The 55,931-nt window shown below is 68.1% G+C and carries 52 protein-coding genes and 1 riboswitch (2 of these 53 running past the window's edge); of the genes, 30 read left to right on the top strand and 22 right to left on the bottom strand.

What is annotated here, in order from left to right:
• Positions 1-270, bottom strand: partial view of a response regulator gene (locus OM960_RS08995; protein ID WP_263334137.1) — the start only. Its footprint begins 390 nt before the window's first position; the window shows 270 of its 660 coding nt (coding positions 1-270); its start codon is at positions 268-270; the stop codon falls past the left edge of the window.
• 44 nt (positions 271-314) lie between these two features.
• On the bottom strand, positions 315-806 hold the full coding sequence (locus tag OM960_RS08990) for a PepSY domain-containing protein (protein WP_263334135.1): 492 nt from the start codon (positions 804-806) through the stop codon (positions 315-317).
• Positions 807-975: 169 nt separating this feature from the next.
• Between OM960_RS08990 and OM960_RS08985 the strand changes: the two genes are divergently transcribed.
• Together OM960_RS08985 and OM960_RS08980 are read left to right on the top strand one after the other, a co-directional pair.
• Positions 976-1,920 carry a hypothetical protein gene (locus tag OM960_RS08985; protein ID WP_264771738.1) on the top strand — a complete coding sequence of 315 codons (945 nt, stop codon included), beginning with the start codon at positions 976-978 and terminating at the stop codon, positions 1,918-1,920.
• Between the two features lie 97 nt (positions 1,921-2,017).
• Positions 2,018-2,239 carry a hypothetical protein gene (locus tag OM960_RS08980; RefSeq protein WP_263334132.1) on the top strand — a complete coding sequence of 74 codons (222 nt, stop codon included), beginning with the start codon at positions 2,018-2,020 and terminating at the stop codon, positions 2,237-2,239.
• 149 nt (positions 2,240-2,388) lie between these two features.
• On the opposite strand, the gene thiD is transcribed toward OM960_RS08980, so the two are convergent.
• The 7 genes from thiD to OM960_RS08945 form a co-directional block, all read right to left on the bottom strand.
• Complete coding sequence (gene thiD, locus OM960_RS08975; protein WP_264771737.1) at positions 2,389-3,138, bottom strand: bifunctional hydroxymethylpyrimidine kinase/phosphomethylpyrimidine kinase; 750 nt, start codon at positions 3,136-3,138, stop codon at positions 2,389-2,391.
• Between the two features lie 16 nt (positions 3,139-3,154).
• Entirely contained in the window at positions 3,155-3,739 is a 585-nt protein-coding gene (locus OM960_RS08970) for a thiamine phosphate synthase (protein WP_264771736.1), read from the bottom strand.
• Positions 3,739-4,497, bottom strand: a complete 759-nt coding sequence (locus OM960_RS08965) for a thiazole synthase (protein WP_264771735.1) — start codon at positions 4,495-4,497, stop codon at positions 3,739-3,741. The genes OM960_RS08970 and OM960_RS08965 overlap by 1 nt, the downstream gene beginning before the upstream one ends.
• 1 nt (position 4,498) lies before the next feature.
• Entirely contained in the window at positions 4,499-4,696 is a 198-nt protein-coding gene (gene thiS, locus OM960_RS08960) for a sulfur carrier protein ThiS (protein WP_263334125.1), read from the bottom strand.
• Entirely contained in the window at positions 4,686-5,630 is a 945-nt protein-coding gene (locus OM960_RS08955; RefSeq protein WP_264771763.1) for an FAD-dependent oxidoreductase, read from the bottom strand. The genes thiS and OM960_RS08955 overlap by 11 nt, the downstream gene beginning before the upstream one ends.
• On the bottom strand, positions 5,630-7,420 hold the full coding sequence (thiC, locus tag OM960_RS08950; protein ID WP_264771734.1) for a phosphomethylpyrimidine synthase ThiC: 1,791 nt from the start codon (positions 7,418-7,420) through the stop codon (positions 5,630-5,632). The genes OM960_RS08955 and thiC overlap by 1 nt, the downstream gene beginning before the upstream one ends.
• A gap of 99 nt (positions 7,421-7,519) precedes the next feature.
• Positions 7,520-7,644, bottom strand: a riboswitch (TPP riboswitch).
• A gap of 27 nt (positions 7,645-7,671) precedes the next feature.
• Entirely contained in the window at positions 7,672-9,297 is a 1,626-nt protein-coding gene (locus tag OM960_RS08945; protein ID WP_264771733.1) for a hypothetical protein, read from the bottom strand.
• 310 nt (positions 9,298-9,607) lie between these two features.
• Between OM960_RS08945 and OM960_RS08940 the strand changes: the two genes are divergently transcribed.
• The 5 genes from OM960_RS08940 to OM960_RS08920 all read left to right on the top strand — a co-directional run bounded on the left by OM960_RS08940 (position 9,608) and on the right by OM960_RS08920 (position 16,303).
• A complete protein-coding gene (locus OM960_RS08940) occupies positions 9,608-10,573 on the top strand; it encodes an NAD-dependent epimerase/dehydratase family protein (RefSeq protein ID WP_264771732.1) in 966 nt (321 codons plus the stop codon).
• Between the two features lie 101 nt (positions 10,574-10,674).
• Positions 10,675-11,856 (top strand): glycosyltransferase family 2 protein, encoded by a 1,182-nt coding sequence (locus tag OM960_RS08935; RefSeq protein ID WP_264771731.1) that lies wholly within the window; start codon positions 10,675-10,677, stop codon positions 11,854-11,856.
• A complete protein-coding gene (locus OM960_RS08930; protein WP_264771730.1) occupies positions 11,849-14,356 on the top strand; it encodes a glycosyltransferase in 2,508 nt (835 codons plus the stop codon). Before OM960_RS08935 ends, OM960_RS08930 begins: the two co-directional genes overlap by 8 nt.
• On the top strand, positions 14,353-15,132 hold the full coding sequence (locus OM960_RS08925) for an ABC transporter permease (protein ID WP_264771729.1): 780 nt from the start codon (positions 14,353-14,355) through the stop codon (positions 15,130-15,132). The genes OM960_RS08930 and OM960_RS08925 overlap by 4 nt, the downstream gene beginning before the upstream one ends.
• 4 nt (positions 15,133-15,136) lie before the next feature.
• Complete coding sequence (locus OM960_RS08920; RefSeq protein ID WP_264771728.1) at positions 15,137-16,303, top strand: ABC transporter ATP-binding protein; 1,167 nt, start codon at positions 15,137-15,139, stop codon at positions 16,301-16,303.
• A gap of 15 nt (positions 16,304-16,318) precedes the next feature.
• On the opposite strand, the gene OM960_RS08915 is transcribed toward OM960_RS08920, so the two are convergent.
• The 5 genes from OM960_RS08915 to OM960_RS08895 form a co-directional block, all read right to left on the bottom strand.
• Positions 16,319-17,311 (bottom strand): glycosyltransferase family 2 protein, encoded by a 993-nt coding sequence (locus OM960_RS08915; RefSeq protein WP_264771727.1) that lies wholly within the window; start codon positions 17,309-17,311, stop codon positions 16,319-16,321.
• A 126-nt stretch (positions 17,312-17,437) separates the two neighbouring features.
• Positions 17,438-18,127: a cupin domain-containing protein gene (locus OM960_RS08910; RefSeq protein WP_263334109.1), complete on the bottom strand. Its 690-nt coding sequence runs from the start codon at positions 18,125-18,127 to the stop codon at positions 17,438-17,440.
• Positions 18,128-18,220: 93 nt separating this feature from the next.
• Complete coding sequence (locus OM960_RS08905; protein ID WP_263334108.1) at positions 18,221-18,676, bottom strand: universal stress protein; 456 nt, start codon at positions 18,674-18,676, stop codon at positions 18,221-18,223.
• A 21-nt stretch (positions 18,677-18,697) separates the two neighbouring features.
• Positions 18,698-20,551: a glycine betaine ABC transporter substrate-binding protein gene (locus tag OM960_RS08900; RefSeq protein ID WP_264771726.1), complete on the bottom strand. Its 1,854-nt coding sequence runs from the start codon at positions 20,549-20,551 to the stop codon at positions 18,698-18,700.
• A 23-nt stretch (positions 20,552-20,574) separates the two neighbouring features.
• The gene (locus OM960_RS08895) at positions 20,575-22,152 is read right to left on the bottom strand and encodes a BCCT family transporter (protein WP_263334104.1); all 1,578 of its coding nucleotides are present in this window, start codon (positions 22,150-22,152) and stop codon (positions 20,575-20,577) included.
• 365 nt (positions 22,153-22,517) lie between these two features.
• Here OM960_RS08895 and OM960_RS08890 point away from each other — a divergent pair, with 365 nt between their 5' ends.
• The 14 genes from OM960_RS08890 to OM960_RS08825 all read left to right on the top strand — a co-directional run bounded on the left by OM960_RS08890 (position 22,518) and on the right by OM960_RS08825 (position 40,965).
• Positions 22,518-23,411, top strand: coding sequence for a LysR family transcriptional regulator (locus tag OM960_RS08890; RefSeq protein ID WP_264771725.1), 894 nt, complete (start codon positions 22,518-22,520; stop codon positions 23,409-23,411).
• 386 nt (positions 23,412-23,797) lie between these two features.
• Complete coding sequence (locus tag OM960_RS08885; RefSeq protein WP_263334101.1) at positions 23,798-24,949, top strand: ABC transporter substrate-binding protein; 1,152 nt, start codon at positions 23,798-23,800, stop codon at positions 24,947-24,949.
• Positions 24,950-25,018: 69 nt separating this feature from the next.
• Positions 25,019-26,011, top strand: a complete 993-nt coding sequence (locus tag OM960_RS08880; protein ID WP_263334099.1) for an ABC transporter ATP-binding protein — start codon at positions 25,019-25,021, stop codon at positions 26,009-26,011.
• Positions 26,011-26,937 carry an ABC transporter permease gene (locus tag OM960_RS08875; protein ID WP_264771724.1) on the top strand — a complete coding sequence of 309 codons (927 nt, stop codon included), beginning with the start codon at positions 26,011-26,013 and terminating at the stop codon, positions 26,935-26,937. The genes OM960_RS08880 and OM960_RS08875 overlap by 1 nt, the downstream gene beginning before the upstream one ends.
• Positions 26,927-27,733 (top strand): ABC transporter permease, encoded by an 807-nt coding sequence (locus tag OM960_RS08870; protein ID WP_264771723.1) that lies wholly within the window; start codon positions 26,927-26,929, stop codon positions 27,731-27,733. The genes OM960_RS08875 and OM960_RS08870 overlap by 11 nt, the downstream gene beginning before the upstream one ends.
• 23 nt (positions 27,734-27,756) lie before the next feature.
• Positions 27,757-29,181 (top strand): gamma-aminobutyraldehyde dehydrogenase, encoded by a 1,425-nt coding sequence (locus tag OM960_RS08865; RefSeq protein ID WP_264771722.1) that lies wholly within the window; start codon positions 27,757-27,759, stop codon positions 29,179-29,181.
• Between the two features lie 172 nt (positions 29,182-29,353).
• Entirely contained in the window at positions 29,354-29,938 is a 585-nt protein-coding gene (locus OM960_RS08860) for an ANTAR domain-containing response regulator (protein ID WP_263334093.1), read from the top strand.
• Complete coding sequence (locus OM960_RS08855; protein WP_264771721.1) at positions 29,935-31,116, top strand: CmpA/NrtA family ABC transporter substrate-binding protein; 1,182 nt, start codon at positions 29,935-29,937, stop codon at positions 31,114-31,116. The genes OM960_RS08860 and OM960_RS08855 overlap by 4 nt, the downstream gene beginning before the upstream one ends.
• A 258-nt stretch (positions 31,117-31,374) precedes the next feature.
• The gene (locus OM960_RS08850; protein WP_264771720.1) at positions 31,375-32,742 is read left to right on the top strand and encodes a CmpA/NrtA family ABC transporter substrate-binding protein; all 1,368 of its coding nucleotides are present in this window, start codon (positions 31,375-31,377) and stop codon (positions 32,740-32,742) included.
• 59 nt (positions 32,743-32,801) lie between these two features.
• Positions 32,802-33,884 (top strand): ABC transporter permease, encoded by a 1,083-nt coding sequence (locus tag OM960_RS08845; protein WP_263334088.1) that lies wholly within the window; start codon positions 32,802-32,804, stop codon positions 33,882-33,884.
• Between the two features lie 5 nt (positions 33,885-33,889).
• Positions 33,890-35,575, top strand: coding sequence for an ABC transporter ATP-binding protein (locus OM960_RS08840; RefSeq protein ID WP_264771719.1), 1,686 nt, complete (start codon positions 33,890-33,892; stop codon positions 35,573-35,575).
• Between the two features lie 4 nt (positions 35,576-35,579).
• A complete protein-coding gene (gene nirB, locus OM960_RS08835) occupies positions 35,580-38,012 on the top strand; it encodes a nitrite reductase large subunit NirB (RefSeq protein WP_264771718.1) in 2,433 nt (810 codons plus the stop codon).
• Complete coding sequence (nirD, locus tag OM960_RS08830; RefSeq protein ID WP_264771717.1) at positions 38,009-38,344, top strand: nitrite reductase small subunit NirD; 336 nt, start codon at positions 38,009-38,011, stop codon at positions 38,342-38,344. Before nirB ends, nirD begins: the two co-directional genes overlap by 4 nt.
• Positions 38,341-40,965, top strand: coding sequence for a nitrate reductase (locus OM960_RS08825; protein WP_264771716.1), 2,625 nt, complete (start codon positions 38,341-38,343; stop codon positions 40,963-40,965). The genes nirD and OM960_RS08825 overlap by 4 nt, the downstream gene beginning before the upstream one ends.
• 60 nt (positions 40,966-41,025) lie before the next feature.
• Here OM960_RS08825 and OM960_RS08820 read toward each other — a convergent pair whose 3' ends face one another.
• The 3 genes from OM960_RS08820 to OM960_RS08810 all read right to left on the bottom strand — a co-directional run bounded on the left by OM960_RS08820 (position 41,026) and on the right by OM960_RS08810 (position 43,252).
• The gene (locus OM960_RS08820) at positions 41,026-41,211 is read right to left on the bottom strand and encodes a zinc-finger domain-containing protein (protein ID WP_263334079.1); all 186 of its coding nucleotides are present in this window, start codon (positions 41,209-41,211) and stop codon (positions 41,026-41,028) included.
• A gap of 72 nt (positions 41,212-41,283) precedes the next feature.
• On the bottom strand, positions 41,284-41,667 hold the full coding sequence (locus OM960_RS08815) for an HIT domain-containing protein (RefSeq protein ID WP_264771715.1): 384 nt from the start codon (positions 41,665-41,667) through the stop codon (positions 41,284-41,286).
• A 7-nt stretch (positions 41,668-41,674) separates the two neighbouring features.
• The gene (locus OM960_RS08810) at positions 41,675-43,252 is read right to left on the bottom strand and encodes a beta-1,6-N-acetylglucosaminyltransferase (protein ID WP_264771714.1); all 1,578 of its coding nucleotides are present in this window, start codon (positions 43,250-43,252) and stop codon (positions 41,675-41,677) included.
• A gap of 140 nt (positions 43,253-43,392) precedes the next feature.
• Between OM960_RS08810 and OM960_RS08805 the strand changes: the two genes are divergently transcribed.
• From OM960_RS08805 to polA, 3 genes are all read left to right on the top strand, one after another.
• On the top strand, positions 43,393-44,211 hold the full coding sequence (locus OM960_RS08805) for a sulfotransferase family protein (RefSeq protein ID WP_263334074.1): 819 nt from the start codon (positions 43,393-43,395) through the stop codon (positions 44,209-44,211).
• Position 44,212: 1 nt separating this feature from the next.
• Positions 44,213-44,623: a DUF3052 family protein gene (locus OM960_RS08800; RefSeq protein WP_264771713.1), complete on the top strand. Its 411-nt coding sequence runs from the start codon at positions 44,213-44,215 to the stop codon at positions 44,621-44,623.
• A 105-nt stretch (positions 44,624-44,728) separates the two neighbouring features.
• Positions 44,729-47,548, top strand: coding sequence for a DNA polymerase I (polA, locus tag OM960_RS08795; RefSeq protein ID WP_264771712.1), 2,820 nt, complete (start codon positions 44,729-44,731; stop codon positions 47,546-47,548).
• Between the two features lie 45 nt (positions 47,549-47,593).
• Here the strand turns inward: polA and OM960_RS08790 are convergent, their stop codons facing one another.
• The gene (locus OM960_RS08790; RefSeq protein ID WP_264771711.1) at positions 47,594-48,508 is read right to left on the bottom strand and encodes an aldo/keto reductase; all 915 of its coding nucleotides are present in this window, start codon (positions 48,506-48,508) and stop codon (positions 47,594-47,596) included.
• A gap of 159 nt (positions 48,509-48,667) precedes the next feature.
• Between OM960_RS08790 and OM960_RS08785 the strand changes: the two genes are divergently transcribed.
• Positions 48,668-49,585: an AraC family transcriptional regulator gene (locus OM960_RS08785; RefSeq protein WP_264771710.1), complete on the top strand. Its 918-nt coding sequence runs from the start codon at positions 48,668-48,670 to the stop codon at positions 49,583-49,585.
• A 99-nt stretch (positions 49,586-49,684) separates the two neighbouring features.
• Positions 49,685-50,200, top strand: coding sequence for a cupin domain-containing protein (locus OM960_RS08780; RefSeq protein ID WP_264771709.1), 516 nt, complete (start codon positions 49,685-49,687; stop codon positions 50,198-50,200).
• On the opposite strand, the gene OM960_RS08775 is transcribed toward OM960_RS08780, so the two are convergent.
• Positions 50,197-50,895: a helix-turn-helix transcriptional regulator gene (locus tag OM960_RS08775; RefSeq protein ID WP_263334064.1), complete on the bottom strand. Its 699-nt coding sequence runs from the start codon at positions 50,893-50,895 to the stop codon at positions 50,197-50,199. The two genes, OM960_RS08780 and OM960_RS08775, sit on opposite strands and share 4 nt — an antisense overlap.
• On the bottom strand, positions 50,895-51,266 hold the full coding sequence (locus OM960_RS08770; RefSeq protein WP_263334062.1) for a VOC family protein: 372 nt from the start codon (positions 51,264-51,266) through the stop codon (positions 50,895-50,897). Before OM960_RS08770 ends, OM960_RS08775 begins: the two co-directional genes overlap by 1 nt.
• Positions 51,267-51,442: 176 nt before the next feature.
• Between OM960_RS08770 and OM960_RS08765 the strand changes: the two genes are divergently transcribed.
• From OM960_RS08765 to OM960_RS08755, 3 genes are all read left to right on the top strand, one after another.
• Positions 51,443-52,243, top strand: coding sequence for a crotonase/enoyl-CoA hydratase family protein (locus tag OM960_RS08765; RefSeq protein ID WP_264771708.1), 801 nt, complete (start codon positions 51,443-51,445; stop codon positions 52,241-52,243).
• A 101-nt stretch (positions 52,244-52,344) separates the two neighbouring features.
• Positions 52,345-52,926, top strand: coding sequence for a methylenetetrahydrofolate reductase C-terminal domain-containing protein (locus OM960_RS08760; protein WP_263334059.1), 582 nt, complete (start codon positions 52,345-52,347; stop codon positions 52,924-52,926).
• Positions 52,923-53,918 carry a methylenetetrahydrofolate reductase gene (locus OM960_RS08755; protein ID WP_264771707.1) on the top strand — a complete coding sequence of 332 codons (996 nt, stop codon included), beginning with the start codon at positions 52,923-52,925 and terminating at the stop codon, positions 53,916-53,918. Before OM960_RS08760 ends, OM960_RS08755 begins: the two co-directional genes overlap by 4 nt.
• A 67-nt stretch (positions 53,919-53,985) precedes the next feature.
• Here OM960_RS08755 and OM960_RS08750 read toward each other — a convergent pair whose 3' ends face one another.
• Both OM960_RS08750 and OM960_RS08745 read right to left on the bottom strand, forming a co-directional pair.
• Positions 53,986-54,684, bottom strand: a complete 699-nt coding sequence (locus OM960_RS08750; RefSeq protein ID WP_290428608.1) for a hydroxypyruvate isomerase family protein — start codon at positions 54,682-54,684, stop codon at positions 53,986-53,988.
• Positions 54,685-54,735: 51 nt separating this feature from the next.
• Positions 54,736-55,335, bottom strand: a complete 600-nt coding sequence (locus OM960_RS08745) for a DUF1285 domain-containing protein (protein ID WP_263334053.1) — start codon at positions 55,333-55,335, stop codon at positions 54,736-54,738.
• Positions 55,336-55,396: 61 nt separating this feature from the next.
• On the opposite strand from OM960_RS08745, the gene OM960_RS08740 reads away from it, so the two are divergent.
• Positions 55,397-55,931: the 5' portion of an AAA family ATPase gene (locus tag OM960_RS08740; RefSeq protein ID WP_264771705.1), read on the top strand. 470 nt of this gene lie beyond the right edge of the window; the window shows 535 of its 1,005 coding nt (coding positions 1-535); the start codon lies at positions 55,397-55,399; the stop codon falls past the right edge of the window.

Genomic DNA, 55,931 nt, shown 5'->3' with positions numbered 1-55,931 from the left:
GCCGTCGACGCGGTCGGTCCAGCCGTCCCGCGCCGTCAGGATCAGCACCGGCGTCGCCACGCCCTGGCCGCGCCATTCCTTCAGGACCGAGATCCCGTCCCTCTTCGGCAGGCCGATATCGAGGATGATCAGGTCGTAGGGCTCGGTGCCGCCCATGAAGGCCGCTTCCTCGCCGTCATGAACGACATCGACGGCCCGGCCCTCGGCAATCAACGCGCGCTTGATCTGCTCGCACAGAACGGTTTCGTCCTCGGCAATCAGTATCCGCATGTCTGGTCACGGTCCCGGCTGGTGAGTGCTTCGCGGATGATAGACTATTTCGGTCCGTTGCCGCCACCGTTGCCGCCGCCGTTTCCACCACCGTTGCCGCCGCCGCCACCGCCGCCCTTGCTCTTGCCGGACTTGCTCTTGCTGCTGCCCTTGGCCTTGCCGGGTTTCTGCGCCGAGGCGGTCATGCCGTTGTTCGTCTTGCGGGCGGCTTCGCGCACCGCCTTCGCGCGCGCCGAGAACCGCGACAGGACAGCCCCGGTCGAGGCGTCGACGACCACCGAGGCGAGCTTTCCGTTCGGCTGCATCACGAGGACATTGTAGCAGATGCCGTCCGCGTCAAAGGCGCGCACATCGACGGGATCGCCGGATACGCTGCGCGAGATCGAGGAGTATATCTTCTGGAGGCTGAGGCTGCGGCCGGCGTTGACGCTCTGGCGCAATTCCTTCTGGCTCAGTTCGCGCACGCTGGCCGCCTGCGCCGGGACGGGCGCCAGGGCATGAGCAACAAGACATGCGAGAACAACGCGCCTGATCATCAGAAATTCTTAGCAAAACCAAGATGAACCGAAGATGAATGCCGCGTTGTCATTCGGTTCAAGCAGTCTGTGGTTGTTTCGGGGTGACGATCAATCCGTCGCTGATTCCCGGGCAATGGCCGCGCGGTCGGTGAGCGGACCCTACAACCAGAATTTGCCGGAGCGCCAGATGCCCTCGCCTGCCAACACCTTCCTGAAAGTCGCCTGCTTCGCCATTGCTTCGCTCGGGGCGGCGGCCTTCGTCGCGACGGTCGCTGCACCCGATGTCGCCTATGCCAAGAACGGCAACGGCAAGGGCGGCGAAGGCGGCAAGGGCGGCGGCAAGGGTGGCTCGAAAGGTGCAGGCAAGAGCAAGGGCGGCAATGGCGCCAAGGGTGCGACCAAGAGCGCCCAGAAGACCTTCACAAGCGAGGAGTTCGTGGGCAAGCCCAAGGTCAAGCCCATGCCCTACGGCAAGGCCAAGATCGCCGCTGCCGAATACGATTACGAGGGCGAATACGAGGGTGCCGCGCGGCTGCATCCGAGGCTGAAGGGCAAGTGGAACGCCTCGAATGCCAGCCAGTCGGCGCTCGACGCCCATATCCGCAACCAGAACTTCAACGGCACGATCGGCGCGCTGTCGCAGTACCAGCTCGCGGCCAAGGCGGCCGCTGGCGAGGAACTGACGGAAACCGAGCAAGCGGCGCTCGACACCTTCGTGGATTTCGACGCGATCGAGGTCTCCGACCAGGATCTGGCCGATTTCCTCAATGACGGCGCACTCGTCAGCGACCCGGTCTATTCGGTCGAGGACGGCATCGTGAGCTGTGCCGCGAACTGCGATGGCGTCGACCTTGCGGCAGCCCAGACGGCCGCCGACACAGAAGCAATGAACATCCAGGAGGCAGAGGAGCAGATGGCCCTCGACGGTTTCCTGTCCGATTCCGAAGCCCGTATCGTCAATGAGTCGAACAAGCCGCTGACGCCGGAAGGTACCGAGGATCTGCTCGACGAGCTGGCCTCGGACCTCGGCGTCAGCCGCGCGATGCCGGTGGCAGAGTTCGAAGAAGTCGAGGAGATGCCGGTCGAGGAGCCGGAGATCATCGTGGAAGAGCCGGCGCCTCTCGTCCAGTGAGGCGGCCGGGTACCGGCGTTTTGTGACAACAATAACAAGAAAACCAAAGAGGTAGAGCAGCTAAGGAGGAATAATACAACGAGACGGATGGTGAGACATGACCCTTTATAGGATTATCGATCGCTTCGCTCTTGTTCTGGCTTTGTTGTCGTTCTGCTTGTTTTTTGTGATGCAGGAACTCGAGACCGCGATTTCCATGTTGGCGCTCTGGCCATTGACCCGGGCTGCCGTGCTTGTAGTCGACGTTTTCTTCACGTTCTTTACAGAGCGACCGCTCATCAAGGTGGTCGGGGACTCCGAAAATCGTTTGAGGGACTGACCGCGCAGGGATGACCGCGGAGGTTTGAAGCGGACCCGCCGCCGGATAGGCCGGCCGATGAGGTCGCGTGAGATGTACAACGCCCGCGGATCCCGTCAGGCACGGCTCCGGCCCGCTAACCGAAGCGGCTCGCGTCCCGCCGGAGTGGCTCAGGGGTCCGCCTGCGGTTCTGAACAATCCGAAATATACGCTGCGGTGACCGCCTTTGCATCACGTGCGGCCCGATCGAGCGGCACGCCGTTCGCGAGGGCGGCGGCGAGGGCCGACGCGAAGGTGCAGCCGGTTCCCCGGCGCGTCCGGCCCTGGCGCGGGGCGTGGAACGTCCTCATGCCCGCGGCCGAGAACAGCCAGTCGCAGGCGTCCTCTCCGTCATCGTGCCCCCCCTTCAGGAGAACCGCACCGGCGCCGAGCGCGAGCAGCGCCTTGGCCTGCCGTGTGCGCTCCTTGTCGTCGCGCGCGGGTGGGCGTCCGGTCAGCAGCGCCGCTTCGGGCAGGTTCGGGGTGACGACCGTGGCAAGCGGGAGGAGCGATGCGATCAGCGCCTCCCGCCCCGGTTTGTCGAGAAGGGCGGCGCCGGAGGAGGCGGCGAGGACGGGGTCGAGGACGACCGGGATGCCGCGGGGCAGGGCCGCCACGACGGCGGCGACGGTGTCCGCGCCGCCGAGCATGCCGATCTTCACCGCATCGACAGGCCCCGCGTCGAAGGCCGCCGTGATCTGTGCCGAGAGGAGCGCGGGCGCCACGATCTGACAGGCCGTGACTTTCCGGTCGGTCTGCGCGGTCACCGCCGTCAGCGCGACCCGTGCGGTGCAGCCGAGCGTGGACAGCACGGCGAGGTCGCGCGCCGCCCCGGCGCCGCAGCCGGAATCGAATCCGGCGATGACGAGCACGGTCTTCATGCGCTGCGGCCCCCGGTCACCGCGTGGCCTCGATCCAGTGGCGTGTCCGCGCCTCGGGGTCCGGCGCGCGGAGGATGTCGGTCACGACCGCCGCGCTGTCGGCGCCGGCGGCGAAGACGCCGGGCAGGCGGTCGGGCGTGAGGCCGCCGATGGCGACGAGCGGCAGCGCGCCGATCCGGCGCTTCCACTCTCGCACCCGGTCGAGCCCCTGCGGCGCCCAGGGCATCTTCTTGAGGAGCGTCTGGTAGACGGGACCGAGGGCCACATGGGCGGGATCGCAGGACAGCGCGCGCTCAAGCTCGGCCTCGTCATGGGTCGAGATCCCGAGCCGGAGCCCGGCGCGGCGGATCGCGGGGAGGTCGGCGGTGTCCAGATCCTCCTGCCCGAGATGGACGAAGCCGGCGCCGAGGTCGATCGCCTCCCGCCAGTGATCGTTGATCACCAGTTCCGTGCCGTGGCTTTTGCACAGCGCGATCGCCCGCGCGATCTGGGCGGCGCGGTCGGGCGCGTCCTTGAGGCGCAGTTGCACCAGCCGGACGCCGAGCGGGACCAGCCGCGCCAGCGTCTCGGCGTCCGGGACGATCAGGTAGAAGCGGTCCATCAGGCGAGCTCCGCCATGCCGAAGACCGGGGTCGAGGGCCGCGCCATGTCGCGCGGCGGCATCAGGCCCGCGAGATGCGCGGCACGGCCCGCCTCGACGGCGAGCGCGAAGGCGCGGGCCATCGCGACCGGATCGGCGGCCTTGGCGACGGCGGTGTTGAGGAGCACCGCGTCATAGCCCATCTCCATCGCCTCGGCCGCCTGGCTCGGCGCGCCGAGCCCGGCGTCGATCACCAGCGGCACGCCCGGAAACGCCGCCCGCATCGCCCGGAGCCCCTCGCGGTTGCGCAGGCCCTGGCCGGAGCCGATCGGCGCGCCCCAGGGCATCAGCACCTCGCAGCCCGCCGCGAGCAGGCGTTCGCCGGCGATCAAGTCCTCGGTCGTGTAGGGAAAGACCGCGAAACCGTCGGCGGCGAGGATCCGCGCCGCCTCGACGAGGCCGAAGACATCGGGCTGCAGCGTGTCGGCATGGCCGATCACCTCGAGCTTGATCCAGTTGGTGCCGAAAAGCTCGCGCGCCATGTGGGCGGTCGTCACCGACTCCTTCACGCTGTGGCAGCCGGCGGTGTTGGGCAGGATCCGGCAGCCCGAGGCGCGGATCAGCTCGCGGAAGGCGCCGCCGCCCGGCCCTTCGCGGCGGAGCGAGACGGTGATGACCTCGGCCCCGGCGGCGGATATGGCCTCGGCGAGGATTGCGGGCGACGGGTATTGCGCCGTGCCGAGCAACAGGCGCGAGGAAAGCGCGGTGCCGTAGAGCATCTCAGCCTCCCTGCATCGGCGACAACACTTCGACCTTCACACCGTCGGTGAGCGTGGTCGCGGCGCGGCAGGGGACCGGCACGAAGACGCCGTCGAGCGCGGTGGCGACGGCGCGAGGCGGGTAGCCCTGCTCCTCGACAAGCTCGGCCAGCGTCGTCGCGCGGACCTCGACGGGCTCGCCGTTCAGTTCAAGACGCATGGCGGGTCTCCTGGTAAAGCGTGGCGGCCAGTTCCCCGGCGAGCGCGGGGGCGAGGAGGAAGCCGTGGCGGTAAAGGCCGTTGAGGTGGATCCGGCCGTTCCGCTCGACGATCCGGGGGATGTTGTCGGGATAGGCCGGGCGCAGGCCGGCGCCGATCTCGATCACGCGGGCCTCGGCGAAGGCGGGGTGGAGCGCGTAGGCGGCCGACAAGAGCTCCATCGTGGCGCGGGCGGAAATCGGGCCGGGATCGTCGCTCTCGACCATCGTGGCGCCGATGAGGAAGCGGCCGCCCGCGCGCGGGACGACGTAGCAGGGAAAGCGCGGATGGAGGAGCCGGACGGTGCGGGTGAGCGTCACCTCGGGCGCCTCCACGAGAAGCATCTCGCCCCGGACCGCGCGCAGTTCGGGCAGGGCGTCGCGCGCCGCGAGGCCGCGGCAGTCGATCACCTGACCGCGCGGTTCCGCATCAGTGCCGAGGCGCAGCGCGACGCCCATCGCGGCGAGCCGCGCCCTGAGCGCGGCCAGAGCCGCGCGCGGGTCCATATGCGCCTCGTCGGCATAGTGGAGCCCTTCGGCGAAACGCCCGGCGAGGTCGGGCTCGAGGCTGCCGGGATCGGCGGGCGCGTGGCCCCTTGTGGCGCGGGCGAAGCGGGCCAGTTCGGCGCGGTCGCGCGGCGGGGCGACGACGAGCGTGCCGCGCCGGACGACGCCCGGCACGCGCGCCGCCCACCAATCGACCGCGCGGCGACCGTTTTCGACGACGCAAAGGGGCGCGCTCTCGCCCTCGCAGAAGGGCGCGAGCATGCCGCCGGCATACCAGGAGGCGCCCTGCGGATCGGGCGCGGGGTCGATCACCTCGACCCGCGCGCCGCGTTCGGCCAGCATCGTCGCGGCGCAAAGCCCCGCGACGCCGGCCCCGAGGACCGAGAACATCATTCCGCGACGTCCAGGTACAGTTCGCCGCCCTCGCGGAACTTCTCGGCCATCCGCGCCATGCCGGCGGCCTTCTCGGCCTCGGCGCGGATGTCGTGGCTGATCCGCATCGAGCAGAATTTCGGCCCGCACATGGAGCAGAAATGCGCGACCTTGTGCGCCTCCTTCGGCATCGTCTCGTCATGGAAGGCGCGTGCGGTGTCGGGGTCGAGCGAGAGGTTGAACTGGTCCTCCCAGCGGAATTCGAACCGGGCGCGGGACAGCGCGTCGTCGCGCGCCTGCGCGCCGGGATGGCCCTTGGCGAGGTCGGCGGCATGGGCGGCGAGCTTGTAGGTGATCACGCCGGTCTTCACGTCGTTGCGGTCGGGCAGGCCGAGATGCTCCTTCGGCGTGACGTAGCAGAGCATCGCGGTGCCGAACCAGCCGATCATCGCGGCGCCGATGGCGCTGGTGATGTGGTCGTAGCCCGGCGCGATGTCGGTCGTGAGCGGCCCGAGCGTGTAGAAGGGCGCCTCGTGGCAATGCTCAAGCTGCTTGTCCATGTTGGCCTTGATCTTGTGCATTGGCACGTGGCCCGGCCCCTCGATCATCACCTGGCAGTCCTTGGCCCAGGCGATCTTCGTCAGCTCCCCGAGCGTTTCCAGTTCGGCGAACTGTGCCGCGTCGTTGGCATCCGCGATCGAGCCGGGGCGCAGGCCGTCGCCAAGGCTGAAGCTGACGTCATAGGCCCGCGCGATGTCGCAGATCTTGTCGAAATGCTCGTAAAGGAAGCTCTCGCGGTGATGGTGCAGGCACCACTTGGCCATGATCGAGCCGCCGCGGCTGACGATGCCGGTCACCCGGCTCGCGGTCATCGGGATCATGTGGAGCCGCACCCCGGCATGGATCGTGAAATAGTCGACGCCCTGCTCGGCCTGTTCGATCAGCGTGTCGCGGAACACCGCCCAGTTCAGGTCCTCGGCGATGCCGCCGACCTTCTCCAACGCCTGGTAGAGCGGCACCGTGCCGATCGGCACCGGCGCGTTGCGCAGGATCCAGTCGCGGATGTTGTGGATGTTGCGGCCCGTCGAGAGGTCCATGACCGTGTCGGCGCCCCAGCGGATCGCCCAGACCATCTTGTCGACCTCCTCCTCCATCGAGGAGGTGACGGCGGAGTTGCCGATATTGGCGTTGATCTTCACGAGGAAGTTGCGGCCGATGATCATCGGCTCGAGCTCGGGGTGGTTGACGTTCGCGGGGATGATCGCGCGGCCGGCGGCGATCTCGCGGCGGACGAAGTCGGGGGTCACGAGGTCGGGGATCGACGCGCCGAAATCCATCCCGTCGCGGGCGGCGTGCCAGGCCTCCATGCGGCCGAGGTTCTCGCGGATTGCGACGAACTCCATCTCGGGGGTGATCACGCCGGCGCGGGCGCTCGCCATCTGCGTGACCGCGCGGCCGTCCTTGCCGCGCAGCGGCTGGCGGCGGGAGGGGAAGGCCGGCACCAGCCGCGCGCCCTCGGCAAAGCCGTTGTCGGCGGCGGTGACTTCGCGGCCCGCGTAGGCTTCGAGGTCGTCGCGGGGTGCGAGCCAGTTGCGGACGACGGGCAGGCCCGTCGCGATGTCGGTCGCGGTGGCGGGATCGGTGTAGGGGCCGGAGCTGTCGTAGACCGTCAGCGACGCCTCGCCGCCGCCGACCGCGATCCGCCGCATCGGCACGCGGATGTCATGGATCTGGCCGGGGACATGGATCTTGCAGGAAGCGGGCAGGGCGCCGGTGGTGATCCGGGGCGGAGTGGTGGGCGTGGTCATGGCGTCTCCTCAAGTGCACTCGATGAGACCCAAGCAACACATGAGGCAGAAAGGGACCGCTTCGGCCCGGTTGGCGGGCCACACGGCCCAAAGAGGCCGGATGGCACCCTTCGGTCTTCCTACGCCAGCATCAACTGGGTCAGGTTCAAAGGGTCGCGTCACCGCATGGTCGCCCATGCTGTCAGCCTCTCAGTCCCCTAGGCGGGACTCCCCTGACGTATCGGCACGTTATGCGCGTCGCCGAGCGGGCGTCAAGCGCCGTCGTGCGGGCTCGCGCGCCCGGTTCCGCTCCGTCGTCGGATGACGATGGTGCGGGGCTTGGCGGCGCGGATCGAGAGGAGCAGGGCAAGGGTCAGTGGCAGGAGGAACATGACCCGCGCGCCGTACCGGTGCGCCGGCTCGGACAGGCCGCCGCAGACCGCGGCGTTCACGACGATGCCGAAGAGAACCAGAACCGTCATCGTGCGAAGTTCCGCCGGCCTGCGGCGGTCGAGGCACATGCCGGCAAGGGCGAGCGCGGACAGTAGGTAGACCGTGCCGTGGAGCCACGCGAGGGGCGCGAGCCATTGGCGATCCGGGCCGGACAGGCGGCCCGCGCCCAGACCCGCGGATGGCCCGCTTGGGTCGGGCATGGCCAGAAGCGCCTCGGTGGGGATGGTCATGTCGATGCGGAAATAGCCGATCTGGGTCGCCACGTTGCGCAGCAGCGCCAAGACGAGGCCTGCGGGGGCGCTCCGCGCGACATCCGCGAGGAACCGCAACTGTTCGTGCGATATCGCCTGCTGCGTCTCGACCGGTAGGCGGCGCAGGGAGCCGAGTTCCCGGCTCTGGGCGAAGATGATGTTCGGGGCATCGAACCGCTTCGGGTCCGCGCCCGCCTGCAGCGCGTCGAAGAGCGCGCAGGTCGCTAGGTCCGGGTCCGGGCAGTGCGCGGCGAGATAGCGGCGTCCGGGGCCGTCGTCGATGAGCCGCGCGGTAACGAAGGGCAGGTAGTGGGCGGTCTTCTTCTCGAACCGCTCGACCGCGTAGCCGAAGACCAGCCGCTCGGCAACGCCGGTCCCGACGAGGAGCCCGATGAGGCCGAGGGCGGTCCACCACCGGCGGCCCGCCGTCGCGGGCGAAAGCAGGAGTCCGACGGGCAGGATCACCGCGGCCATCAGGAGGTGCGACGGATGGACGAGGATGGCCGCGAGCGCGAGCGCGGTCGCGGCCAGTCGGTCGATCCGGTCCATCCGTGGCCAGAAAGCGCAAAGTGCCGCGAGCATCAGGATCAGGACCGGCGCGAAGATGTCCGGCATCAGGAACGCGACATAGAACGGCGCCGATCCGAGGCAGGCCGCGGCGAGCGCGACCGCGGTCAGGTTCGGGGGATGCGGCGCGACAGCGTCCACCGGGCGGAGCTGCCGGACGACGACCCGGACCGCGAGCCAGAGCAGGCCGAGGTTGAGCAGGATCATCCCGCCGGGGCCGGCCGCCCGGATCATGCCCGCGAGCAAGAGGGCGTAGATCGCCGAGCGGCTGGCGTTGACGACACGGTCCTGTGCGGGGGCCGAGCCGGGCTCCGCTCCGGCGCCTGCCGGTGTGGCCGTTGCCGGGGCGTCCGCGGGCAGGCCGAGCGACGAAAGGATGCTCTCGCCCTGTTCGAGAAAGCCGATGGTGTCGTAGTAGAAAAGCGGCGGCCCGTTGGCGAGCCAGACCGAAAGGCAGAGCGCGGCGGCAAGGAGACTCCAGAGCGCGCGGCGCGTCGTCTCCGACGCCGGAGCGGTCCTGTCCTTGCTCCTTCGGACCATGTGTCTGCGGTTCCCGGCGGTCATCGGTGCGGCCTTGCGGGTTGCCTCGAACGGGTAGCACCGACTGCCGTCAGATGCGTATGCCATTATCGGGGAAAGGTTTTGCGGCGGGCAAGTGGTCTCGGGGGGCGCACAGCGGTTTCCGGACGCGACATGGCAAACGGGAAAGACGCCTGTTCCGGAAACGTGCCCATGCGTGTACCATCGGCGCACAATCCGTCGCGATTCTTAAGGGGTCGCGACCTCCGGCCAGACTGGGACGGGCGCGAATGCAGGATCGGTTGACCACTGCCCCGAAGCGCCCGGCGATCCCGGATCGGATCGCGTGTTTGGGCCATGTCGTGTCAGTTGGTGCGGAGAGGGCGTGTGGTTGCCCCGGCGAAGGAAAGGGGCGGCGATGCGGCTTCTTGTGACCGGCAGCGAGGGTCTCGTGGGGCGCTGGTTTTCGGACGCGCTTCGAGCGGGCGGGCATGATGTCGTCGATTACGACATCCTGCTCGGAGACGACATTCGCGACCTCGGTGCCCTCGACCACGCGATGCGCGGCTGCGAGGGGGTTGTCCATCTGGCGGCGATATCCCGCGTCATGTGGGGCGAAACCCATCCGCGTCTTTGCCACGAAGTCAACGTCGGCGGGACAGCTTCCCTCCTGGCGGCCGTGGCCCGGCAGCGCCAGGCGCCCTGGCTCCTCTTCGCCAGCTCGCGCGAGGTTTACGGCGATCCCTTGTTCTTGCCGGTGATGGAAGGCGCGGCGATCCGCCCGGTCAATCACTACGGCCGCAGCAAGGTCGAGGGCGAGCTTCTCGTCGAGGCCGCCCGAGCCACCGGGCTGCACTGCGCGATCCTCCGGCTCTCTAACGTCTACGGTGGCTTGAACGACCATCCGGACCGTGCCGTGCCATCGTTCCTGTGGCGCGCGCTCGCGGGCGAGGAGCTGCAGGTTTCGGGCTCCGACATGGTGCTCGACTTCGTCCATGTCGAGGATTGCGTGAAGGGGCTGATGACCGCGGCACGGATGCTCTCGGATGGCGCCGCATCGCTGCCGACCGTGCATCTGGCGAGCGGGGTGCCGACGACGCTACTCGACCTCGCCGAGACCGCGGTCGACACCGCAGGCTCCGCATCGACCGTGAAGGTGGCGGACAGGCGGAGCTACGACGTGCGCGGTTTCGTCGGCGATCCCTCCCGCGCCCTGGAAGTTCTGGGCTGGCGCGCCGGGATCACGCTCGACGCTGGCCTGCGGCGGTTCCGGGACGACATGATCGCGCGCGGCCGGCCGCTCGCGGCGGTGCCGGTGCCGGTCGCCGTGCCGCTCGGTGTGGCCGGTGAACGCCGGAATGTTTTGAGTGGTGCATTGGATTGAGGGTCGGCGCGAATTGAGTTCAGGACATTACGGAATGGCGCCGGCAGCGGGTCGCCGCGATCCGCGTGACGCCTGTCGGCCGGATCGGCGCCGATAGGCCGATGGCGACCCGGATCCTCGATATCGGAATTGCCGAGGCGGGCGGGGAATGGACCGGTCTCGACGGCTACGACCGGGCGCTCTTCCTGATCCGGCTCGGTGCCCGGCCGCTTGGCATGGTGACGGTGCCGGTTCGCGACGGGGCGGTCGCGCGCGGCACTGTTCACCGCGCGATCGGCCCGGCGATCCGCCGCGAGCTGGCCGTGGAACTGGCGCGCCGCTCCCATTTTTCGCCGCCACAAGGGTCGGTCCGCTCGGCGACCATCGCGATCTGCACGCGGGATCGGCCGGACGATCTGAGCCGCGCGCTCGCCGCTCTGACGTCATTCGCGGATCTCGGCCAGGAGATCCTCGTCGTCGACAACTGCCCGTCCACGGAGGCGACCCGCCAGCTGGTCGCCGGCTTCCCGTCGGTCCGCTATGTGCTCGAACCGGTCAAGGGCCTCGACAACGCCCGCAACCGGGCACTGACGGAGGCGCGCGGCGAGGTCGTTGCCTTCATCGACGACGATGCCGTGGCCGAGGCGGGCTGGCTCGATGCGCTGCTCAGAGGCTTCGAGGACCCGCGCGTCGCCTGCGTGACCGGCCTGACGATGCCGCTGGAACTGGAGACCGAGGCGCAGGAGGTGTTCGAAGCCCTCGCCGGGTTTTCACGGCGGGGCTTCGCTCGCAGGACGTTCTCCTCGCCGCCGACCCATCCGCTCGCGACCGGAGGCATCGGCGCGGGTGCCAACATGGCGATCCGCCGCGACCTTCTGCACTCGATCGGCCCGTTCGACCCGGCGCTGGATGCTGGAACGCCGACGAAGTCGGGGGGCGACCACGAATACATGACCCGCATCCTGCGCGCCGGCCACCACATCGTCTACGAGCCGGGCGCGGTCAACTGGCACCGCCATCGCCGGAGCTGGGAGGAGCTCGTCGCGACCATGCAGGGCTACGGCGTCGGGGTCTATGCCGGATGGACCCGCGCGTTCCTCGTCGACCACGACTGGGGCGTGTTCCGCCGCGCGCTGGGCTGGTTCCGCCACGAACAGCTGCCGGCACTGGTCCGCGCGACCTTTGCCCCCTCGACCGACCGGCCGCGCGACCTTCGCTGGGCGGAGCTGCGGGGCTGCTGGCAGGGCCCCTTCGCCTATCTCCGGGCGCGGCGGCAGGCAGCGGGCGGAGCGACACTTGACTGAGCCGCGGCCGGAGATCAGCGTCGTCATCCCGACCCATGCGCGCCGCGGCCAGCTTCTGCGCACGCTCGAGGCGCTGGAGCGCCAGAGCCTGGAACCGTCGCGGTTCGAGGTCATCGTCGCGCTCGACGCGGCCGCCGACGGGACCGCCGCCGCGCTCGCGGAGCGCGGCTGGCGGTTCGATCTGCGCCAGGCCGAATCCGCGCGGCGCGCGGCGGGCGCCGCCCGCAATGCCGGCGCGGCGATCGCGCGGGCCGGGCGTCTGGTCTTTCTCGACGACGACATCATCGTCGGCGCCGGTTTCCTCGCGGCGCATCTTCGGGTGGCGGGCGATGACCCGGCCGTTGTCGTGGTCGGGCAGTCGGCCCCGGCCATCGCCGGGGACGGGCTCTTCGCCGAGGCGCTGCGGCGGTGGTGGACCGACCGGTTCCATGCGCTGTCGGCGCCGGATCACCGGTTCGCCTATTCCGACGTCATGAGCGGCAACCTCTCGATTGACCGTGCCCCGTTCGAGCGCCTTGGCGGCTTCGATACGACCCTCGATTGCCGGGAGGACTACGAGCTCGGCTACCGGCTGGTCGCGGCGGGAGCGAGGATTCGATACGCGGCCGACGCGCACGGCCTGCATCACGACACGAGCGATCTGCGGCGGAGTTTCGACCGGGCCCGCGCGGAAGGGCGGGCCGATGTTGCCATCGCGCGCAAGCATCCCGAGCTGTTTCCCTTCCTGCTCGCCGCCGAGATGACGGCGCCGGGCGTCCGGGCATGGCTTTTGCGCCAGTCGGTGTTCCGGCTGGCCGGGCCGGCGCGGCTCGCGGCGGCGGGGCTGGGCGCGCTCCTGCCGGTCTTCGAGGCGGCCGGGCTTCGCCGCACCTGGCACCGGGGCAGCCGCATGGTGCGGACCCATGCCTATCATCGCAGCGTGGCCGAGGCTCTTGGCGGGCAGCGCGAGCTTGATGCGCTCGCCGGGCGCGCGGCCGAGGCGGCGCGGGCGCAGGTGCCGCCGGTCCTCGGGATCGAGCTCTCCGGGGGCATCGAGGCCGTGCGGCGGCAGTTCGTGGAGAGCGGCCCCCTCGCGTTCGAGCTGCGGCTCGGGGGCAAGCCCGTTGCGCGGGTCGGCGCGCAACCCGGCCTCGTGGTGCCGGGTCTGCGGCAGTTCGATGCCGCTCTGGACGCGCGCATCCGCGACTGGGCGCCCGGTGTCATGGCGGCGGAGCGGATGCCGCCCCTGCCGGATGAGCCGCTGGAGGCGCAGGGGGATCCGGCCGAGCGTGACGCGGATGCCGGGACGGCGCTGGCGGAGCTTGACCTCGCCGACTGGCGCTTCACGCCCCGAGGCGGCGGGGCCGGTTATCCCCTGCGCGTGCTGGTGCGCCGCGGTGCCCGGCCCCTCGGCTGGATTTCCCTCGATGAGCCGCCGCCGGCGGGGGCGCTCATGGTTGCGCTGCGGGACGGCGTGGTGCGCGATGCGGCGATCTGCGAGCGGTTTTTGGCGGATGCGGTGACCGCCACGGCTCCGGGGCCCGATCCCGTGCCGCTTACGGTGGTGGTCTGCACGCGCGACCGGACTGAGCGGCTGCAACGGTGCCTCGCCGCGATCGCGGGGCTGGACCATCCGGATTTCGAGGTCATTGTCGTCGACAACGCGCCGGCCACGGAGGCGACGGCGCGGCTCGTCGCGGCGCTGCCATCGGTCCGCTACGTCCGCGAGGACCGGCCGGGCCTCGACTGGGCGCGCAACCGCGGACTTGCCGAGGCGCGGACCGACATCGTAGCCTTCACCGACGATGATACGGAGGTGGACCGGCATTGGCTTTCGGGCATTTCGGCCGCATTCGCCGACCCGGAGGTCGCGGCGGTGACGGGGCTGGTCCTGCCGATGTCGCTCGGGACGGCGGCGGAGCGTTATTTCGAGAATGTCTATGGTGGCATGGGCAAGGGATTTGACCCGGTGACCTGGCGCCGGACGGACCTCAGCCCGCGCGCGATGCTCTGGGCCAACCGCTTTGGCGTCGGCGCCAACATGGCGTTCCGCCGCTCGGCGCTGAACGGGATCGGCGGCTTCGACCCGGCGCTGGATGTCGGCACGGCGACCCGCGGCGGCGGCGATCTCGAGATGTTCCACCGGGTCGTGCGCCGTGGTGGCGCGCTCGCCTACACGCCCTCGGCTGTCGTCTGGCACGAGCACCGGAGCGGCATGGGCGCGCTGCGCGACCAGATGCGCGACAACGGGTCGGGCTTCGCGGCCTATCTTCTCGCCGTGGGCCGGAGCCGCGCGGTCGGCCGGGCGACGCTTCTGGCCTTCGCCGTGCGCGACTGGATCTGGGGCTGGCTCCTCCGCCGTCTGATCTGGCCGCAAGGGAGCTGCCGGCGCCTCACGCTGGCCGAGCTGTCGGGCCTCTTCCGGGCTCCGGGACGATACCGGCGGGCGCGGATCACGGCGCGCCGGCAGGGGGCGACGGACGACCCGGCCGCGCCGCTCGCGGAGGGGCGCGAGGCATGAGGGTTCCGGACCGCAGGTCGATACGGCACATGCTCGACGTGATCGGCGTGCTGGTCGCGCGGGACCAGAAGGCGCGCTACCAGAGCACGGCGATGGGCGTTTTCTGGGCGGTCGTGAGCCCCGCGCTGTTCCTCATGACCTTCTATGTCCTCTTCAAGGTCATGCTGCCCCTGAACATACCCAACTACGCCTCGCACCTCTTCATCGCGCTCATCCTCTGGACCTGGTTCCAGACCACGACGATGGAGGCGGTGGGGACCATCGTCGGCAATCCCGGCCTGGTGAACCAACCGCGCTTTCCCGTCGCCGCGTTGCCGTTGGCCGCCACGGTGTCGAACTTCGTGACGCTGCTTCTCACGCTTCCGCTGCTGGTCGTGATCCTGTGGGTCGAGGGCGCGAACCTCGGGCCGGCGCTCGTCGCGCTGCCAATCCTGACGCTTTGCCAGTTCGTGTTCGTCCTCAGCATGGCCTATTTCGTCTCGGCGCTGAACGTGGTCTTCCGCGACCTGCAGTACATCGTGCCGATCCTCTTGCAGTTCGGGTATTTCACCACGCCGATCTTCTATTCCGCCGACGCCCTGCCCGAGCGCGCGCGGCAGATCCTCTCGCTCAACCCGATGCTTCAGATCATCGAGGCCCACCGCAGCGTCCTGATCTACGGCGAATGGCCGGACTGGCGCGCGATCGGCATCCTGCTCGTGGCCTCGCTCGTCCTGCTGGCGCTGACCTACCGCTTCTTCCGCGGCGCCAGTCTGCGATTCCTGGAGGAGATCTGACTCCGTGACCGCGCTGCGCGCCGAACGACTGCAAAAGAGCTTCCGCCACCAGGGTGCGGAAGCGCCGCGTACCTTCCGGCGCTGGGTCGAGGGTGGCTGGCGGACGCGACCGCGCGGCGAGATGATCCGCGCGCTCGACGATGTGAGCCTGGAGGTGGCGCCGGGCGAGATGCTTGGCGTCATCGGCCGCAACGGCGCAGGCAAGTCGACGCTCCTGCGGCTGCTCGGCGGGGTGATGCAGCCGGACCGGGGGCGGGTGATCGCCGCCGCGCCGGTCAATGGCCTCTTGGCGCTCAACACCGGCATGCATCCGGAGCTGACCGGGCGCGAGAATATCGTGATCAACGGCGTGCTCTCGGGCCTTCTCAAGGAGGAGGTCCGCGCGCGGTCCGACAGCATCATCGCTTTCGCGGAGATGCAGGACCATATCGACGACCCCGTCCGCACCTACAGCAGCGGGATGAAGGTGCGGCTCGGCTTCTCGGTCGCGGTGCATGTCGAGCCGAAGATCCTCCTGATCGACGAGGTGCTCGCGGTCGGCGACCTCGAGTTCCAGAAGAAGTGCCTGAGGCGCATCGCCGAATTCAAGGAAAACGGCTGTGCGATCGTTCTCATCAGCCATGACCTTGGACAGGTCCGGCGGGTCTGCGACCGGGTTCTGTGGCTCGACCGCGGGGCGGTCCGGGCGATCGGCGCGCCCGACAGCGTCGTCTCCGCCTATGAGGGCGAAAGCAGTGGCGTGGCCAACATGGACGGCTGGGGCGAGGTTGCGGGCGTCACCTTGCGCGACCCTGCCGGAGTGGGGATCGAGACGCTCGCGCCGGGTGCCGGCCTAACGATCGGGGTCGCGCTGCGTGCGCTGCGGCCGATTTCCCGGCCGCAAGTCGGCATCACGATCGCCGATACCTCGGGGCATGTCTGCTTCGAGGCCGACAGCCTAACCGATGGCGTCGATATGCCCGATCTCACCGGCAACGCAGACCTGTCGATCGAGATCGCGCGCCTCGATCTCACGCCGGGGCACTACACGGTCAACGTCGGCCTGCGGCCCGGCGGCAGCGACCCGTCGCAATCGAGCCACTGGAGCGCCTGTCCGCTCACCATCGCGGGCGACGCCCGTCCGAACGGCATGCTCAACCCGCCGCGGCGCTGGCAGGTCGCAGGCGGGTGACGCGCGGGCACAGGGTCAGGGCTCGGAGAGGAAGGCGAAGGGCCGCTCGCCGTTCTGGATCAGATCGCGAAGGTCGGTGCGCGGCCCGGCCCTGTCCCGAACCAGCGAGACGATCTTCTGGCGGTGCACCATGCGCAACTCGCGGGAGCGGAACCACAAGGGGTTGAGCAGGTAGGATTCCACCAGCAGCCGGGCGATGGTCCGGTAATCCCGGTTGCGCGCGAAGGCGGTCAGCAGCCATCCGTTCAGGAGCGTGCGGGCGTCGGCGAAGCAGCGACGGGGCGTGTCGGGAAACTCCGCCCGGATATCGTCCATCACCGCGCGGACGGCGTTGAGCTGCCGGCGCGGCTCGCGCTGGGACATGCCCTGCTCGACAAGCCGGTAGCCGACGAGGAAGCGCGGCACGAGAACCGGCGTCTGCCGGGCGGCGAGGCGCAGGACCAGCTTCCAGTCCTCGGCGCCCTGGACGCCGCGCACGCGCAAGGTCGGGTCGAAGCCGCCGGCCTCGGCAACCGCGGCGCGTCGAAACAGCGAGGCGCTGCCGCAGCCGACCGAGTTCAGCGTCAGGAGCCCCTCGAAGTCGTGGCGCGGCTCGTGGCGCCACGGCGGGGCCGGGATCAGGCGGTTCGCGGTGTCGACGCGAAGCAGGTAGGCATAAGCGAAGGGTGCCTCGGGATGATCGTCCAGCGCCACCTTCAGGCTCGCGAGGAAGTCCGGGTGCCAGAGGTCATCGGCGTCGAGAAAGGCGACGTATCTGCCCTTCGCCTCGTCCAGCCCGCGATTGCGCGCCGCCGCGAGGCCGCGGTTCTCCTGCGTCACCATGCGGAAGCGGGCGTCGGAGGCGAGAATGGGGGCCATGATCGCCTCAAGGTCGTCGGTCGAGCCGTCATTGACAACGATCACCTCGTAGTCGCAGCCGCGCTGGGCGCGGACGGAGCGGATCGTGTCCCGGATGGACCAGCCGGAGTTGTGCGCGGGAATGACAACGCTGATCAAGTCGCCGTTCATGCTCGATCGTCCATCTGGTCCTTGCCGGTGCCTTCGGGAAGGAATCGCGTAAGCTTTTCTAGGCGACTTCCGGCGGCCGATCCAATCCATTTCAGATCGGCCTTCGACCGGGGCGCGGTTGTCCGCTCAGGTCTGCTGCGGCGGCAGGTCGGCGCCCGCGAACCGCAGGTGGCCCTCTTTCACCCAGACCCGGCAGCCCTCGGCCCCGGCGACGGCGGAGAGCCCGGCCCCGATCGGCAGGCGCAGCCACGACCACGGTGTGAAGCCTTCGCCGCCTTCCAGGAATCCACCGTCCAGGCACAGGATCTCCAGGCCGCCGGCGGGTGCCATCTCGACCGCCGCGCCGGGTGCCCATTGCTCGATCCGGACGCATTCGCGGGCGTCTTCGTGCAGAATGGCGCTGCGCACGCCCGGCCTGCCGGGAGGCGCCTGCAGATCCAGCGCGCGCGTGTCGACCGTGACCTTCCGCCGGTCGTCGGGCGCGAACTGCCAGAGCTTGACGAATATGGTGCAGCCCGGCGCGGAGCCGGGCGTGTGGCGCGACGTCGGCGGGTTGCGGACGTAGCTGCCCGCCGGGAAGTCGCCTTGCTCGTCCTGGAACACGCCGTCGAGGACGAGGAATTCCTCGCCGCCGTCATGGGTGTGCGGCGAAAACCGGCTGCCCGGAGCGAAGCGGACAATCGTGGTCGCTCGCGCGACCTCGTCGCCGATCCGGTCGAGCATCTTGCGCTCGACGCCGGGCATCGGCGAGGGGGTCCAGTCCATCCGATTGGCATGGACCGCGACGCGGAGGCCGAAATCTGCGTTGAGTTCCATCGGGCTTCTCCCTGTGTGCCCGCACGGGGCAGGGCGCGCGCGATTGGCCGCCCGTCGCGGTGGCGCCGGCAGCCGCCTCTGTCTGCGCCGCGGTCAGGTGTCGCGCATCACGTTGACCGAGCATTCCGCATGGCGCACGACGCGCGCCGCGGTCGGGCCGATCAGGTAGTCCTTCAGCGAGGGACGGTGCGCGCCGAGCACGATCATCGTCGCGCCGATATCCTTCGCGACCTTGAGGATCTCCTCATAGGCGGTGCCGTGCCGGGCGATGGTGCTGACCTTCATGCCGCTCGGCGTGTGGTCCGCGACGATCTGGTTCAGCCTGTCGAGCGCCTCCTTGACGATCGCCTTGAGGTCGTAGTTCTCCGATCCGCCCATCTCGCCGCGGATCGCGTAGCGAAAGTCGAGCCCCGACAGGATGTCCGGCACGACGGTCATGACCACCAACTCGGCCTTGCGGACCTTGGCCTGGACGACGCCCTCCGCGATCGTCTTGAGGCCGGTCTTCTGGTCCGCCATATCGATCGGAACAAGGATCTTTTCGCCCATCTTCTGCTCTCCTTCCCTGTTTCACGGAGCTTCGCGGCGCACATAGAGCCAGAAAAGCCATACGAACATCAACACGAGCGCCACGTTCAGCACCGAGACGTCGGCCGAGGGATTCATCGCCGCCGGCGGCGTCGGCAGCGTCGGCGCGAAAGCCGCCGCGAGCGGCAGCACCGGGTCGATCAGCTCGCCCCCGGTGATGCCGGCCGCCAGGGCCTGCACCGTGCTTGTCGGCACCGGCTTCAGCGCGGGGGCGGCCGTCGCACCCGGACCCTGGTCGCCGATCGTAGCGATCGCCGGAACCGGCGCCGGTCCGGCCAGAACCGCCTGGCTCGACAGCGTCTCGACGGCCGTGAACTGTCGGCCGTAGGAACCGCCGGGAATGCGGGTCTGGCGCAGGAACGGGTATTTCACCAGGTTGGCGCCCTGCGTCCAGCCGTCGACGGGCAGGAGCTTCAGCTCCGCACTTGAAAACGCAGCCGCGATCATGTCGCTGCCGACGGGCGCGGGGAGCACGGCGACCTTGCCCTTCGCGTCGAGAAGCGTCAGAAGATCGCCCGCACTTGTCGCGTCGGTCACGGTCAGCGCCGCCGTCAGGCCGAGCGCGTCGGTGAGAATCGTGGCGATCCGGTAGGACGCCGAGCCTTCAGGGCCAACGATGAGCTCGGTGGCCTCGGAGAGCGCGCCGACGCCCGCATCTCCGGTCGGGCTGACGAGGTGGACCGCGTTCGCACCGACCGCCGCGAGGCCCTCGAAGGCCTCGGTCCGCACCGGCGTCGGGCCAGAGAGGTCGAAGAAGCTCTCCGCGCCGACCAGCGCGAGCCGGGCGTTGCCGTTCGCGACCTCCGCCAGCGGATCGTGGCTCGGGTCGATCGTGACCTCGCGGCCGACATAGGCCCGCCGGGCGGAGCGCAGCGCCGTGCTGGCAAGATCGCTTTCGGCGAGGAGCGGCGAGGCGGCGATCATCAGCGGGTCTTCCGCCTCGACCGCGCCCGCCGCGATCAGCCCGAGTCGGGCCAGCGCGTCGCGCGCCACGGCCTCGGGCGAGCGGCCCTCGAGATCGACGCGGCGGTTGAGCGCCTGCATCTCCTCGTTGGTGAACTTGCCGCCGAGCGCATCGAGCGCGCCGCCGAGGGCAGGGTGCCTTGCCAGCGATTCCAGGCGGACGATCGGCGCGAGCTCGTAGACCGGGAAGAACTGGAGATCGTCCTGCAGAAGCGTCAGCCCGTAATCGGCAATCTGGCCGTCGGTCGTGTAGACCTCGATCACGTCGACCTTGCCGTCGAGAAGCTGGTCGTAGAGCGTGCCCCGGTCGGAGAGCGGCACTTCGACGATCTCGCCGAATTCGAAGCCGTAGCGCTGCGTCATCGGGGTGAGGCCGTCGAGCGGCCGCGCGGTGAAGTCGTCCTCGATCCCGATCGTTACCTCGGAACTGCGCCGGACGAGCTGCGACATGTCGGTCAGGCGCATGTCCTCGGCCCGCTCGGGCAGCATCGCGAGCCCGTAGTTGTTTGCCACGCCGATCCGCTCGCGCCAGGAGATGCCGAGCGGCTCGAAGATCTGCTTCACCCGCTCGGTCGCGGCATCGCCGTCGGCCAGCGGGCTCTGGCCGAGCATCACGAGGCCGGTGCCGTTGTATTCGGGATAGGCGTCGATGTCGCCGCGCTTCAGGGCTTCGAGGATCGACGGTGTGTTCTCGTACTCCACGACCCCTTCGACGGGAATGCCCTGTTCCGCGATCACGGCCGCCATCATGTGGGCGAGGATCTTGCTCTCGCCGAAGTTCTTGGCGCCGATGCGGATCTTGCCGTCTTCCTCGGTGCAGCCGGCGAGGGCGAGCACGGTGGCCAGAATGGCGATGATTGCGCGAATGGACATGGGACCCTCCTTTCCGCGCCCGGTCACGACGCGCTGTCCTGCGCCGCCTCGGCGGCGCCGGCCGGCCCGCGGCCCTCGATCTCGCCGCGAGCCTCGATGACTTCGGGTTCCTCGATCTCCTTGCGGATCTCGCGCAGGAAGCCGACGATCTGCAACAGCACGATGATCGCGAAGGGGATCGCCCCGGTGATGGCCATCGCCTTGGCGACGGTCACGGATTCGGTCACGAGGGTCGAGAAGGTGAGAACCGCGATCAGGATGCCCCAGATCATCTTCTGGATCACCGGCGGGTTGAGATCGCCGTTCGTCGTCATCATCGACAGCACGAAGGTGCCCGAGTCCGCCGAGGTCACGAGGAAGATGAAGAGGAGCGCCGCCGCGAGGCCGGCGAGGATCGTCGCGCCGGGGAAGTAGCCGAGGAAGGCGAAGAGTGCGGCGAAGACGTCCTCGAAGATGATCTCCTTCAGACCGCCGCCGCCATACATCTCGATGTAGAAGCCCGCGCCGCCGAAGGCCGCGAACCAGAGCATCGAGAAGACGGTCGGCACCAGCACGACGCCGAAGATGAATTCGCGGATCGTGCGCCCGCGCGAGATGCGGGCGACGAAGATGCCGATGAACGGCCCCCAGGCCAGCCACCAGATGAGATAGGTGAGCGTCCAGCCCGAGGTCCAGCCGGTCAGCCCCTCGAACGGGTAGAGCGTGAAGGACTTGGTGACGATCGCGCTGAAATAGCGCCCGATCGAGTCGACGAAGGTCTCCATGATGAACTGCGTCGGGCCGGCGAAGATGACCATCAGCATGATCGCCACGGTCAGCACCATGTTGATGTTGGAGAGGATCTTGATCCCCTTGTCGACGCCGGTCGTGGCCGACAGCATGTAGGCGACAAAGAGCGCGACGAGGATGATCATCGACATCGTGTTGTTCTGCTCGGTGCCGAAGGCGTAGTACATGCCCGAGCGCACCGCGAGCGCGCCCATCGCCAGCGAGCCTGCGAGGCCGAACACGACCGAGATCACGCCGAGAATGTCCGCGGCCTTGCCGACCGTCTCGCCAGCCGGTCCCTTGAAGACGTGCTTGATCGGGGTCGAGATCATCGAGGGTTCGTTGCGGCGGAAGGTGAAGTAGGCGATCACCAGCGCGCAGCAGCCGTAGATCGACCAGGCATGCAGGCCCCAGTGAAGGTTGGTGATGACCAGCGCCTCGCGCGCGGCCGCGGGGGTCTCGCCCTCCATCCCCGGCGGGGAGACGAAGTGGTACATCGGTTCCGCCGCGCCCCAGACCAGAAGCCCCGAGCCCATGCCGCCGGCAAACAGCATCGCGATCCAGGAGGCGGTGTCGAATTCCGGCTCCTCGTCGTCCTTGCCGAGCCGGATATGCCCGTAGGGCCCGAACGCCATGTAGCCGCCAAGCAGGAGGAACCCCGAACACATGGCGAGCCACATCCAGCCCGCACCGTTCAGGAGATAGCCTGTGAAGGCCTGCGCCGAGCCGGTCATGCTCGAGGGGCTGATCACGCCCCAGACCCCGATGGCGAGGCAGAGCGTCATGGCGACAATGAATACTGTGTTGAAAGACGCGCCTTTGAACGAGGACATCAAGTCACTCCCCTTGCTGGAGTTCGGTTCCGTGGGGCCGTGTCAATCTTCAAGTGGAAGGCGAAAAAATATTTCGGTCAACCTTGACAATCTGATTGTTTTATTTGGCGATTCGGTGCCGCGGCGCCCTGTTGCGCCATGAAACCTTGCGAACCCGGTCGCCTCGCGTCTGTCCGGGGCGATCCGCCGTCCCAAGCGGCTCCGTCCGGGCGGCCGTCGTTTCCGGACGGCGGCGACGGTGCATACGGGATCCGGGGGCGGCATCCCCGAGAAATCTGTTGCGCCGGATCGCTCGAGGCGTCTGGATGGCAGGTAGGCACCCTCTGGACGGGCGCCGCAACCGACGCGGATACGGCAGATCCCAGATGGCCTTTACCCTGAGACAGCTTCAGTTCTTTGTCGCCGCGGCCGAGCACGGAAGCGTATCGGGCGCCGCCAAGGCACTCGCGATCTCCCAGTCCTCGGTCACGGAAGCGATCAAGGCGCTGGAGGCGGATCTCGGCATCGTGTTGTTCGAACGCCGGGCGCGCGGCATTGCGATCACCAATGCGGGGCACCAGTTCCTGCGGCACGCGCGCAAGATCCGGGATGACGTCTCGGACGCCCGCCGCGCCTTCCAGATTGAAACTTCAGAAAGAAGCGGCGAACTCAGGCTCGGCGTCACCTCGCTCGTCGCGGGATACGGGCTGGCGGAGACATTGTCGCGGTTCCGGCGGACCTTTCCCTCCGTGCGGATCTCGGCCATCGAGGATTCCGGCGAATATCTCGAACACCTCCTGATCGGCGGCGAAATCGACGTGGCCTTTCTCCTGGTCTCGAACCTGCACAATCGCAGCGCCTTCCAGGTCGAGAGCATCGCCGCCTCAGCCATGCGGCTCTGGTTGCCGCTCGGTCATCCGCTTGCAGCCAAAGAGGCGATCGAACTCGACGAGGTGGCGCGCGAACCGCTGATCATGCTTTCGCTCGAAGAGATCGAGGAAAGCACCAACCGGCTCATGGCCTCGCTCGGAACCCGGCCGGACGTGGCGTTCCGGACCCGGTCGGTCGAGGCGGTGCGCAGCCTCGTCGCGACCGGAGTGGGGCTGGCAATCCTGCCGGACCTGATCTATCGGCCGTGGTCGCTTGAAGGAGACCGCATTGAGATCCGCGACGTTTCGGGAGATCTGCCCACCGTCCAGGTCGGCATGGCCTGGCGCCGCGGCGCGCCGCTCTCGCCCATAACGCGCGATTTCGTGCGTCTCGCTCAGACCTCGTTCTGACATGCGGCGGAGCTATCGGAAAATCCGATAATAACAATTTGTATTTTGCGTTTGCGAATTTTCGAAAGCGGCGCAGAGTTTTGGCTGTGGAAGAGCTGAAATGCGCCCCTTCGGCGTGGTCAGGGGGAGTTGATCCAGAGCATTGCGTCGCGTTTCGGACCAAGCGTTGCCCTTTCCGGCGGCTTGGGTGCCGGCCATCCGGGCGCCGGCACAGGTCCCCGGGAAGGTCCATCCGAACGCCACCGAACTTCTTCCGCGCCCGACGCGCCTTCGGTCTTCCGCATCGAAGGAGACGAGATCCAGAACCAGGCCGGACACTGCGATGCGCCTGGGTTTTGAAAACAGCTCGGGCCGATGTGAGCCACGGGCAAGCAGGGAGACGGACAATGAAGAAAGTGCTGATTTCGACGACAATCCTCGCATTTGCGGGGGCCGGCCTCGCGCAGGCGCAGATGACCGAGGTCGGACCGGGCGAGGGGCAGCTCGATATCGTCGCCTGGCCCGGCTATATCGAGCGCGGCGAGACCGACGCCGCCTTCGACTGGGTGACCAAGTTCGAGGAGGCCTCCGGCTGCAAGGTCAACGTGAAGACCGCCAACACCTCGGACGAGATGGTGGCGCTGATGAACGAGGGCGGCTTCGACCTCGTCACCGCGTCGGGCGACGCCTCTTTGAGGCTGATCGCCGGCAAGCGGGTGCAGCCGATCAACGTCGACCTCATCCCCTCCTGGTCCACCGTGGACGACCGGCTGAAGGACGCAGCCTGGCACACGGTGAATGGCGAGCATTTCGGCACGCCCTACATGTGGGGTCCGAACGTTCTCATGTACAACACGGAGGCATTCGGGGACAGCCCGCCGACCTCGTGGAACGTGGTGTTCGAAGAGGTGACACTCGCCGACGGGAAGTCGAACAAGGGGCGGGTGCAGGCCTATGACGGGCCGATCCACATTGCCGATGCGGCGAACTACCTGATGTTTCACAAGCCCGAACTCGGCATCACCTCGCCCTACGAGCTGAACCAAGAGCAATACGACGCCGCACTCAACCTGTTACGCGGCCAGCGGGAGCTGGTGAACCGCTACTGGCACGACGCCTTCATCCAGATGGACGACTTCAAGAACGAGGGCGTGGTGGCCTCGGGCTCGTGGCCCTTCCAGGTTAATATCATGCAGGGCGAAGGGCAGCCCATCGCATCCGTGGTTCCCGAAGAGGGGGCGACCGGCTGGGCCGACACAACGATGATGCATGTCGATGCGCCGCACCCCAACTGCGCCTACCTGTGGATGGAGCATTCGTTGGCGTCCAACCTGCAATCCGATCTTTCGGTCTGGTTCGGCGCGAACCCGTCCGTGCCGGCGGCCTGCACCGACGGGCGCGGCATGCAGACGGCGGAGGGATGCACCAAGAACGGCCTCGACGATTTCGAGAAGATCAAGTTCTGGACCACGCCGGTGTCGAGCTGCGCGAGCCAGGGCGAGTGCGTGCCCTACTACCGCTGGGTTTCCGACTACATCGGGGTGATCGGCGGCCGCTGATCCTGCACGTGATCCAACGAAATCCGCCCGGCGGCACTTGAGCCGCCGGGTCAGAGAACCGGTCTGTCCATGTCCTATGCCGTAGAATTCGACGAAGTCTCGCGCAGTTTCGGCGCGGTGCGCGCGGTCGACAACGTGTCCATCGCGATCGAGGAGGGCACCTTCTTCGCCATGCTCGGACCCTCCGGCTCGGGCAAGACGACCTGCCTGCGGCTCATCTCCGGGTTCGAGCGGCCGAATGCGGGACATGTGAGGATCTTCGGAGAGAATTCGGAGAACCTGCCGCCCAATCGCCGCCCGGTGAACACCGTGTTCCAGGACTACGCGCTCTTTCCGCACCTGAACGTTAGGGACAACGTCGCCTACGGGCTGATGGTGCAGGGCGTCGACAAGCGCAGCCGTCACGGCCGGGCGGACGAGATGCTGTCGCTCGTGAAGCTCGGCGATTACGGCGACCGCAAGCCTGCCCAGCTTTCCGGCGGGCAGCGGCAGCGCGTGGCGCTCGCCCGCGCGCTCGTCAACAAGCCCCGCGTCCTTCTGCTCGACGAACCGCTCGGCGCGCTCGATCTGAAGCTCCGCGAGGCGATGCAGGACGAGCTCAAGGCGCTGCAGAAGCAGCTCGGCATCACCTTCGTCTTCGTGACCCACGACCAGGGCGAGGCGCTGTCGATGGCCGATCGCGTCGCGGTCTTCAACGACGGGCGGATCGTGCAGGCCGGCAGCCCGGAAGACATCTACCAGCGCCCGCGCACGCGCTTCGTCGCCGATTTCGTCGGCTCGGCCAACGTGCTGTCGCCCGCACTCAGCCAGTCGGCGGGCAGCGCGAAGGCGTGGCACAGCCTGCGACCGGAGTCGATGGAGCTTGCGAAGGCGGAAAGCGGACGCCTGGCCGGTACGGTCGCGTCGATACGCTACATCGGACCCGTCAAGCGCGTGACCGTGGACCTTGGCGGTGACCAGCTCACGGTGGCGGTTCCGGCGGAGCGGACGGTGCCGGAACCGGGGACGCGGGTCGGGCTCAACTGGAGCGACGCCTCGATCCACCGGATGGAGGACGAGTGATGGTGGCAAGCCATCAGGGCCTCGCCCAGCGGGTTTCGGACGCCTTCTGGCGCCGGCCGCGGCTCCTCCTGCTCGTCCTGCTTCTGCCGCCGCTCTTGTGGCTCGGCGTCGTCTATGTGGGATCGCTCTTCGCCCTTCTGGTCCAGAGCTTCTTCTCGATCGACGAGTTCACGGGCCTCATCAATTACGAGGTCACGCTCAAGACCTATGCGGAGCTGCTGCAGCCCGCGAATTTCGACATCATCCTGCGCACGACCCTGATGGCTGCCTCGGTGACCGTCGCCGCCGCGATCGTGGCCTTTCCGATCGCGTACTATGCCGCGCGCTACGCCAGGGGCCCGATGAAGGCGCTGTTCTACCTCGGCGTGATGCTGCCGCTCTGGTCGAGTTACCTCGTGAAGGTCTACGCTTGGAAACTGATCCTTGCCAAGGAAGGCATCCTGAACTGGATGGTGGAAGGGATCGGCGCGAGCGCGGTCCTGAACGCGGTGCTGTCGATGCCGGTGATCGGCGGCGGATCGCTGTCGGTCAGCTACATCGGCACGTTTCTCGTCTTTCTCTACGTCTGGCTTCCCTACATGGTCCTGCCGGTGCAGGCGGCACTCGAACGCGTGCCGCAGAACCTGCTGGAGGCGTCTGGCGATCTCGGGGCCAGCCCGGGCCAGACGCTGCGCCATGTGATCCTGCCGCTGGCCTTGCCGGGGATCATCGCCGGCTCGATCTTCACCTTCTCGCTGACGCTCGGCGACTACATCATTCCCCAGATCATCGGTTCCTCGCGGCTCTTCATCGGGCAGGCGGTCTATGCGCATCAGGGCACTGCCGGGAACATCCCCCTCGCGGCCGCCTTCGCCGTGGTGCCGATCGTGATCATGGGCTTCTACCTCTGGATGGCCAAGCGGAAGGGAGCGTTCGATGCACTCTGAGCGTGCCCCGCTGGCACTGAAGATCGCGGCCTTCGCCGGGCTGGCGTTTCTGCACCTGCCGATCGTCCTGATCTTCGTCTACGCCTTCACGACCGAGGATCGCTCCTACCAGTGGCCGCCTCCGGGGTTGACGCTGAAATGGTTCGGCGTCACCTGGAACCGCCCGGATGTCTGGGCGTCGCTCGGGCTGTCGCTGAAGGTCGCCTCGGTTTCAACCGTGATCGCGATCGTCCTCGGCACGCTTTGCGCGGCGGCCGTCAGCCGGGCGAAGTTCTTCGGGCGCGAGTCGATCTCGCTCCTGGTGATCCTGCCGATCGCCCTGCCAGGCATCATCACCGGCATCTCGCTGCGCTCGGCCTTCAACCTCGGCGACATCCCGTTTTCGACGCTGACGATCGTGCTCGGCCACGCCACGTTCTGCATCGTCGTGGTCTACAACAACGCGGTCGCGCGCTTCCGCCGGCTGTCGGGGTCGCTCGTCGAGGCGTCGGCCGACCTCGGCGCGAACAGCTTCCAGACCTTCCGGCACGTGATCCTGCCCAACATCTCGACCGCGCTTCTCGCCGGCGGAATGCTCGCCTTCGCGCTGTCCTTCGACGAGGTGATCGTGACCACCTTCACCGCCGGCCAGCAGCAGACCCTGCCGATCTGGATGCTCGAAGAGCTCGTCCGGCCGCGCCAGCGCCCGGTGACCAACGTGGTCGCGATGGTCGTGGTGCTGGTGACCTTCCTGCCCATCCTGGGCGCCTATTACCTGACCCGCGGCGGCACCGAGACCGCCGGGGTCGGCAAGTGACTTCCGCATAGCGAGGAAATGACATGGATACCAAGCTCCTGATCAACGGCGCGTTCACCGAGGGAACCGAGACCAAAGAAGCGATTCTCAACCCGCGCACCGGCGAGACGATCCTCGACCTGCCGGAAGCCTCGGCCGAACAGGTCGAGGCAGCCGTCGCTGCCGCTTCAGAGGCCTTCGACGGCTGGGCGCGCAGCTCGCCGTCGGCCCGCGCCGCGGCGCTTCTGCAGATTGCCGACCGGATCGAGGCCGAGGGCGAAGCCTTCGGCCGGCTCGAGGCGCTGAACTGCGGCAAGCCGATCAATGCCGCGATCGGCGACGAGATTCCGGCGATCGTCGACGTCTACCGTTTTTTCGCGGGCGCGGCGCGCAACATGTACGGCCCGGCGGCGGGCGAATACATGGAAGGCTTCACCTCGATGGTCCGCCGCGATCCGGTCGGCGTCATCGCTTCGGTCGCGCCCTGGAACTATCCGCTGATGATGATGGCCTGGAAACTCGCCCCCGCGATCGCCGGCGGCAACACGGTCGTCTTCAAGCCCTCCGAGCAGACGCCCCTGACCGCGCTCAAGCTGGCGCGGATCCTGGCCGAGGAGCTGCCGCCGGGCGTCGTGAACATCGTGACCGGGCGCGGCGAGACGGTGGGGAACGCGCTCGTCTCGCATCCGAAGGTCGACATGATCTCCCTGACCGGCGACGTCGCGACGGGCAAGAAGATGCTTCAGGCGGCGTCGAAATCGGTCAAGCGCACCCATCTGGAGCTTGGCGGCAAGGCGCCGGTCATCGTGTTCGATGATGCCGACCTGACCGAGGTCGTCGAAGGGCTGCGGGCCTTCGGCTACTACAACGCCGGTCAGGACTGCACGGCGGCCTGCCGCATCTACGCCTCAGAGAAGACCTACGAGAAGCTCGTCGCCGATCTGACAACGGCGGTGCAAGGGATCGCCTTCGCCCAAAGTGACGACACGGTGAACGAGATCGGGCCCCTGATCTCCGCCCGCCAGCGCGACCGCGTCGCGAGTTTCGTCGAACGCGCGCGCGAGTTGCCGCATGTGGAGATCACGACCGGCGGAAAGGCTCATGGCGACAATGGCTTCTACTACACGCCCACCGTCGTCGCCGGGGCGCGCCAGGAGGACGAGATCGTCCAGCGCGAGGTTTTCGGCCCGGTGGTGTCGGTGACGCCGTTCAAGGATGTCGAGCAGGCGGTCGGCTGGGCCAACGACAGCGACTACGGCCTCGCCTCCTCGGTCTGGACCAAGGATATCGGGCGGGCGATGTCCACGGCGGCGCGGCTCCGCTACGGCTGCACCTGGATCAACACGCATTTCATGCTGGTCAACGAGATGCCGCACGGCGGCTTGAAGAGCTCCGGTTACGGGAAGGACATGTCGATGTACGCGCTCGAGGATTATACGGCCGTGCGGCATGTGATGATCAAGCACTAGCGGAACTTGCTGGTATCGCCCGGTCGTCGCCAACGGCCGGGCCGTCCGGAGCGCGCGTAGAAAACAGGCATTGGCGGCCGGGGCGCACAGGAAATCATCGCGCAGGCGCGAACCGGCCGGCCGGAGCGACGGGGGTATTTCCCACCCGCCGGGAACGTCGCTACATCGGCCCATGAGCGAGCGGCTTAAGATCGTCGTGGTGGAGAGGGATCCTGACCGGGCCCGGATGATCGTCGACGGTCTTCTCGACCTCGGCGATCACCGCATCCACATCATTGCCGAAGAGACCGCGCTGGCGCGCAAGGTCGCCGAGCAGCGACCCGATATCGTCCTGATCGACCTCGCCGACCCGTCCCGCGATGCGCTCGAGGAGCTGGCGCTGGCGACCGGGCCGCTGGAGCGGCCGGTGGCGATGTTCGTCGACCGCAGCGACCATCAGCTCACCCGCGCCGCGATCGAGGCGGGCATGTCGGCCTATGTCGTTGGCGGGTTGCAGAAGGACAGGCTGCGGCCGATCCTCGATGCCGCCGTCGCGCGGTTCCACATGGTTCAGCGCATGCGCACCGAACTGGCTGCGACCCGCCGCGCGCTGGAGGAGCGCAAGACGATCGACCGCGCCAAGGGCATCGTGATGAAGGCGCGCGGGATCGACGAGGCAGCGGCCTACGCGCTCCTGCGCAAGGCGGCGATGGACCAGGGCCGCAAGCTCGCCGAGGTCGCGGCCGCCATCGTCACCGCGTCGGAGCTCCTGTCATGAGCGGCGCGGCGCGGCTGCGGGCGGGGTTCCTGCCCTTGGTCGATGCAGCGCCGCTGATCGTCGCGGCGGAACTCGGCTTTGCCGACGAGGAGGGCGTCGCGCTCGACCTGCGCAGGGCGCCGTCCTGGTCGGTGGCGCGCGACTGGCTGACGATGGGAGAGGTCGAGGCCGCGCATCTTCTGGCGCCGGTCCCGGTCGCGGCGGCGCTCGGGCTTGGCGGCCAGGCTTGCGCGCTGGCGGCGGTGATGGTGATGTCGGTGAACGGCACCGTGACCGGCGTGTCGCGGTCTTTGGCCGGTCGGTTGCGCGCTGCCGGCCATGACTTCGGCTTCACCGATGCCGCGGCGGCGGGGCGGGCGCTGATCGGCTGCGCTGGGGCGGGGCTGCGGATCGGCGTGCCGTTCCCGTTCTCGATGCATGCCGAACTGGTGGGCCGCTGGCTCGGCGCGCTCGACCCGCAAGCCCTGTCGCGGATCGCCATCCAGACGGTGCCGCCGCCGCTCATGTCCGAGGCGCTCGCCGCCGGGGACATCGACGCCTTCTGTGTCGGCGAGCCCTGGGGGTCGATCGCGGTGGAGAGCGGCGCGGGCGAACTGCTGCTGCCCGGCGCGGCGATCTGGGCCTTCGCGCCGGAGAAGGTGCTGGCGGTGCGCGAGACATGGGGCGAAGAGGTGCCCGACATGCTCGATGGCTTGATCCGCGCGGTCTGGCGCGCCGGGCGCTGGCTCGCAGAGCCCGACAACCACACCGCGGCGAGCGAGCTCCTGTCGCGCGCCAGGTATCTCGACGTTGCGCCCGAGATCATCGACCGCGCGCTCGGCGGCAGGTTCGTTGTGTCTGCGCGCGGAGAGACGCGGCACTGCCCCGGCTTCGTAGAGTTCCATCGGGGCGGCGCCAATTTCCCCTGGAGGTCGCAGGCGGCCTGGATCGGGCAAGGGCTGGCGCGGCGGACAGGCATGCCCGAAGCCGCGGCGATAGCGGCGGCGCGGGCGGTGTTCCGCAGCGACCTATACCGCCGGGCGATGGCCGGAACCGGCGCCGCGCTGCCGACTGCCTCGGCCAAGGTCGAGGGCGCGATCGCGGTCGATCTCGCGGTGGCGTCCGAAGCCGGGCGGCTGATTCTGCGGCCCGACCGGTTCTTCGACGGCTCGGTTTTTGATCCCGGCGACTGCGAGTGATGAATTTTCGGGCAGTTCGCCCTCGAATTGCCGCGCCGCAGCAAATCTTGATGCATCCGCAGCATCATTCCTTGCAAAGCCCCGCGCCCACCGCCTTACTGGTGCCATAGCCGGGCAATGGCGTCCGGCGCCGGACCTCTCCCAAAGACCGGGTGATTGAGCAAAGCCGCTCGACCCTCTGCCGCAGGCAGAGTGAGTCAGCGGCTTTTTTGGTGTCCTGCTTCCGCCGTCCCGCGGAGCCGAACGAAGGAAGATGAGATGAAGGCTTTCCCCGCGATCCTGATGGCGACGACGATGCTCTTCGCGCCGGCATTCGCCGAACCGCTCGCGCTCGAAAAGGACGAGCTGACCCTCGGCTTCATCAAGCTCACCGACATGGCGCCGCTCGCGGTCGCCTACGAGCAGGGCTATTTCCTCGACGAGGGCCTCTTCGTCACGCTCGAGGCCCAGGCCAACTGGAAGGTGCTCCTGGACGGCGTGATCGACGGCACGCTCGACGGGGCGCACATGCTCGCTGGCCAGCCGCTCGCGGCGACGATCGGCTACGGCACCGAGGCGCATATCGTCACGCCCTTCTCGATGGACCTGAACGGCAACGGGATCACGGTCTCGAACGCGGTCTGGGAAGCGATGCGGCCGCATGTCCCTTCCGGCGTCGACGGCAAGCCGCAGCACCCGATCTCGGCCGAGGCGCTGGCGCCGGTCGTCGACGCGTTCAGATCGGAGGGCAAGCCCTTCAACATGGGCATGGTCTTCCCGGTCTCAACCCACAATTACGAGCTGCGCTACTGGCTCGCGGCAGGTGGCCTCAATCCCGGCTACTACGCGCCGGGCGACGTGTCCGGGCAGATCGGCGCCGACGTGTTCCTTTCGGTCACGCCGCCGCCGCAGATGCCCGCGACGCTGGAGGCCGGCACGATCAACGGCTACGCGGTGGGCGAGCCGTGGAACCAGCAGGCCGTGATCAAGGGGATCGGCGTGCCGGTCGTCACGGATTACGAGATCTGGCGGAACAACCCCGAGAAGGTCTTCGGCCTGACCGAAAAGTTCGTCGAGGCGAACCCCAACACCACGCTCGCCCTCACCAAGGCGCTGATCCGCGCGGCGATCTGGCTCGATGAGAACGACAACGCCAACCGCGCGGCGGCTGTCGAGATCCTGTCGAAGCCGGAATATGTCGGCGCCGATGCCGACGTCATCGACAACTCGATGACCGGAACCTTCGAATACGAGCCCGGCGATGTCCGCGAGGTGCCCGATTTCAACGTTTTCTTCCGCTACAACGCGACCTATCCCTTCTACTCTGACGCGGTCTGGTACCTGACCCAAATGCGCCGCTGGGGCCAGATCGCCGAGGCCAGGCCCGACAGCTGGTACGACGAGGTCGCGCGCTCGGTCTACAAGCCCGAGATCTACCTCAAGGCCGCTCGGATGCTGGTCGAGGAGGGGCTCGCCGACGCGGCCGATTTCCCCTGGGACAGCGACGGCTACCGCCCCGCCACCCCCGCCAGCGACGTGATCGACGGCTTCGGCTTCGACGGCCGCAAGCCCAACGCCTACATCGACAGCCTGCCGATCGGGCTGAAGGGCGGACAGACGGTCGTGGGCACCGAGATCCAGGGCTGACCCGACATCCTTTCCGGGGGCGCCATGCCTCTGGGATTCGAGACAACGAGGACCGAGACATGACCATCGCCGATCCCGATTTCGCCAGAAACGCCAACCGAGAGGCACGCCGCGCCCGGCTCTTCACCCGGATCAACAAGGCGGACGCCTGGTTCCGTGTGCTGGGGCTCGCCTGGATCACCCCGATCCTCAGGGCCGCGGCCGGCGACAATCCCCACGCCCAAGTCAGGGAGGTCTGGAAACTGCTCGGCGTGCCCGTGCTCGCCATCGCCGGTTTCCTGGCGCTCTGGGCGGTGCTCGCGCCCAAGGTCGAGACCTCGCTCGGCGCGATCCCGGGACCGGCCGAGGTCTGGTCGGAGGCAGTGAACCTCCACGCCGATGCCGTGGACAAGGCCGCCAAGGAGGCCAAGTTCACCGAACTGCTTGCAGAGCGCAACGCGAAGCTCGTCGCGGCGGGCCGCGCGGAGGAGGTCAAGCAGATGGCCTATACCGGCGCGCCGTCCTACTACGACCAGATCGGCACCTCGATCCGGACCGTGTTCTTCGGCTTCCTCCTCGCCTCGCTCGTGGCGATCCCCCTGGGCATCCTCGCGGGCCTCTCGCCCGCCGCGAACGCCGCGATCAACCCGATCGTGCAGATCTTCAAGCCGGTCTCGCCGCTCGCCTGGCTGCCGATCGTGACCATGGTCATCTCGGCGCTCATGGCGACGAATGACGGGTTCTTCGCCAAGTCGTTCCTCGTCTCGGCGATCACGGTCACGCTCTGCTCGCTCTGGCCGACGCTGATCAACACCGCGCTCGGGGTGGCCTCGATCGACAAGGACCTCGTCAATGTCTCGAAGGTGCTGAAGATGGGCACCTGGGCCAAGATCACCAAGCTCGTGCTGCCCTCGGCGCTGCCGTTGATCTTCACCGGGCTCCGGCTCTCGCTCGGCGTCGGCTGGATGGTGCTGATCGCGGCGGAGATGCTGGCGCAGAACCCCGGGCTGGGCAAGTTCGTCTGGGACGAGTTTCAGAACGGCTCCTCCGCCTCGCTCGCCCGGATCATGGTCGCGGTCTTCACCATCGGCATCATCGGCTTCCTGCTCGACCGGGTGATGTTCGCGGTCCAGTCGCTCTTCACCTTCTCGGCCAACCGGTGACCGCCATGAGCATCCTCAGTTTCCAGAACGTGTCGAAGGGTTTCGGCGAGGGTACCGGCCGCCGGGAGGTCCTGAAGGGCATCACGCTCGATGTCGCGGAGGGCGAGTTCATCGCGATCCTCGGCTTCTCGGGCAGCGGCAAGTCGACGCTGATGAACCTGGTGGCCGGGCTCGAACGCCCCGATGCCGGCAGCGTCCGCTTCCGCGGCAAGCCCGTCACCGGGCCGGGGCCGGAGCGCGGCCTCGTCTTCCAGAGCTACAGCCTGATGCCATGGCTTACGGTGCGCGGCAATGTCCTGCTCGCGGTCGACGCGGTCTTTCCCGGCTTGACGCGCGCCGAGCGCCTCGCCCGCGCTGACCGCTACATCGCGATGGTCGGGCTCGGCCATGCCGCGGCGCGCCGCCCGGCGGAGCTGTCGGGCGGCATGCGCCAGCGCGTCGCGGTGGCCCGCGCACTCGCGATGGACCCCGAGGTTCTGCTGCTCGACGAGCCGCTCTCGGCGCTCGACGCGCTGACGCGGGCGAATCTCGCCCACGAGATCCTCGGCATCTGGGAGGCGGACCGCAAGACCTGCCTGCTCATCACCAACGATGTCGACGAGGCGATCCTGCTCGCCGACCGGATCGTGCCGCTCAACCCGGACGGCACGCTCGGGACCCCCTTCGCGGTGACGCTGCCGCGCCCGCGTGACCGCGCCGCGATGAACCACGACGATGCCTTCAAGGCGCTCCGCGCGCAGGTGACCGGCCACCTGATGGAGGCGGGCATCGAGGCGAAGGTCGAGGGAAGCCGCATCCTTCCCGAGGTGGTTCCGCTCCACGCCTTTCCGGCGGCGGTGCGGGCGGTGCAGGGCAAGCCCGCCGACGAGCGCTATCTCGAGTTCAGCGCGCTGCACAAGGTCTACCCGACGCCGAAGGGGCCGCTTACCGTCGTCGAGGATTTCAACCTCAAGGTCGAGAAGGGCGAGTTCATCAGCCTGATCGGCCATTCCGGCTGCGGGAAGTCGACGGTGCTGACGATGGCCGCCGGTCTCAACGCGGTGTCGAAGGGCGGCATCATCCTCGACGGCACCGAGGTGATCGGCGCCGACCCCGAGCGCGCCGTGGTGTTCCAGTCGCCGAACCTGTTTCCCTGGCTCACCGCGCGCGAGAACGTCGCGATCGGTGTCGACAAGGTCTATCCGAAAGCCACGCAGGCCGAGCGGCAGGAGGTCGTCGAATACTACCTCGAACGCGTCGGCCTCGCGGATGCGATGGACCGGCCGGCGCAGTCGATGTCAAACGGCATGCGCCAGCGGGTCGGTATCGCCCGTGCCTTCGCGCTCTCGCCGAAGCTTCTTTTGCTCGACGAGCCATTCGGGATGCTCGACAGCCTCACCCGCTGGGAGTTGCAGGAAGTGCTGATGGAGGTCTGGGACCGCACCAAGGTCACGGCGATCTGCGTCACGCATGACGTCGACGAGGCGATCCTCCTGGCCGACCGCGTGGTGATGATGACGAACGGCCCGCAGGCGACGATCGGCCGGATCACCGAGGTCAAGCTGCCGCGCCCGCGCAGCCGCAAGGCGCTCATCGAACATCCCGATTACTACGCCTACCGACAGGACGTGCTGGATTTTCTTCAGGAATACGAGCATGGCGCGCGGCCCGCGCCCAAGCGCCCGGCGGCAAGCGCCATCGCAGCGGAGTGAGCGAATGACCCAGAAACTCGTCGTCATCGGCGCCGGAATGGCCTCGGGCCGCATGCTGGAACATCTTTTCGAGGCGGGCGCGGACCATGAGGTCACGCTCTTCAACGCCGAGCCGCGCGGCAACTACAACCGCATCATGCTCTCGCCGGTCCTGTCGGGCGACAAGGACTATGCCGGGATCGTCACCCATGACGACGGCTGGTACGCCGCCCGGGGCATCACCTGCCGCTTCGGCGAGCATGTCGTGAAGATCGACCGGCGGCGAAAGGTCGTCACCGGCGAGAAGGGCGAGGCCGCCTATGACAAGCTGGTGATCGCGACCGGCTCGGCGCCGTTCATCATCCCGGTCGCGGGCAGGGACCTGCCCGGCGTCGTCAGCTACCGCGACCTCGACGACACCAACGCGATGATCGGCGCGGCGGCGAAGGGTGGCCATGCGGTGGTGATCGGCGGCGGGCTTCTGGGGCTCGAGGCCGCGGCCGGGCTGCAGAGCCGCGGCATGGAGGTGACGGTGATCCACCTCATGGGCCACCTGATGGAGCGCCAGCTCGACCCCGCCGCCGGTTATCTTCTGCAGCGCGAACTGGAGCGGCGCGGGATCACGGTGCATTGCAAGGGCGCCACCAAGGCGATCCTCGGTCACGACCGGGCCGAGGCGGTGTTGCTGGAGGACGGCACGGTCTATCCCGCCGATCTGGTGGTGATGGCGGTGGGCATCCGGCCCGAAACCCGGCTTGCCGTCGATGCCGGGCTGGAGGTCGCGCGCGGCATCGTGGTCGACGACCGGATGGTGACCTCGGACCCCGACATCCTCGCCGTGGGCGAATGCGTCGAGCATGACGGCCAGCTCTTCGGCCTCGTTGCCCCGCTTTACGATCAGGCGAAGGTCGCGGCGCTGAGCCTTCGGGACGAACCCGCCGCCTTCCGCCCGGTCCAGACCGCGACGAAGCTCAAGGTCACCGGCTGCGACCTCTTCAGCGCCGGCGACTTCGCCGAGGGCGAGGGCCGTGAGGACATCGTCTTCCGCGACCCGGCACGCGGGCTCTACAAGCGGCTGGTGATCGAGGACGACCGGCTTGTCGGCGCGGTGATGTACGGCGACACTGCCGACGGCAACTGGTTCTTCGGGCTGATCAAGGACGGCACCGGCATCGAGGCGATGCGCGAGACGCTGATTTTCGGCCCGGCCTATCAGGGAGGGGCCGCGGCGGACCCTATGGCGGCCGTTGCAGCCTTACCGGCTGACGCAGAGATCTGCGGCTGCAACGGCGTCTGCAAGGGCCGGATCGTCGAGGCGATCGCGGGGGGTGCCACGACGCTCGACGCGGTGCGCGCGGAAACCAAGGCCTCGGGCTCCTGCGGCACCTGCACCGGGCTCGTCGAGCAGGTGCTTGCGGTGACGCTTGGCGACGAGTTCGTGATGCCCACGGCGAAGCCGGTCTGCGGCTGCACCGAACTCACGCACGAGGACGTCCGCCGCATGATCAAGGCGCGCGAGCTGAAATCCATGCCCGCGGTGATGCAGGAGCTGGGCTGGAAGACCTCCTGCGGCTGCCATGTCTGCCGCCCGGCGCTCAACTTCTACCTGCTCGCAGACTGGCCGCTGGGGTACCGGGACGATCCCCAAAGCCGCTTCGTCAACGAGCGCAAGCACGCCAATATCCAGAAGGACGGCACCTTCTCGGTCGTGCCGCGCATGTGGGGCGGGCTGACCAGTCCGCGCGAGCTGCGCGCTATCGCCGATGCGGCCGAGAAGTACAACGTGCCGACGGTGAAGGTCACCGGCGGCCAGCGCATCGACCTTCTGGGCGTGAAGGGCGAGGACCTGCCGGCGATCTGGGCCGACCTGAACCGGGCGGGCCTCGTCTCGGGCCACGCCTATTCCAAGGGGCTGAGGACGGTGAAGACCTGCGTCGGCTCCGACCACTGCCGCTTTGGCACACAGGATTCGACCGGTCTCGGGGTGAAGCTCGAACAGGCGCTCTGGGGCTCGTGGACGCCGCACAAGGTCAAGCTCGCGGTCTCGGGCTGCCCGCGCAACTGCGCCGAGGCGACCTGCAAGGATATCGGCATCGTTTGCGTCGACTCCGGGTATCAGGTCGGTGTCGGCGGCGCGGCGGGGATGGACGTGAAGGAGACCGAGCAGCTCGCCGACGTGAAGACCGAGGAGGAGGCGATCGCGCTCACCATCGCCTTCGTCCAGCTCTATCGCGAGAACGCCAAGTATCTCGACCGGCCCTACAAGTGGATCGCCAAGGTCGGGCTCGACTGGGTGAAGGCACGCGTCGTCGACGATCCCGAGAGCCGCGCCGCCCTGATCGAGCGGTTCCGGATCAGCCAGTCCGTCTACCAAAAAGACCCCTGGGCGGATCATGTCCAATCCGAACAGGCGCGCTACGCGCCGCTTGCCAATCTCACGCTGGAGGCCGCGGAATGACCACCTGGATCGACATCGGCGCGCTTGACGACATTCCCGCGCGCGGCGCCCGCGTGGTCAAGACTGCGATGGGCTGCGTCGCGGTCTTCCGCACCGCCGCCGACGAGGTCTTCGCGCTCTCGGACCGCTGCCCGCACAGGGGCGGGCCGCTCTCCGAGGGAATCGTGCATGGCAAGAGCGTCACCTGCCCGCTGCACAGCTGGGTCTTCAGCCTCGAGACCGGGCAGGCGCAGGGCGCCGATGCGGGCGAGGTTCCGACCTATCCGGCCCGAGTCGAGGGCGGGCGGATCCTCCTCGATGCGACCCGGCTCGCGCGACGGAGCGCGGCATGACCGACGCGCCCGGCATCCGCACCACCTGCGCCTATTGCGGCGTCGGCTGCGGCGTGATCGTCGCGCCCGACGGCGCGGGCGGTTTCGCGGTGCGGGGCGATCCCGACCATCCGGCCAACCGCGGCCGGCTCTGCTCCAAGGGCGCGGCGCTGGCCGAGACGCTCGGGCTTGAGGGGCGGCTTCTGGCGCCGCGGATCGGCGGTCGCGATGCGGTATGGGACGCGGCGCTCGATCTCGTGGCAGGCCGGTTCGGGGAGACGATCGCCGAGCACGGGCCGGACGCCGTCGCCTTCTACGTCTCGGGCCAGCTGCTGACCGAGGATTATTACGTCGCCAACAAGCTGATGAAGGGCTTCATCGGCTCTGCCAATATCGACTCGAATTCGCGGCTCTGCATGGCCTCGACCGTCGCCGGCCACCGCCGCGCCTTCGGTACAGACACGGTGCCCGGCACCTACGAGGATCTTGAGGAGGCCGATCTCGTCGTCCTTGTCGGATCGAACCTCGCCTGGTGCCACCCGGTCCTCTACCAGCGCCTCGTGGCGGCAAAGGCGGCGCGGCCGGCGCTGCGCGTCGTCACCATCGATCCGCGCCGCACCGCGACCTGCGAGCTGGCCGACCTGCACCTCGCCATCGCGCCGGGTGCGGATGTGGCGCTCTTCAACCGGCTACTGGCCGCCATCGCCGACCGCGGCGCGGTCGACGAAGCCTATGCCGTGCATCTGGAGGGGATGGACGGTGCCATCGCCGCCGCCCGCGCCGAGACCGGGGGCACGGGGCTTCCCGAGCGTGACATCGCGGCGTTCCTCGACCTCTGGATCGGCACCGAGAAGGTCGTGACCGTGTTCAGCCAGGGCGTGAACCAGTCCTCGAACGGCACCGACAAGGTCAGCGCGATCCTCAACTGCCACCTCGCAACCGGCCGCATCGGCCGGCCCGGCATGGGGCCGTTCAGCGTGACGGGCCAGCCCAACGCGATGGGCGGACGCGAGGTCGGCGGGCTTTCCAACATGCTCGCCTGCCATCTGGAGATCGAGAACCCCGACCACCGCCACCTCCTCCGCACCTTCTGGCACGCGCCCGCGATGCCGGAAAAGCCGGGGCTGAAGGCGGTCGAGATGTTCCGGGCGGTGGCCCACGGCCGGATCAAGGCGCTCTGGATCATCGGCACCAACCCGGCGGCGACCCTGCCCGATGCCGATGCCGTGCGCGACGCCATCGCCGGATGCGACTTCGTTGTCGTCAGCGACCTTTTCGCGACCACCGACACCGCCCGGCTCGCCGATGTGCTGCTGCCGGCCGCGGGCTGGGGCGAGAAGGACGGCACCGTGACGAATTCCGACCGCACGATCAGTCGCCAGCGCCGCTTCCTGCCCGCGCCCGGTCTGGCCCGACCCGATTGGGCGATCCTTTCCGAGGTCGGCCGCCGCATGGGCTGGCCGGATGCCTTCGACTTTGCCTCGCCGGTCGAGATCCTCCGCGAGCATGCCGCTTTGTCCGGCCACGCGGCGGCACGAGGACGCGACTTCGACATCTCGGATCTCGCCGCGCTCGACGAGGCCGCATATGACGCGCTGGCGCCCCTGCGCTGGCCGGTGAGCGCCAGGAGGACAGGCGGTCGCTTCTTCGCCGACGGGGGTTTCTTCACGCCGAACGGCAAGGCGTGGATGGTGCCCGTCGTGTCGCGCGGCCCTGCGACCGCCACTGACGACCGCTATCCATTCCGGCTCAATACCGGGCGGATTCGCGACCAGTGGCACACGATGACCCGATCCGGCCGTGCCCCCCGGCTGGGCCGCCACCTCGGCGAGCCTTTCCTCGAGATCCATCCCCTGGACGCCGTCCGGCTCGGGATCCGGCCCGCGCATCTCGTCGAGGTCGAGAGCCGCGAGGGCAGGGCGATCCTGCGCGCGCTCGTGACCGACCGCGTTCGCCCCGGCGAGGTCTTCGCGCCGATGCACTGGACTGCCGAGCACGCCCCTGCAGGCCGCGTCGGCGCGCTTGTCGCGCCCGTCACCGATCCGATCTCGGGACAGCCGGAGAGCAAGGCCGGCGCCGTCGTCCTGCGCCCCTACCGCGTCGCATGGTACGGTTTCGCGGTCGCGGCGACCGATGCGCTGCCCGCTACGGACTACGCCGCGCGGGCACGGGTCGCGGGCGGCTGGCGCATGGAGCTTGCCGGCGCCGAGTTGCCCGAGGACTGGGAGGTTTTCAGCCGCGCCGCCTTCCGTCTGCCGTCAGCCGAGGCCATGACCGTCGTTGACCGCGCCCGCGGTATCGCGCGGGTGGCCCTGATTGCGGAGGGAAGGGTACGTGCCGCGCTGTTCGCGGGACCGGAACCCGTGGCGGTCTCGCGCGAGCATCTGGCGAGCCAGCTTGGAGATACCGGTCGCGAGATCCTTGCCGGTCAGGCAGCCGCCGACCGGCCCGACCCCGGCGCGACGCTCTGTTCCTGTCTGGACATCGGCGTGAACACGATCGTAGTGGCCGTCCTCACCCAGGATCTCCTGACGGTCGAGGCCGTGGGTGCGGCCATCGGCGCAGGAACCAACTGCGGATCCTGCCGGCCCGAGATCGCATCGCTCCTGAGACGCTGCGCAACCAGGGTGGCAGCGGAATGACCGGCCACCCGCATTCACGCCTGCCTTGGCGGCTCGTGTGCGACGGGTTGGCTGGCGCCGTCAGTGATCGTCGTGGGCGTGGTCGCGGTCGATGACGTATTTCTTGTCGCAATAGCCGCACTCTACGAAACCGGCCTCATGCGGGATCGACAGCCAGACGCGCGGATGGCCGAGCGCGCCCTCGCCGCCGTCGCAGGCCACTTTCCAGGAGGACACGACCTCGGTCTCAGGGGCGGGGATGGGCATTATCTGGGCTCCGTCACGAAAGTTTGCGGCATGATAGCGATTGTGGGGGGATGGACAAGCGCGCGCCGTCTGTCAATCCACCCGCTTCAGCATCGACCCGAGCACCCGGCCGCCGAGGATATGCATGTGGTAGTGCGGCACTTCCTGCACGCCATGCGTTCCGGCATTCGCGATCGTCCGGTAGCCCTGCCCACCCTCGCCGGGGCGGATGCCGAGCGTTTCGCAGACCGCGGCGGCGGTGCGCATGAAGTCGGCGATCTCCTCGGCCGAGGCCTCGGCGGCGAAGTGGTCGAAGGTGACGTATCTGCCCTTCGGAATCACCAGCACATGGATCGGTGCCTGCGGGCCGATGTCGTGGAACGCGAGCGTATGCTCTGTCTCAAGCACAGTCTTGTTGGGGATCTCGCCACGCAGGATGCGGGCGAAAACATTGGTGTCGTCGTAAACGTAGGCCATGGCTTCCTCAATCGGCGAACATGTGCTCGGTTGCCGCGATCTCGCGCGCGGCACCTTCCGAAATATCGAGAAACGCCGCCAAAGGCACGGTGTTTTCCTCGACCGACCGGCCCTCGAGTATCCGGTGGAACCGGGAAAATCCGGCATCGCGGATGCGGTCGCTCTCGTAGCGCAGGTCGTGGCGGATCGTCGGCAGGAGCCGGCTGAGCGCCTCCGAGCCGGTGTGCTCGCCCGCAAGGCCGACCCGGCGGGCGTGGCCGACGAGATAGTCATCCGAATAGCGGCAGTCGACTTCGAGGATCCGCACGGTGGCCTGGTCGGAGCAGAAATCCTGCATCAGTTCGAAGCTCGACGGATCGAGGCAGATGATGAGCCGGTCGGTCCGGTGGTACCCGTAAAGCATCCGCATCAGCGCCCGGTGGTGGCGGGCGCGCTTTTCCAGCGTTGTCTCGATGCCGCCGAGATCGGGCAGCGACGTCCCTTCCTCGTTGAACAGGTATTCGATCACCGGCACCTGTGCGACCTGTCCGGCGCGTCGGGCGAGCCGCTTGGCGACATGCCATTTCTTGCACACCACGATCATCAGTTCGCGCTCGCTGCCGATGCTCGCCTCGGTTTCCCAGAACCTCCGGGCGAAACGCCGCCCCGAGCGGCCACGCCCTGCGAGGAAGGCGTAGAGCCGCTCCCCTTCGTTCGAGATCCGGAACTGCACGCCCCGCGCGGCATAGAGGTCGCCGAGCCGCACCTTAAGTTCATGCGCATCGGAGCTGATCTTGCGGGCGAAGAGGAAGTCCTGACCGAGGAGAAGGTCGTAGTGGTCGTTGTAGAGCGTCACCGGCATCCCGTAGTCGGTGAACAGCTTGAAGGTGAGCGTGCGCGAGCGAATCTCGCGCTCTGGCACGAGGTGGCGCACCAGCGTCTGGAAGAAGGTCTCGTCGGGGATCCAGGTCGTGCGGAAGAACCGCATCACGTCGCGCCGTTGTTGCACGAAGTCGAACACCGCCTCGATGGTGTTGCGCCTGAGGCACCACCACTGGCTGCCAATCATCATCTGCAGGTCAGCGGGAGGCGCCCGCCTGAGACCGAGTCGCTGTTGCAGGTTCAGCGAGGCATAGAACAGCCGCTTGTGGCTGCGTTCGTTGAACGGGTGGCGATAGACGAGACGTTCTTCCCTGATCCCGGTCTTGATCCAGTCGGAGCCGAAGAAATCGAAGCTCTCGACATAGTCGACATCCTCCGCATCGAGGAAGGCATGTACATATTCGGCCGACTTGATCGCTATGCAGTCGCCCGACAGGAGGAGAAAATGCGTTGCGTCGGGAAACGCGTCGAGCGCCGCGCGGGTCGCGTTCAGCGTGCCCTGCACGAGGCTCCAGGCGCCCCAGCCGCACCGGACCCTGCGCCGCGCGAATGTGACATTGGGATTGCCGGCCAGTTCGGCGCGGATCCGCGCGTAGTCGGCCGGATTGGCGCGCGCGTCGAAGTGGATCGCCATGCAGTCGCCGGTCGCGGTAAGCCGCCGGGCCTGCGCGATGATCCCCTCGGGGTCCTTATGGCACAGCAGGATGAAGGCGATTCTTGCCATTGGTGAAACCTGGAAGCCGCTGCTTGGCTGTTTACCGGGCTAATTACCCTCAACGGCCGTTGAAAAGACAGTGTTTCTTTGCTCTTTATGCAGCAATTCGAGCGCGGGTTACGAGGCGGCCCGATTTTGGAGGCGATTTCATGGGTTTTCCCGGCACCTGGATGACTGAGAGCGAGAGCGTGGTCTATCGCGTGGTGCCGAAATGCGCCTGCTCCACGATCGGCCAGATCATGTTCTACTCCGATCACGGGCGTTTCTTCGACGGCGACATCCACGACTCGACCTCGGGCATGCACAAATGGGCGCAGGAGCCGAGCCAGCCCTTGATCGAGGCCAATGTGAAGGCACATCGCAGCTACACCTTCACCTGCGTGCGCAATCCTTACACGCGGATCCTGTCGTCCTTCTTCGACAAGATCTGCGGCATCCAGAGGAACGGCAAGCGTTACCGCGGCAATCTCGTACCGCTCCTCACCCAGAAGTATGGCATTGAGGTCGGCAGTCCCGACACCGGCTTCGATTTCGACCAGGTCAAGTCGTTCCGCCGCTTCCTCCTGTTCGCGCGTGACACGATCCGATGGAAGCGGCCGATGGACCCCGACATCCACTGGTCCGCTATGTCGGGCCATGTCGCGACGCTGATCGCCAACGGCGGGCGCTATAATTCGATCATCTTTACCGAGACCTTCAACGACGGCATGCAAAAGGTGCTCGACGCCATCGAGACTCCGGTTCCGGTCGACCTCGCCGCGATCCCGCGTTTCAACGAGAGCGAGGGCCACGGCCCGAAGCGCGCCCATCCGGTCGAAGCCTATTTCGACGACCTCTCGATGCATCTCGTCTACGAGATCTACAAGCGCGACTTCGAGCTCTTCCGCTACGATTTCGAGAACCCGGCGAACAAGATGCCGAAGGGCGAGGTCGACCTCGACGAGGTCCATGCCAAGCTCAGCGAGTAGGATGGCGGGCTATTCCGGCACGCCACTGGTTAAGAAGCTCGGACTTCGCCCCGGCATGGCGATGGCGGTCCTGAACCCGCCCTGGCCCTATGCCGAGACACTTGGCCTCGTAGTCCGGCCGCAGGAGCCGGAACCTGACGCCGCCCTGCCGCATGGGCTCGACTTTCTGCATCTCTTCACCGCGTCCCGCGCCGAACTCGACCGCCGCCTCTCCGAAGCGCGCCGGACAATCGCGCCGGACGGCATGATCTGGGTGAGCTGGCCGAAGAAAGCCTCGAAACGCCCCTCCGAGATCACCGAGGACACGGTGCGCGAGGTCGCGCTGCCCCTCGGCCTCGTCGATGTGAAGGTCTGCGCCGTGGACGAGGTCTGGTCCGGGCTGAAGCTCGTCATACGTCGCGGCCTGCGGTGACGGCGGCGGGCACCCGGCCGGGGAACATCTGACGACCGTCGGCCGCGGGTGGCGCTCGCGCGCGGATCATGCGAATAGTCGGTCACGCGCAGGACGGGGGGCGACATGACATTCGGCAAGGGCTGCCATCTGCATCTGATCGACGGCTCGGCCTTCATCTTCCGCGCCTATCACGCGCTGCCGCCCCTGACGCGCAAGTCCGACGGGCTGCCGATCGGCGCGGTGGCGGGATTTTGCAACATGCTCTGGTCGCTTCTCACCCAGAACAGCGGCAAGGACGGGCCGACCCACATCGCCTGCGTGTTCGACTATTCCTCCAAGACCTTCCGAGACGACATCTACGATAAGTACAAGGCCAACCGGCCGGACCTGCCCGAGGACCTGCGCCCGCAGTTCCCGCTTACGCGCGAGGCGACGCGGGCCTTCAACGTTGCCTGCCTCGAGCTTGAGAACTACGAGGCCGACGACATCATCGCGACCCTCGCCCGGCAGGCGACCGAGGCGGGTGGCGAGGTGACGATCATCTCGTCGGACAAGGACCTCATGCAGCTCGTCGGCGGCGGCGTCGAGATGTTCGACGCGATGAAGAACCGCCGGATCGGCGTCGAGGAGGTCGAGGAGAAGTTTGGCGTCAAGCCCGACCGCGTGGTCGACGTGCAGGCGCTGGCCGGGGATTCGGTCGACAACGTACCCGGCGCACCGGGGATCGGGGTGAAGACCGCCGCACTTCTCATCAACGAATACGGCGATCTGGAAACGCTTCTGGCGCGCGCCGAAGAGATCAAGCAGCCGAAGCGGCGCCAGGCGCTGATCGACAATGCCGAACTCATCCGCATCTCCAAGCGGCTGGTGACGCTCGACGTGCATACGCCGGTCGAATGGGGGCTCGACGAGCTCGAGGTGAAGGCGCCCGAGGCGGAGCCGCTGATGAACTTCCTCGCGCAGATGGAGTTTCGCACCCTGACGAAGCGGGTCGCCGAGGCGCTGAAGGTCGAAGCCCCGGCGATCCCCGAGACGCCGGCGGTGCCAGTCACGCACGAAGCCGCCGAGGCGCCGCCGCAGGCGGTCGCCGAGGCGGTTCCCTTCGACACCGGCAAATATGAATGCGTCCGCGACGCCAAGGCGCTCGTGCGCTGGATCGCGGCGATCCGCGACCGCGGTTATGTCGCCGTCGATACCGAAACCACCAGCCTCGACGAGATGCGGGCGGAGCTTGTCGGCATCTCGCTCTCGGTCGTGCCGGGCGAGGCCTGCTACATCCCGCTCGGCCACCGGCAGGGCGGCGGCGATCTCTTCGGCTCGAACGAGCTGGCCGAGGGGCAGATGGCGCTCGACGAGGCGCTCGGGCTTCTGAAACCGGTGCTGGAGGATGATGCGATCCTCAAGATCGGCCAGAACATGAAATACGACTGGAAGATCTTCGCCCGTCACGGGGTGCGGGTGGCCCCGATCGACGACACGATGCTCATGTCCTACGCGATGCATTCGGGGCTGCACAACCACGGCATGGACGGGCTTTCCGAGCGCTATCTCGGCCATGCGCCGATCGAGATCAAGTCGCTCCTCGGCAGCGGCAAGTCGGCGATCACCTTCGACCGGGTGCCGATCGACGAGGCGGTGAAATACGCCGCCGAGGATGCCGATGTCACGCTGCGGCTCTGGCAGGCGTTCAAGCCCAACCTGCACCGGGCACGGGTGACGACGGTCTACGAGACGCTGGAGCGCCCGCTGGTGCCGGTGCTGGCCGAGATGGAGATGGCGGGCATCCGCGTCGATGCGGCGACGCTCAATCGCATGTCGAACGCCTTCGCCCAGAAGATGGCCGGGCTCGAGGCCGAGATCCAGGAACTCGCGGGCGAGCCCTTCAACGTCGGCAGCCCCAAGCAGCTTGGCGAGATCCTCTTCGACAAGATGGCGCTTCCGGGCGGGCAGAAGGGCAAGACCGGGGCCTATGCGACCGGTGCCGATGTCCTTGAGGACCTCGCCGCCGAGGGTCACGACCTGCCGGGCCGCGTACTCGACTGGCGCCAGCTGTCGAAGCTCAAGTCGACCTATACCGACGCGCTTCAGGGCCATGTGAACCCCGAGACGGGCCGCGTCCACACCTCTTACGTCATCGCCGGCGCCAATACCGGGCGGCTCGCTTCGACCGATCCGAACCTGCAGAACATCCCCGTCCGGACCGAGGAGGGCCGCCGCATCCGCGAGGCCTTCGTTGCCGGACCGGGGATGCGGCTCGTCTCGCTCGACTACAGCCAGATCGAGCTCAGGATCCTCGCCCATGTCGCCGATATTCCCGAGCTGAAGACCGCGTTCCGCGAGGGCGTGGACATCCATGCGATGACGGCTTCCGAGATGTTCGGCGTGCCGGTCGAGGGCATGGACCCGATGGTGCGCCGCCGGGCCAAGGCGATCAACTTCGGCGTGATCTACGGGATTTCCGGCTTCGGCCTCGCCCGCAACCTGCGGATCCCGCGCGCCGAGGCGCAGGGCTTCATCGACCGCTATTTCGAGCGGTTCCCGGGGATCAAGACCTACATGGACGCGACCGTGGCCTTCGCTAAGGAGCACGGGTATGTCCAGACCCTTTTCGGCCGCAAGATCCACACGCCCGAAATCAACGCCAAGGGCCCGACGGCGGGCTTTGCCCGGCGCGCCGCGATCAACGCGCCGATCCAGGGCGCGGCGGCCGACGTGATCCGGCGCGCGATGATCCGCATGCCGGGGGCGATCGCGGGCCTGCCCGCGACGATGCTGCTGCAGGTCCATGACGAACTGCTCTTCGAGGTCGAGGAGGGCGCGGTGGACAAGCTCGTCAAGACCGCGCGCGGGGTCATGGAGGGGGCGGCGCATCCCGCCGCCCATCTCGACGTGCCGCTCGTGGTCGATGCCGGGCAGGGCGCGAACTGGGCCGAGGCGCACTGAGCGGCGCTTTCGGCGCGTGCCGCGCCGCCTTGCCAGTCGAAAGGCTCAATCGGCCAGGCTTGGGTCGCCGCTTGCCCAGGCGACGCCTTCGCCGCGGTTCATCGTTCGGATCAGCGCCATGTCGGCTTCGTCGATGGAGAAGCCCGCGAGGTCGATGTTCTGCCGCATCCGCTCGGGGTTGAGGCTCTTCGGCAGCACGGCATACCCGTTCTGCACGCCCCAGCGCAGCAGGACCTGCGCCTCGGTCACGCCGTACTTCGCCGCCATCCCGGCAAAGGCATGGCCGTCATCCTTCATCGCGTCGCTCTTGTTGCTGTCCTGCCCGGGTTCGGAGCGCCATGTCGACAGCGGGACGAGGCTGCTGTAGGCGATCGGCGCGATGCCGTTCGCCTTCATGTAGGCGAGCAGATCGGGCTTTTGCGACCAGGGGTGCAACTCGATCTGGTTGGCTTCGGGCATCGGCAGCCCGGCGGCCTTGATCTCTTCCAGATGCGCCTGGTTGAAGTTGCTCACGCCGATGCTGCGGGCCTTGCCGGTCCGCTTCAGCTCCAGAAGTGCCCGCCACTGCCCGATCCGTTCCGAGCCACCAAAAGGTACATGGATCAGGTAGAGGTCGACATGGTCGAGCCCGAGCCGCGCGAGGCTCGCTTCGGCTTCAGCCAGGGTTTGCGCCTCGGTCTTGGGCGCGTCACCCCAGGCCGGGTTGCCGGGCCAGACCTTCGTGGTCACGAAGATGTCGTCGCGCGACAGGCCGGTCGCCTCCAGACCGGCGCGCAGACCGGCGCCGACGCCCTCTTCGTTCCGGTAGCCGGCGGCGGTGTCGATATGGCGGTAGCCGGCGATGATGGCGTTGCGAACGGCCGCGGCCGCGTCCTCGTTCGAGATCAGGTAGGTGCCGAAACCAACGGCGGGGATATCGGTGCCGGCGTTCAGGGGAAAGGTTTTGTGCAGGGCGCTCATGTCTGTCTCCGTCGGCTGTTTGCTGGCCGTGACTCTAGTGGCATGGGGGTGTCCGTGCCTGCCACATCCTCCGTTTGACCTGCCTGTTCCTCCGAAGTTCCGGGGAAATCGGTGCATGTCGCGATGGAGTCTGGTAATGCAAGGACGGAGGGTGCGTGCATGAACTTCGACCATCTGATCGCCTTGAGCGAGCGATACGCAGCCAAATACAGTGGGAAATCGGAAGGTCTGCCCGGCCTATTCATACTCCGCAAGGAAACCGTCAGCAGTTTCGAGGCGGTGATCTACCAGCCGGTGATTTGCCTGATTCTTCAGGGCGCCAAGGAAACGTTCGTCGGGGATCAGGGCGCACGGTTGCAGGCGGGCGATGCCTTGCTGGTGAGCCACGACGTGCCGGTCGTCTCGAGGATCACCAAGGCCAGTGCGACCGAACCCTATCTCGCGCTGATCCTGTCGCTCGATCTCGCGCTGGTGCGCAGCCTTTACGAACGGGTTGGCGAGGCGCTGCCGCCGGCAGACAGGGCAAGGTCGCTGTCGGCCGCGCCGGCCGATCCGGCATGGATCGACCCCCTGGGCCGCTACCTCGCGATGATGGACCGGCCGCTCGATGCCCGGGTGCTGGGGCCGGCGGTCCTGCGAGAGGTCCACTACCGGCTGCTCATGTCGCCGATCGGGGGAATGCTGCGCAACCTCCTGTCCATCGACAGCCATGCCAGCCGCATCGCCCGGGCGATCCTGCGGATCAGGGCCGACTTCCGCGCCCCGCTCGCGGTTTCCGAGCTGGCAAGAACGGCGGGCATGAGCCCGTCCTCGTTTCACGACCACTTCAAGTCGGTGACCGGCACGACGCCGCTGCAATACCAGAAGGACCTGCGCCTGATCGAGGCGCGTGGCCTGCTCGCCGATGGGCGGCAACCGGTATCGGCGGTAGCTTTCGCCGTCGGCTACGAAAGCCCGACCCATTTCAGCCGCGACTACAGCCGCAAGTTCGGTCGGCCCCCGAGCCGCGACACCCCGAACGCCGGTCCGCGCCCCGGCGGTCCGATTGGCTTGGGTGTTGGCGCCCCGATGCTGTAGACTCCGGGCCTGATGTCCAGGTCGGGGGGCTTAGACATGCTGGAGGTCGGAGCGAGGGTCACGAATCCACGGTCGGGGACCGAGTTCGAACTGCTCGACATGAGCGACACCCATTTCGTCCTGCGCTACACGATGGCGGAACCATCGCGCGCGCCGGATTTCGCGGAGCATTTCCACGTTGGCTGGCACGAGGAGTTCAAGCTTCTGTCCGGCGAGGGCACCTACCGGCTGGACGGCAAGGCCGGGACCGTGAAGGCGGGCGAGACCGCGGTCCTGCCGGAGCGGATCCGCCACGTCCATCCGATGAACACCGGCTCTGGACCGATGGTGATGGAGCAGCACGCCACGGTGACCGATCCCGCGCCGGGCGCGATCCGCGAAACGCTCGGTTTCTTCTTCTCGATCTTCGAATGGGATGCCGCGGGCAAGATCGCGCTCGACCGGCTCGGTCTGCCGCGCCATCCGATGAAGTTCGCGCTGGCGGGGCGGGTGCTCGGGCGCGCTGGCGGCTATGATGCCCGGCTGCCGAAGGGGGCGGCGGATGTCGCGGCCGCCACGGTGGGCCGGCTGGCCGAGATGCTCGGCTACGAGGTGATCGACCCGAAGTGGCGCTAGTCCCGCGCGCAGTCCGTGCGGGAGACTTCTTGCTGGAGGAAGGCCGCGAGGCTCTTGTCGCGTTCGGGGCGGAAGGGGCCGGCAGGCTCGGCCGATGCGATCCGGTCGATGCGAAACATGCGGAAATCCTTGCGCAACTCGCACCAGGCGATGAGCGTCCAGACCTTGCCCCAGAACCAGAGACCGAGCGGCCGCACCCTGCGCTGCGTCGTCGCGCCACCGGCGTCGCGGTAGTCGAGCGTGAGCGTCAGCCGGGCATCGGTCGCGGCATCGAGCCGGTCGACCATCGTGCGGTCGGCGTCAGACAGCGCCCCCGCGTCATGGGCATGGACCGCGACCCCGGCGGGGCGGTCCCTGAGATCGGGCGGCAGCACCGCCTCGATCTTGGCCAGCGCCTCCTCGGCGGCGAGCGCCATCGCCGCGCCGCCGAAGCTCCGGACCATGCGGGCGCCGGCGACCAGTGCGCTGATCTCAGCCTTCGAAAACATCAGCGGCGGCAGGTCGTAGCCTGCACGCATCAGGTAACCGATCCCGGCCTCGCCGTCGATCGGCACGCCGGAGCCGACGAGGTCGGCGATGTCGCGGTAGATCGTGCGCTCGCTGACCTCGAGCCGTTCGGCGAGCATCTTCGCGGTGAGGAGCCGACCGCCCCTGAGATACTGGACGATCTGGAAGAGGCGGTCGGCCCTTCGCATCAGCCCGCCTTCGGTTCGAAGAGCCCGATCGAGTTGCCGTCGGGATCGGTCGCGTAGACGAAGCGGCCGGCCGGGATCGCGATCGGATCGCCGAGCACGGTGCCACCGGCCTTGCGGCAGCGGTCGGCGGCGTCCTCGAGCTTGTCCGAAACCGAGATATGCACGGTCGGGCCGCTGCCCGCGCTCGCCGGCTTGCCGGGATAGAGGTGGCCGCCGATCGTCTCCATGTTGCCGCCGAGGATCGCCATCGGGTTCGGGCCGCTTTCGTCGATTGTCATCTGCCAGTCGAAGGTCGCGTTGTAGAACGCCACCGCCCTCTTCATATCGGAAACCGGGATTTCGCTCCAGACGACAACGGGTTGAGACTGCATGGGGAACTCCTTTCATGCGGGGTTGACGCGGGCGTTGTCGCACAGCCCTCCTGACAGCCTTCTGTCAGGAGCTTTGCGGGTCGCGAATTCGTGACCTCGCGTCACGGCCGCACTGACGGGGTTTTCCCGGCGGACGACGCCAGAGATGATGCCGCCACCTGCAAGAGGAGGCGGCGATGAGCGACGTGGTGCGCGTGACCCTGGGCGAGGACGGCGTGGCCGAGGTCTGCCTGAACCGGCCGGAGCGGAAGAACGCCTGGACGATGGCGATGTTCGACGCGCTCGCCGGGGCGGCCGACGGGCTGTCGCGCGAGAAGGGCCTGCGCGCGGTGATCCTGCGCGGAGCGGGCGGGTGTTTCTCCTCGGGGCTCGACCTCTCGGTGCTGCAGGGTTTCGCGGCCGATATCGAGGGGTTGAAGCGCGAGATCCTGACGCCGCCCGAGGGCGAAGCCGCGAACCGGTTCCAGAAGCCCTGCACCGCCTGGGCGGCGCTGCCGGTGCCTGTGATCGCGGCGGTCGAGGGCGTGGCCTACGGCGCCGGGCTGCAACTCGCCCTTGCCGCCGATTTCCGGATCGCGGCGCCGGATGCGCGGCTATCGGTGATGGAGGCGAAATGGGGGCTCATCCCCGACATGGGGATCAGCCAGTTCCTGCCGCGGCTGATGCGCGCCGATCAGGCCAAGGAGCTGATCATGTCGGCCCGCGTCGTCGGCGCCGAAGAGGCGCTGGCGCTCGGGCTCGTGACGCGGCTCGCGGCCGATCCGGTCGCGGCGGCGCGGGAGATGGCGGCGGAGCTTGCGCTGCGCTCGCCCGATGCGCTCACCGCCGCGAAGCGGCTGGTCGAGGCGGGCTGGGTCTTGCCGCTGGGCGAGGGGCTGGCGCTCGAGGCGCGGTTGCAGGCGGACATCCTCGGCGGCGCGAACCAGATCGAGGCGGTGATGGCGGCCATGGCGGGGCGGGCGCCACGCTACCGCTGAAATGGCGGAAGTCTCGGATTTGGCTTGCATTCGCTGCGGCGCCCGCCGATCCTGAAGCCGAGCCGCCATGCTCAGGGCGGCGCGGCGAGCAGGGCCAACCCATGTACCGCATTCGACTTTTCGCGATCCGTCATTCCGGCGTCTTCGAGTGGATCTACCAGCGTGTCGAGGGGGTGATGGTGGCACTCGACCCGGTCTTCGCCAAGATCGGCTACAACCGGGTGGAGCGGCCGATCGCGCTGCTGGAGCAGGGGGTGAAGTCGGTTCTCTTCGACTGCAAGATGTGCGGCCAGTGTGCCTTGTCCTCGACCGGCATGTCCTGCCCGATGAACTGCCCCAAGGAGCTGCGGAACGGTCCTTGCGGCGGCGTGCGGCCGGGCAATTACTGCGAGGTGAAGCCCTGGATGAAATGCGTCTGGGCGGCCGCCTGGGACGGCTCGACCCGGATGAAGGGCGGCCAGAAGATCCGCGAGGTGCTGCCGCCGGTCGACCGCAGCCTCAAGGGCTCCTCGTCCTGGCTGCGGGTGAGCCGCGAGAAGGCGGCGAAGCTGAGGGAGGCGCGCGAGGCGGCGCGCACGGCGGTCGCCGAGGCCTTCCCCGAAGCGCGCGCGATCGAACCCGCCGTGGCGCCCCTGGCCGAGGAGCCGGCGAGCGCGGTCAACCGGGAGGTGCTGAAGAAATGAGCACGGGCGACTATTCCGACGAGGTGCCGGTCTATGCCCCGCCGCCCGAGGGCCATGTCTCGCATTCGCGGCTGGAGCGGGTGCTGAGGGCGGGCCGTTTTGCGGTGACGGCGGAGTTGAACCCTCCCGACAGCGCCGATCCGTCGGACGTGTTCGAGGCCGCGCAGCCCCTTGGCGAGGTGGCGGACGCGATCAATGCGACGGACGCGTCGGGCGCGAACTGCCACATGTCGTCGATCGGGATATCGGCGCTTCTGACGCGGGCGGGGTATTCGACCGTCTACCAGATCTCCTGCCGCGACCGGAACCGGATCGCGATCCAAGGCGACGTGCTCGGCGCGGCGGCGATGGGGGTGTCGAACGTCCTGTGCCTCACCGGAGACGGGGTGGGGGTGGGTGACCAGCCGGGCGCGAAGCCGGTCTTCGACTTCGATTCGCTGACGCTGCTCAGGACCATCCGGACGATGCGCGACCAGGGCATGTTTCTCTCGGGCCGCAAGATCACCCGGCCGCCGCAGATGTTTTTAGGCGCCGCCGAAAACCCCTGCATCCCGCCGCATGACTGGCGGCCCGAGCGGCTCGCAAAGAAGGTCGAGGCGGGGGCGGAGTTCATCCAGACCAACTACATCTATGACATTCCGCTCTTCGAGAAGTTCATGGCGCGGGTGCGCGACATGGGGCTCGACAAGAAGGTCTACATCCTCGCGGGTGTCGGGCCCTTGGCCTCGGCCAAGGCGGCGCGGTGGATGCGCTCGAACGTGCCGGGGATCCATGTGCCCGATGCGCTCATCGAGCGGATGGAGAAGGCCGAGAAGCCGGGAGCGGAGGGCAAGAAGATCTGCATCGAGCTCATCCAGCAGATCCGCGAGATCAAGGGCGTCGCGGGGGTCCACGTGATGGCCTACCGGCGCGAGCACCAGGTCTCGGAGATCATCCTCGAATCGGGGGTTCTGGAGGGCCGGCAGCCGCGGCGCAGGTCGGAGCGGCGCTAGGGGGCGCTGCCCCCGTCGCCGCTTTTGCGGCGACTCCCCCGGGATATTTCGGGCAAGATGAAAGCGGTCAGCGCAGCCAGCAGAGTCCCTCCGCGGTGGCGGCGGCGGGCGCGTATTCGGCGCTGACCCAGCCGGCGTAAGCCTCCGCGTCGAGGCGGGCGAAGAAGGCGGGGTAGTCGATCTCGCCGCCTTGCGGTTCGTGGCGGCCGGGGAAGCCCGCGATCTGGACATGGGCCACGCGGTGGCCGTGGGCGGCCCAGGTTCCCGGCACGTCGCCGGTGATGCGATGGGCGTGGTAGGCGTCGAACTGGAGCGCGAGGTTCGGGGCGGCGACCGCGTCGAGGACGCGGGCTGCCGTGTCGTAGTCGTGAAGGAAGTAGCCCGGTTTGTCGTGGCGGTTGATCGGCTCGATCGTCAGGCTCTGGCCGGGGGCGCGGGCGGCGGCCCAGCGGAGGTTTTCCGTGAAGGTCGCCTCGGCCTCGGGACCGTCCGCCACGCCGGCCATGATGTGGATATGGCGCGGTTTCAGCACATGAGCGAAGCGTAAAGCGCGGTCGAAGTCGCGGCGGAAGCGGTCCTCGAGGCCCGGGACCGCGGCGAAGCCCTGCGGCCCGCCGGTGGCGTTGGGCGGCGGGCAGTTCATCAGGACGAAGGTGAGGCTGTTCCAGACCAACTGGTCGCGCATCTCCTGCGCGGCGCAGTCATAGGGGAAGAGCACCTCGACCGCATCGAACCCGGCCTCCTTCGCCGCCTTGAAGCGGTCCATGAGGGGGAGTTCGGGAAAGAGCCACGAGAGGTTGGCGCAGAATTTCGGCACTCAGGCGAGCTCCGCCGAGGGGATCGCCGGGAAGAACGTGCCGCCGGACCAGAGGCCGAACCAGCTTTGCCCCTCGTGCTCCTCGTGGGCGCCGAGCTCGATCAGCCGGTAGAAGGTCTTGCGGTCGATCAGCGCCTCGAGATTGGCGCGGACGAGGATGTAGGGCGAGGGCTCGCCGGTCTCGGGGTCGCGGGCGACGCGGATCGGGTGGTCGGGGCCAGCGGTCACCTCGTCCTCGACATTGGTAAGGAAGGTGATCGCCTGGTCGCGGCCGGCCCCGGCCGCATTGGCGTCCACCGCGACGAAGGGGGCGTCGACGACGCGGATGCCGACCTTCTCCACCGGGGTCACGAGGAAATAGTCGTCGCCGTCCTTGCGGATGATCGAGGAGAAGAGCTTCACCAGCCCGTGCCGGCCGATCGGCGTGCCGAGGTAGAACCAGGTGCCGTCGCGGCGGATCTCCATGTCGAGATCGCCGCAGAAGGGCGGGTTCCAGAGATGGACGGGGGGCGGCCCCTTCTTGCCGGCGGCCTTGGCCGCGGCCGCGAGGTTTTCCGCCGAGGGTTTCACGATCAATTGTTCGGGGTCTGTTTTTGCCATTGGTGCCGGGTTGGAATTCTGCCTTTATGCTCACAACTATAACGAAGGAGGAGGGCTTGTCATGGCCGATACCACCGAGCTTCTCGCCGGGATCGAGGCCTTGGGCGAAAAGATCGCCGAGGCGCGGCAGGCGGTGGGGCGGCGCTTCATCGGGCAGGAACGGGTGGTCGAGCTGTCGCTCGCGGCCCTGCTGTGCGGCGGGCACGGGCTTCTGGTCGGATTGCCCGGCATGGGCAAGACCATGCTCGTCGACACGCTCGGCACGGTGATGGGGCTGAAATCGGGGCGGGTACAGTTCACGCCGGACCTGATGCCGGCCGACATCCTCGGCTCGGAGGTGCTGGAGACGGCCGCCGACGGCACGCGCTCGTTCCGCTTCATCGAAGGGCCGGTCTTCTGCCAGCTCCTGATGGCCGACGAGATCAACCGCGCCTCGCCCCGCACCCAGTCGGCGCTCTTGCAGGCGATGCAGGAGCGCGAGGTGACGATCGCCGGCCAGCACCGCCGGCTTCCCGCGCCGTTCCATGTGCTCGCCACCCAGAACCCGATCGAGCAGGAGGGGACCTATCCCTTGCCCGAGGCGCAGCTCGACCGGT

The sequence above is a fragment of the Defluviimonas salinarum genome (assembly GCF_026013545.1).
GTDB classification, from domain to species: Bacteria; Pseudomonadota; Alphaproteobacteria; order Rhodobacterales; family Rhodobacteraceae; genus Albidovulum; species Albidovulum salinarum.
This window is presented reverse-complemented; position numbering and strand designations above follow the sequence as displayed.

What these genes read in the sequence shown, in the direction of transcription:
- OM960_RS08990 (WP_263334135.1), bottom strand. Translation starts at nt 806, where the DNA reads ATGATCAGGCGCGTTGTTCTCGCATGTCTTGTTGCTCATGCCCTGGCG.
- OM960_RS08985 (WP_264771738.1), top strand. Translation starts at nt 976, where the DNA reads ATGCCCTCGCCTGCCAACACCTTCCTGAAAGTCGCCTGCTTCGCCATT.
- OM960_RS08980 (WP_263334132.1), top strand. Translation starts at nt 2,018, where the DNA reads ATGACCCTTTATAGGATTATCGATCGCTTCGCTCTTGTTCTGGCTTTG.
- thiD (WP_264771737.1), bottom strand. Translation starts at nt 3,138, where the DNA reads ATGAAGACCGTGCTCGTCATCGCCGGATTCGATTCCGGCTGCGGCGCC.
- OM960_RS08970 (WP_264771736.1), bottom strand. Translation starts at nt 3,739, where the DNA reads ATGGACCGCTTCTACCTGATCGTCCCGGACGCCGAGACGCTGGCGCGG.
- OM960_RS08965 (WP_264771735.1), bottom strand. Translation starts at nt 4,497, where the DNA reads ATGCTCTACGGCACCGCGCTTTCCTCGCGCCTGTTGCTCGGCACGGCG.
- thiS (WP_263334125.1), bottom strand. Translation starts at nt 4,696, where the DNA reads ATGCGTCTTGAACTGAACGGCGAGCCCGTCGAGGTCCGCGCGACGACG.
- OM960_RS08955 (WP_264771763.1), bottom strand. Translation starts at nt 5,630, where the DNA reads ATGTTCTCGGTCCTCGGGGCCGGCGTCGCGGGGCTTTGCGCCGCGACG.
- thiC (WP_264771734.1), bottom strand. Translation starts at nt 7,420, where the DNA reads ATGACCACGCCCACCACTCCGCCCCGGATCACCACCGGCGCCCTGCCC.
- OM960_RS08945 (WP_264771733.1), bottom strand. Translation starts at nt 9,297, where the DNA reads ATGGCATACGCATCTGACGGCAGTCGGTGCTACCCGTTCGAGGCAACC.
- OM960_RS08940 (WP_264771732.1), top strand. Translation starts at nt 9,608, where the DNA reads ATGCGGCTTCTTGTGACCGGCAGCGAGGGTCTCGTGGGGCGCTGGTTT.
- OM960_RS08935 (WP_264771731.1), top strand. Translation starts at nt 10,675, where the DNA reads ATGGCGACCCGGATCCTCGATATCGGAATTGCCGAGGCGGGCGGGGAA.
- OM960_RS08925 (WP_264771729.1), top strand. Translation starts at nt 14,353, where the DNA reads ATGAGGGTTCCGGACCGCAGGTCGATACGGCACATGCTCGACGTGATC.
- OM960_RS08915 (WP_264771727.1), bottom strand. Translation starts at nt 17,311, where the DNA reads ATGAACGGCGACTTGATCAGCGTTGTCATTCCCGCGCACAACTCCGGC.
- OM960_RS08910 (WP_263334109.1), bottom strand. Translation starts at nt 18,127, where the DNA reads ATGGAACTCAACGCAGATTTCGGCCTCCGCGTCGCGGTCCATGCCAAT.
- OM960_RS08905 (WP_263334108.1), bottom strand. Translation starts at nt 18,676, where the DNA reads ATGGGCGAAAAGATCCTTGTTCCGATCGATATGGCGGACCAGAAGACC.
- OM960_RS08900 (WP_264771726.1), bottom strand. Translation starts at nt 20,551, where the DNA reads ATGTCCATTCGCGCAATCATCGCCATTCTGGCCACCGTGCTCGCCCTC.
- OM960_RS08895 (WP_263334104.1), bottom strand. Translation starts at nt 22,152, where the DNA reads ATGTCCTCGTTCAAAGGCGCGTCTTTCAACACAGTATTCATTGTCGCC.
- OM960_RS08890 (WP_264771725.1), top strand. Translation starts at nt 22,518, where the DNA reads ATGGCCTTTACCCTGAGACAGCTTCAGTTCTTTGTCGCCGCGGCCGAG.
- OM960_RS08885 (WP_263334101.1), top strand. Translation starts at nt 23,798, where the DNA reads ATGAAGAAAGTGCTGATTTCGACGACAATCCTCGCATTTGCGGGGGCC.
- OM960_RS08880 (WP_263334099.1), top strand. Translation starts at nt 25,019, where the DNA reads ATGTCCTATGCCGTAGAATTCGACGAAGTCTCGCGCAGTTTCGGCGCG.
- OM960_RS08875 (WP_264771724.1), top strand. Translation starts at nt 26,011, where the DNA reads ATGGTGGCAAGCCATCAGGGCCTCGCCCAGCGGGTTTCGGACGCCTTC.
- OM960_RS08870 (WP_264771723.1), top strand. Translation starts at nt 26,927, where the DNA reads ATGCACTCTGAGCGTGCCCCGCTGGCACTGAAGATCGCGGCCTTCGCC.
- OM960_RS08865 (WP_264771722.1), top strand. Translation starts at nt 27,757, where the DNA reads ATGGATACCAAGCTCCTGATCAACGGCGCGTTCACCGAGGGAACCGAG.
- OM960_RS08860 (WP_263334093.1), top strand. Translation starts at nt 29,354, where the DNA reads ATGAGCGAGCGGCTTAAGATCGTCGTGGTGGAGAGGGATCCTGACCGG.
- OM960_RS08855 (WP_264771721.1), top strand. Translation starts at nt 29,935, where the DNA reads ATGAGCGGCGCGGCGCGGCTGCGGGCGGGGTTCCTGCCCTTGGTCGAT.
- OM960_RS08850 (WP_264771720.1), top strand. Translation starts at nt 31,375, where the DNA reads ATGAAGGCTTTCCCCGCGATCCTGATGGCGACGACGATGCTCTTCGCG.
- OM960_RS08845 (WP_263334088.1), top strand. Translation starts at nt 32,802, where the DNA reads ATGACCATCGCCGATCCCGATTTCGCCAGAAACGCCAACCGAGAGGCA.
- OM960_RS08840 (WP_264771719.1), top strand. Translation starts at nt 33,890, where the DNA reads ATGAGCATCCTCAGTTTCCAGAACGTGTCGAAGGGTTTCGGCGAGGGT.
- nirB (WP_264771718.1), top strand. Translation starts at nt 35,580, where the DNA reads ATGACCCAGAAACTCGTCGTCATCGGCGCCGGAATGGCCTCGGGCCGC.
- nirD (WP_264771717.1), top strand. Translation starts at nt 38,009, where the DNA reads ATGACCACCTGGATCGACATCGGCGCGCTTGACGACATTCCCGCGCGC.
- OM960_RS08825 (WP_264771716.1), top strand. Translation starts at nt 38,341, where the DNA reads ATGACCGACGCGCCCGGCATCCGCACCACCTGCGCCTATTGCGGCGTC.
- OM960_RS08820 (WP_263334079.1), bottom strand. Translation starts at nt 41,211, where the DNA reads ATGCCCATCCCCGCCCCTGAGACCGAGGTCGTGTCCTCCTGGAAAGTG.
- OM960_RS08815 (WP_264771715.1), bottom strand. Translation starts at nt 41,667, where the DNA reads ATGGCCTACGTTTACGACGACACCAATGTTTTCGCCCGCATCCTGCGT.
- OM960_RS08810 (WP_264771714.1), bottom strand. Translation starts at nt 43,252, where the DNA reads ATGGCAAGAATCGCCTTCATCCTGCTGTGCCATAAGGACCCCGAGGGG.
- OM960_RS08805 (WP_263334074.1), top strand. Translation starts at nt 43,393, where the DNA reads ATGGGTTTTCCCGGCACCTGGATGACTGAGAGCGAGAGCGTGGTCTAT.
- OM960_RS08800 (WP_264771713.1), top strand. Translation starts at nt 44,213, where the DNA reads ATGGCGGGCTATTCCGGCACGCCACTGGTTAAGAAGCTCGGACTTCGC.
- polA (WP_264771712.1), top strand. Translation starts at nt 44,729, where the DNA reads ATGACATTCGGCAAGGGCTGCCATCTGCATCTGATCGACGGCTCGGCC.
- OM960_RS08790 (WP_264771711.1), bottom strand. Translation starts at nt 48,508, where the DNA reads ATGAGCGCCCTGCACAAAACCTTTCCCCTGAACGCCGGCACCGATATC.
- OM960_RS08785 (WP_264771710.1), top strand. Translation starts at nt 48,668, where the DNA reads ATGAACTTCGACCATCTGATCGCCTTGAGCGAGCGATACGCAGCCAAA.
- OM960_RS08780 (WP_264771709.1), top strand. Translation starts at nt 49,685, where the DNA reads ATGAGCGACACCCATTTCGTCCTGCGCTACACGATGGCGGAACCATCG.
- OM960_RS08775 (WP_263334064.1), bottom strand. Translation starts at nt 50,895, where the DNA reads ATGCGAAGGGCCGACCGCCTCTTCCAGATCGTCCAGTATCTCAGGGGC.
- OM960_RS08770 (WP_263334062.1), bottom strand. Translation starts at nt 51,266, where the DNA reads ATGCAGTCTCAACCCGTTGTCGTCTGGAGCGAAATCCCGGTTTCCGAT.
- OM960_RS08765 (WP_264771708.1), top strand. Translation starts at nt 51,443, where the DNA reads ATGAGCGACGTGGTGCGCGTGACCCTGGGCGAGGACGGCGTGGCCGAG.
- OM960_RS08760 (WP_263334059.1), top strand. Translation starts at nt 52,345, where the DNA reads ATGTACCGCATTCGACTTTTCGCGATCCGTCATTCCGGCGTCTTCGAG.
- OM960_RS08755 (WP_264771707.1), top strand. Translation starts at nt 52,923, where the DNA reads ATGAGCACGGGCGACTATTCCGACGAGGTGCCGGTCTATGCCCCGCCG.
- OM960_RS08750 (WP_290428608.1), bottom strand. Translation starts at nt 54,684, where the DNA reads ATGGACCGCTTCAAGGCGGCGAAGGAGGCCGGGTTCGATGCGGTCGAG.
- OM960_RS08745 (WP_263334053.1), bottom strand. Translation starts at nt 55,335, where the DNA reads ATGGCAAAAACAGACCCCGAACAATTGATCGTGAAACCCTCGGCGGAA.